51 protein-coding genes and 2 pseudogenes (1 of these 53 only partly in view) are annotated in these 57,671 nt (G+C 58.4%); 26 read left to right on the top strand and 27 right to left on the bottom strand.

The features are described from left to right. Positions 1-1,020, top strand: partial view of a glycerate kinase gene (locus ACNA0I_RS14935; protein ID WP_415806797.1) — the 3' portion only. The gene continues 123 nt to the left of window position 1, outside the view; only the last 1,020 of its 1,143 coding nucleotides appear in the window; the start codon falls outside the window, past its left edge; the stop codon is at positions 1,018-1,020. Between the two features lie 126 nt (positions 1,021-1,146). Here ACNA0I_RS14935 and rsmA read toward each other — a convergent pair whose 3' ends face one another. From rsmA to ACNA0I_RS14920, 3 genes are read right to left on the bottom strand one after another with little or no spacing between them, the layout of a single operon-like run. After that, entirely contained in the window at positions 1,147-1,935 is a 789-nt protein-coding gene (rsmA, locus tag ACNA0I_RS14930) for a 16S rRNA (adenine(1518)-N(6)/adenine(1519)-N(6))-dimethyltransferase RsmA (RefSeq protein WP_415806796.1), read from the bottom strand. 17 nt (positions 1,936-1,952) lie between these two features. Further along, positions 1,953-3,506 (bottom strand): peptidylprolyl isomerase, encoded by a 1,554-nt coding sequence (locus tag ACNA0I_RS14925; protein WP_415806795.1) that lies wholly within the window; start codon positions 3,504-3,506, stop codon positions 1,953-1,955. Beyond that, on the bottom strand, positions 3,503-5,917 hold the full coding sequence (locus ACNA0I_RS14920) for an LPS-assembly protein LptD (protein ID WP_415806794.1): 2,415 nt from the start codon (positions 5,915-5,917) through the stop codon (positions 3,503-3,505). Before ACNA0I_RS14920 ends, ACNA0I_RS14925 begins: the two co-directional genes overlap by 4 nt. 198 nt (positions 5,918-6,115) lie before the next feature. Between ACNA0I_RS14920 and ACNA0I_RS14915 the strand changes: the two genes are divergently transcribed. From ACNA0I_RS14915 to ACNA0I_RS14905, 3 genes are all read left to right on the top strand, one after another. After that, positions 6,116-7,156: an aminoglycoside phosphotransferase family protein gene (locus ACNA0I_RS14915; protein WP_415806793.1), complete on the top strand. Its 1,041-nt coding sequence runs from the start codon at positions 6,116-6,118 to the stop codon at positions 7,154-7,156. Then, the gene (gene murU, locus ACNA0I_RS14910) at positions 7,156-7,902 is read left to right on the top strand and encodes an N-acetylmuramate alpha-1-phosphate uridylyltransferase MurU (RefSeq protein ID WP_415806792.1); all 747 of its coding nucleotides are present in this window, start codon (positions 7,156-7,158) and stop codon (positions 7,900-7,902) included. The genes ACNA0I_RS14915 and murU overlap by 1 nt, the downstream gene beginning before the upstream one ends. A 135-nt stretch (positions 7,903-8,037) precedes the next feature. Continuing rightward, positions 8,038-8,733, top strand: a complete 696-nt coding sequence (locus ACNA0I_RS14905) for a DUF6776 family protein (RefSeq protein ID WP_415806881.1) — start codon at positions 8,038-8,040, stop codon at positions 8,731-8,733. A 98-nt stretch (positions 8,734-8,831) separates the two neighbouring features. On the opposite strand, the gene ACNA0I_RS14900 is transcribed toward ACNA0I_RS14905, so the two are convergent. Beyond that, the gene (locus tag ACNA0I_RS14900) at positions 8,832-9,479 is read right to left on the bottom strand and encodes an OmpA family protein (protein WP_415806791.1); all 648 of its coding nucleotides are present in this window, start codon (positions 9,477-9,479) and stop codon (positions 8,832-8,834) included. A 467-nt stretch (positions 9,480-9,946) separates the two neighbouring features. Here ACNA0I_RS14900 and ACNA0I_RS14895 point away from each other — a divergent pair, with 467 nt between their 5' ends. From ACNA0I_RS14895 to ACNA0I_RS14860, 8 genes are read left to right on the top strand one after another with little or no spacing between them, the layout of a single operon-like run. Continuing rightward, a complete protein-coding gene (locus tag ACNA0I_RS14895; RefSeq protein ID WP_415806880.1) occupies positions 9,947-10,705 on the top strand; it encodes an ABC transporter permease in 759 nt (252 codons plus the stop codon). A gap of 5 nt (positions 10,706-10,710) precedes the next feature. Next, positions 10,711-11,763, top strand: coding sequence for an ABC transporter ATP-binding protein (locus ACNA0I_RS14890; RefSeq protein ID WP_415806790.1), 1,053 nt, complete (start codon positions 10,711-10,713; stop codon positions 11,761-11,763). Between the two features lie 11 nt (positions 11,764-11,774). After that, on the top strand, positions 11,775-12,653 hold the full coding sequence (locus tag ACNA0I_RS14885; RefSeq protein ID WP_415806789.1) for an ABC transporter permease: 879 nt from the start codon (positions 11,775-11,777) through the stop codon (positions 12,651-12,653). A gap of 33 nt (positions 12,654-12,686) precedes the next feature. After that, complete coding sequence (locus ACNA0I_RS14880; RefSeq protein ID WP_415806788.1) at positions 12,687-13,934, top strand: metal-dependent hydrolase family protein; 1,248 nt, start codon at positions 12,687-12,689, stop codon at positions 13,932-13,934. A gap of 19 nt (positions 13,935-13,953) precedes the next feature. Then, positions 13,954-15,570: an amidohydrolase family protein gene (locus ACNA0I_RS14875; RefSeq protein ID WP_415806787.1), complete on the top strand. Its 1,617-nt coding sequence runs from the start codon at positions 13,954-13,956 to the stop codon at positions 15,568-15,570. After that, positions 15,560-16,744 (top strand): CobW family GTP-binding protein, encoded by a 1,185-nt coding sequence (locus tag ACNA0I_RS14870; RefSeq protein ID WP_415806786.1) that lies wholly within the window; start codon positions 15,560-15,562, stop codon positions 16,742-16,744. The genes ACNA0I_RS14875 and ACNA0I_RS14870 overlap by 11 nt, the downstream gene beginning before the upstream one ends. Next, the gene (locus ACNA0I_RS14865) at positions 16,737-17,792 is read left to right on the top strand and encodes an ABC transporter substrate-binding protein (RefSeq protein ID WP_415806785.1); all 1,056 of its coding nucleotides are present in this window, start codon (positions 16,737-16,739) and stop codon (positions 17,790-17,792) included. Before ACNA0I_RS14870 ends, ACNA0I_RS14865 begins: the two co-directional genes overlap by 8 nt. Positions 17,793-17,845: 53 nt before the next feature. Further along, the gene (locus tag ACNA0I_RS14860; protein WP_415806784.1) at positions 17,846-19,486 is read left to right on the top strand and encodes a gamma-glutamyltransferase family protein; all 1,641 of its coding nucleotides are present in this window, start codon (positions 17,846-17,848) and stop codon (positions 19,484-19,486) included. A 20-nt stretch (positions 19,487-19,506) separates the two neighbouring features. On the opposite strand, the gene ACNA0I_RS14855 is transcribed toward ACNA0I_RS14860, so the two are convergent. After that, positions 19,507-20,565: a hypothetical protein gene (locus tag ACNA0I_RS14855; RefSeq protein WP_415806783.1), complete on the bottom strand. Its 1,059-nt coding sequence runs from the start codon at positions 20,563-20,565 to the stop codon at positions 19,507-19,509. 656 nt (positions 20,566-21,221) lie between these two features. Between ACNA0I_RS14855 and ACNA0I_RS14850 the strand changes: the two genes are divergently transcribed. Further along, positions 21,222-22,577, top strand: coding sequence for a hypothetical protein (locus tag ACNA0I_RS14850; protein WP_415806782.1), 1,356 nt, complete (start codon positions 21,222-21,224; stop codon positions 22,575-22,577). A 213-nt stretch (positions 22,578-22,790) separates the two neighbouring features. Here ACNA0I_RS14850 and ACNA0I_RS14845 read toward each other — a convergent pair whose 3' ends face one another. The 6 genes and pseudogenes from ACNA0I_RS14845 to ACNA0I_RS14820 all read right to left on the bottom strand — a co-directional run. After that, the gene (locus ACNA0I_RS14845; protein ID WP_415806780.1) at positions 22,791-23,324 is read right to left on the bottom strand and encodes a hypothetical protein; all 534 of its coding nucleotides are present in this window, start codon (positions 23,322-23,324) and stop codon (positions 22,791-22,793) included. Between the two features lie 61 nt (positions 23,325-23,385). After that, entirely contained in the window at positions 23,386-24,036 is a 651-nt protein-coding gene (locus ACNA0I_RS14840) for a two-partner secretion domain-containing protein (RefSeq protein ID WP_415806779.1), read from the bottom strand. 314 nt (positions 24,037-24,350) lie between these two features. Beyond that, positions 24,351-25,838, bottom strand: a complete 1,488-nt coding sequence (locus tag ACNA0I_RS14835; protein ID WP_415806778.1) for a tripartite tricarboxylate transporter permease — start codon at positions 25,836-25,838, stop codon at positions 24,351-24,353. Between the two features lies 1 nt (position 25,839). Next, positions 25,840-26,325, bottom strand: a complete 486-nt coding sequence (locus ACNA0I_RS14830; protein ID WP_415806777.1) for a tripartite tricarboxylate transporter TctB family protein — start codon at positions 26,323-26,325, stop codon at positions 25,840-25,842. Positions 26,326-26,349: 24 nt separating this feature from the next. After that, positions 26,350-27,303: a tripartite tricarboxylate transporter substrate binding protein gene (locus tag ACNA0I_RS14825; RefSeq protein WP_415806776.1), complete on the bottom strand. Its 954-nt coding sequence runs from the start codon at positions 27,301-27,303 to the stop codon at positions 26,350-26,352. A 132-nt stretch (positions 27,304-27,435) separates the two neighbouring features. Beyond that, positions 27,436-27,579, bottom strand: a pseudogene (locus tag ACNA0I_RS14820) (proline dehydrogenase family protein); the annotation flags it as partial. A gap of 521 nt (positions 27,580-28,100) precedes the next feature. Between ACNA0I_RS14820 and ACNA0I_RS14815 the strand changes: the two are divergent. The 11 genes from ACNA0I_RS14815 (at position 28,101) to ACNA0I_RS14765 (ending at position 38,557) form a co-directional block, all read left to right on the top strand. Then, the gene (locus ACNA0I_RS14815; protein WP_415806775.1) at positions 28,101-28,841 is read left to right on the top strand and encodes a GntR family transcriptional regulator; all 741 of its coding nucleotides are present in this window, start codon (positions 28,101-28,103) and stop codon (positions 28,839-28,841) included. Beyond that, positions 28,838-29,629 carry an ABC transporter ATP-binding protein gene (locus ACNA0I_RS14810; protein WP_415806774.1) on the top strand — a complete coding sequence of 264 codons (792 nt, stop codon included), beginning with the start codon at positions 28,838-28,840 and terminating at the stop codon, positions 29,627-29,629. Before ACNA0I_RS14815 ends, ACNA0I_RS14810 begins: the two co-directional genes overlap by 4 nt. Further along, entirely contained in the window at positions 29,626-30,396 is a 771-nt protein-coding gene (locus ACNA0I_RS14805; RefSeq protein ID WP_415806773.1) for an ABC transporter permease, read from the top strand. The genes ACNA0I_RS14810 and ACNA0I_RS14805 overlap by 4 nt, the downstream gene beginning before the upstream one ends. A 20-nt stretch (positions 30,397-30,416) precedes the next feature. Next, positions 30,417-31,403: an ABC transporter substrate-binding protein gene (locus ACNA0I_RS14800; protein WP_415806772.1), complete on the top strand. Its 987-nt coding sequence runs from the start codon at positions 30,417-30,419 to the stop codon at positions 31,401-31,403. Between the two features lie 29 nt (positions 31,404-31,432). Then, entirely contained in the window at positions 31,433-32,437 is a 1,005-nt protein-coding gene (locus ACNA0I_RS14795) for a zinc-binding dehydrogenase (protein WP_415806879.1), read from the top strand. Positions 32,438-32,488: 51 nt separating this feature from the next. Next, a complete protein-coding gene (locus ACNA0I_RS14790) occupies positions 32,489-32,914 on the top strand; it encodes a PaaI family thioesterase (protein WP_415806771.1) in 426 nt (141 codons plus the stop codon). Positions 32,915-32,999: 85 nt separating this feature from the next. Further along, positions 33,000-34,526, top strand: a complete 1,527-nt coding sequence (locus ACNA0I_RS14785) for a class I adenylate-forming enzyme family protein (RefSeq protein WP_415806770.1) — start codon at positions 33,000-33,002, stop codon at positions 34,524-34,526. A gap of 81 nt (positions 34,527-34,607) precedes the next feature. Then, positions 34,608-35,684, top strand: a complete 1,077-nt coding sequence (locus ACNA0I_RS14780; protein ID WP_415806769.1) for an ABC transporter substrate-binding protein — start codon at positions 34,608-34,610, stop codon at positions 35,682-35,684. Continuing rightward, positions 35,681-37,027: an acyl-CoA thioester hydrolase/BAAT C-terminal domain-containing protein gene (locus ACNA0I_RS14775; protein ID WP_415806768.1), complete on the top strand. Its 1,347-nt coding sequence runs from the start codon at positions 35,681-35,683 to the stop codon at positions 37,025-37,027. The genes ACNA0I_RS14780 and ACNA0I_RS14775 overlap by 4 nt, the downstream gene beginning before the upstream one ends. Continuing rightward, a complete protein-coding gene (locus ACNA0I_RS14770) occupies positions 37,024-37,791 on the top strand; it encodes an ABC transporter ATP-binding protein (RefSeq protein ID WP_415806767.1) in 768 nt (255 codons plus the stop codon). The genes ACNA0I_RS14775 and ACNA0I_RS14770 overlap by 4 nt, the downstream gene beginning before the upstream one ends. Beyond that, the gene (locus ACNA0I_RS14765) at positions 37,775-38,557 is read left to right on the top strand and encodes an ABC transporter permease (protein WP_415806766.1); all 783 of its coding nucleotides are present in this window, start codon (positions 37,775-37,777) and stop codon (positions 38,555-38,557) included. Before ACNA0I_RS14770 ends, ACNA0I_RS14765 begins: the two co-directional genes overlap by 17 nt. 45 nt (positions 38,558-38,602) lie before the next feature. Here the strand turns inward: ACNA0I_RS14765 and ACNA0I_RS14760 are convergent, their stop codons facing one another. The 6 genes from ACNA0I_RS14760 to ACNA0I_RS14735 form a co-directional block, all read right to left on the bottom strand. After that, positions 38,603-39,223: a GntR family transcriptional regulator gene (locus ACNA0I_RS14760; protein ID WP_415806765.1), complete on the bottom strand. Its 621-nt coding sequence runs from the start codon at positions 39,221-39,223 to the stop codon at positions 38,603-38,605. Positions 39,224-39,257: 34 nt separating this feature from the next. After that, on the bottom strand, positions 39,258-40,901 hold the full coding sequence (locus ACNA0I_RS14755; RefSeq protein ID WP_415806764.1) for an ABC transporter ATP-binding protein: 1,644 nt from the start codon (positions 40,899-40,901) through the stop codon (positions 39,258-39,260). After that, positions 40,898-41,722 (bottom strand): ABC transporter permease, encoded by an 825-nt coding sequence (locus ACNA0I_RS14750; RefSeq protein WP_415806763.1) that lies wholly within the window; start codon positions 41,720-41,722, stop codon positions 40,898-40,900. The genes ACNA0I_RS14755 and ACNA0I_RS14750 overlap by 4 nt, the downstream gene beginning before the upstream one ends. Then, the gene (locus ACNA0I_RS14745; RefSeq protein WP_415806762.1) at positions 41,719-42,663 is read right to left on the bottom strand and encodes an ABC transporter permease; all 945 of its coding nucleotides are present in this window, start codon (positions 42,661-42,663) and stop codon (positions 41,719-41,721) included. The genes ACNA0I_RS14750 and ACNA0I_RS14745 overlap by 4 nt, the downstream gene beginning before the upstream one ends. Before the next feature lie 15 nt (positions 42,664-42,678). Next, positions 42,679-43,566, bottom strand: a complete 888-nt coding sequence (locus tag ACNA0I_RS14740; RefSeq protein WP_415806761.1) for an alpha/beta hydrolase — start codon at positions 43,564-43,566, stop codon at positions 42,679-42,681. A gap of 140 nt (positions 43,567-43,706) precedes the next feature. After that, the gene (locus tag ACNA0I_RS14735) at positions 43,707-44,132 is read right to left on the bottom strand and encodes an Lrp/AsnC family transcriptional regulator (RefSeq protein WP_415806760.1); all 426 of its coding nucleotides are present in this window, start codon (positions 44,130-44,132) and stop codon (positions 43,707-43,709) included. Between the two features lie 121 nt (positions 44,133-44,253). Here ACNA0I_RS14735 and ACNA0I_RS14730 point away from each other — a divergent pair, with 121 nt between their 5' ends. Continuing rightward, entirely contained in the window at positions 44,254-45,306 is a 1,053-nt protein-coding gene (locus ACNA0I_RS14730; protein ID WP_415806759.1) for an ornithine cyclodeaminase, read from the top strand. A 50-nt stretch (positions 45,307-45,356) separates the two neighbouring features. On the opposite strand, the gene ACNA0I_RS14725 is transcribed toward ACNA0I_RS14730, so the two are convergent. The 9 genes from ACNA0I_RS14725 to ACNA0I_RS14685 all read right to left on the bottom strand — a co-directional run bounded on the left by ACNA0I_RS14725 (position 45,357) and on the right by ACNA0I_RS14685 (position 54,860). Continuing rightward, on the bottom strand, positions 45,357-46,913 hold the full coding sequence (locus ACNA0I_RS14725; RefSeq protein WP_415806878.1) for an ABC transporter substrate-binding protein: 1,557 nt from the start codon (positions 46,911-46,913) through the stop codon (positions 45,357-45,359). 95 nt (positions 46,914-47,008) lie between these two features. Next, a complete protein-coding gene (locus tag ACNA0I_RS14720; RefSeq protein ID WP_415806758.1) occupies positions 47,009-48,505 on the bottom strand; it encodes a serine hydrolase domain-containing protein in 1,497 nt (498 codons plus the stop codon). A 186-nt stretch (positions 48,506-48,691) separates the two neighbouring features. Continuing rightward, a complete protein-coding gene (locus ACNA0I_RS14715; RefSeq protein WP_415806757.1) occupies positions 48,692-49,672 on the bottom strand; it encodes a cupin domain-containing protein in 981 nt (326 codons plus the stop codon). Continuing rightward, on the bottom strand, positions 49,656-50,414 hold the full coding sequence (locus ACNA0I_RS14710; RefSeq protein ID WP_415806756.1) for an ABC transporter permease: 759 nt from the start codon (positions 50,412-50,414) through the stop codon (positions 49,656-49,658). The genes ACNA0I_RS14715 and ACNA0I_RS14710 overlap by 17 nt, the downstream gene beginning before the upstream one ends. Next, positions 50,411-51,187 carry an ABC transporter permease gene (locus ACNA0I_RS14705; protein WP_415806755.1) on the bottom strand — a complete coding sequence of 259 codons (777 nt, stop codon included), beginning with the start codon at positions 51,185-51,187 and terminating at the stop codon, positions 50,411-50,413. The genes ACNA0I_RS14710 and ACNA0I_RS14705 overlap by 4 nt, the downstream gene beginning before the upstream one ends. Next, entirely contained in the window at positions 51,184-52,203 is a 1,020-nt protein-coding gene (locus ACNA0I_RS14700; RefSeq protein WP_415806754.1) for an ABC transporter substrate-binding protein, read from the bottom strand. Before ACNA0I_RS14700 ends, ACNA0I_RS14705 begins: the two co-directional genes overlap by 4 nt. A 97-nt stretch (positions 52,204-52,300) precedes the next feature. Further along, positions 52,301-53,185, bottom strand: a complete 885-nt coding sequence (locus tag ACNA0I_RS14695) for a TauD/TfdA dioxygenase family protein (RefSeq protein WP_415806753.1) — start codon at positions 53,183-53,185, stop codon at positions 52,301-52,303. 2 nt (positions 53,186-53,187) lie between these two features. Further along, positions 53,188-54,003: a class II aldolase/adducin family protein gene (locus tag ACNA0I_RS14690; RefSeq protein WP_415806752.1), complete on the bottom strand. Its 816-nt coding sequence runs from the start codon at positions 54,001-54,003 to the stop codon at positions 53,188-53,190. A 5-nt stretch (positions 54,004-54,008) separates the two neighbouring features. After that, positions 54,009-54,860, bottom strand: coding sequence for an ABC transporter ATP-binding protein (locus ACNA0I_RS14685; RefSeq protein WP_415806751.1), 852 nt, complete (start codon positions 54,858-54,860; stop codon positions 54,009-54,011). A gap of 307 nt (positions 54,861-55,167) precedes the next feature. On the opposite strand from ACNA0I_RS14685, the gene ACNA0I_RS14680 reads away from it, so the two are divergent. After that, positions 55,168-55,926 carry a GntR family transcriptional regulator gene (locus tag ACNA0I_RS14680; RefSeq protein ID WP_415806750.1) on the top strand — a complete coding sequence of 253 codons (759 nt, stop codon included), beginning with the start codon at positions 55,168-55,170 and terminating at the stop codon, positions 55,924-55,926. Between the two features lie 378 nt (positions 55,927-56,304). Here ACNA0I_RS14680 and ACNA0I_RS14675 read toward each other — a convergent pair. Beyond that, a pseudogene (locus ACNA0I_RS14675) lies at positions 56,305-57,671 on the bottom strand (MFS transporter); the annotation flags it as partial.

Genomic DNA, 57,671 nt, shown 5'->3' with positions numbered 1-57,671 from the left:
GCCGATGGCGGCGAAGGTACTGTCGAGGCGGTCCTGGCAGCGACGGGCGGTCAGTGGCGCGCAACCGCCGTCACCGGCGCCTTGGGCGAATCGCTGGATGCGCCCTGGGGCTGGCTGGATGATGCCACGGCCGTGATCGAAATGGCTGCCGCAGCCGGGTTGGAGCAAACGCCCCCCGCGCAACGCGATCCGCTGCGCGCCAGCAGCGGGGGTGTGGGCGAGATCATCCGCGCGGCGCTGGATGCGGGCGCCCGCCGTATCATCCTCGGTCTGGGAGGATCCTCGACCAACGACGGTGGAGCAGGATTGCTGGCAGCGTTGGGCGTGCGCTTTCTGGACAAGGCAGGTAAAGACCTGCCGTCCGGCGGCGCGGCGCTGGCCGAGCTGGATCGCATCGATATACAAGGTCTGGACCCGCGTCTTGCGCAGATCCAAATCGACATTGCCTCTGACGTCGACAACCCTCTGTGCGGCCCGCAAGGGGCTTCGCATATCTTTGGCCCGCAAAAGGGTGCGACACCAGAACAAGTCGCCTTGCTGGACAACAGCCTGAGCCATTTTGCCGATATCTGCGCGCGCGACCTGGGGCGCGATATGCGTGACGAGGCGGGATCGGGCGCTGCCGGCGGATTGGGCTTTGCCGCGCACGCGTTTCTCAATGCACGCTTTCGCCCGGGGGTAGAAGTCGTCGCAGAACTGGGCAAACTCGCGCAAGCCATGGAAGGCGCGACGCTCGCCTTCACCGGCGAAGGCCGCATGGATGCTCAAACGCTACGCGGCAAAACGCCTGCGGGCGTCGCACGTATCGCGCAACATGCCGGCGTGCCCGTGGTGGCCCTGGCAGGCTCATTAGGCGAAGGCTATGAAAAACTGCATGCAGGCGGCATTACGGCGGCATTCAGTCTGGCGCCAGGGCCTGTCACGCTGCAACAGGCTTGCGAAAACGCCGCACAATATCTATGTGATCGTGCCCGCGATGTGACCCAGCTGTGGGTAGCCGCCAGCAAACGCATGCTGTAGCGGCAACTATTAGCGTCCGGTGGCTGCACGTACAGAAGACGTGCAGCCCTTACAGCAGCTCATGTACGGCGTTGCAGCGAACTGCCGTTGCGACGGCTGACAGCGCCGTGTGGCAGCGGCCATGCTCTACACCGCGACGGCCCCGGCCTCGACCAATGCATCCGTCATCCGGATGAATTTTTCGACGGAGATTTCTTCCGCACGCGCGGTCGGAGCGATCTCCAGAGATTCCCACGGGACGAGCGCCGCCCAATCGCCCAACGCACGCCGCAGCATCTTGCGACGTTGCGCAAAAGCGCGCGCCACGACGGTCTCTAATGCGGTCTCGCTGATGGGCCGCAAACGATTCGCAGGCAGGGGCACCATCCGCACCACGGCAGATACCACACGCGGCGGAGGATCAAAGGCTTCCGGCGGGACGTCGAACAGCTTATCCATGCGATAGCGCGATTGCAGCATGACCGACAAGCGCCCATAATCCGCGCTGCTCGGTGCCGCCACCATGCGGTCTATGACCTCACGCTGCAGCATGAAATGCTGATCGCGTACCGTGTCGGCCGCCGCCATCAGGTGAAACAGCAACGGGCTGGAAATGTTATAGGGCAGATTGCCCACCACTCGCAGCCCCGCCCCCAGGGTGGAAAAATCCACGGTCAAGGCATCCGCCTCGACCACGGTCAATCGCTCTGCGGAATGCTGATTACGCAGACGGGCCGCCAGATCGCGATCGATCTCGACCACGGTCAGATGCTTCAGGCTGCGTAACAGCGGTTGCGTCAGCGCCGACAAGCCCGGTCCGATTTCTACGATGTGATCATCCGGTGCGGGCGCAATCGCTCGCACAATACCTTCGATCACACTATCGTCGGTCAGAAAGTGTTGTCCGAAACGCTTGCGCGCCTGGTGCTTACTCATGGATGCACTCTCAGCGCTCAACGATTGTTCTGTTCAATACTCAACTGCTTTTCGAGGCGGTTGTCGATATACGCGCCATTGCGCAGTTGCTCCAGCCAGTCTTCGAATGCAGGTTCGGCGCGGCGTTCGAACAGGATCTGGCGCGCTTGCATGCGCTGCAGCTCATCGCTGACATCATGCTCGCGGCGTTCCTCGACCTGGATCAAGTGCCAGCCAAACGGCGACAGCACAGGCTCGCTGATGCCGCCTACTGCCAGTGCATTCATCGCTTGTTCAAATGCAGGCACCATCTCGCCAGGATTCACCCAGCCCAGATCGCCGCCTTGCGGGGCGTTGTTGTCCTCGGAATACTGACGCGCCATATCGGCAAACGACGCACCGCCGTTTATGACGCGCTGGCGAATCTGCTCCAGACGCTGGCGGGCCTGGTCGTCGGTCATCACCGCGGAGGTCTTGACCAGAATGTGGCGTGCATGCGTTTGCGTGACCTGTACCGGCCCTTGGTTCGCAGGCATCCCCTGTCCAGGCTGAGGCGCAATGGCCGGCGCTGCAGGCGCAGCAGGCCGCGCTGGTTGCGCAGGCGCCGCGACAGAAGCCCCGCCGGCACGATCCAGGACCTTCAAGATGTGAAAACCATTACCGCTTTGAATCACGCCGCTGACTTGACCGGGTTGCAACGATGCGATTGCCTTCACGAACAGGTCCGGCCAGCCATCGATCGGCCGGGCCCCCATCACGCCGCCCTGCAATGCCTCGGGGCCATCAGACGACTCGGCAGCCAGGCTGGCGAAATCGGCACCCTGCTTCAGGCGCGCCAAAATACTCTCGGCCTTGTTGCGCAGGGCAGCCACCTGGTCCGAACTGGATCCCTCTGGGACACGCACGAGAATCTGACCCAGCGCGACTTGCTCGGGACCCGACTGCACACGGGCTTGCGGCGCGGGCTGCCCCGGCGCGGGAGCGCCCGCTCCTGCGCGCGCCGCGGGGTTATTCTGCTGGTCTTTCAGAAAGGCGTCGACTTCGGCATCGCTGATCATGATCTGCGAGTCGACCGCGCGCTGGCGCAAACGATTCATCCGCAGGTCTTGGGACAAGGACTTGCGATACTGATCCCATTTGACGCCGGATTTCTCGACCTCTGTCCTCATATTCGGGACCGATATCCGATTACGCTCAGCGATGCCGGCGATGGCCTGATCGACCTGCGAATCGTTGACGCGTATCCCCATACGGTCAGCCTCCTGGACTTGGATCCGCTCCATGATCAGGCTTTGCAGCACCTGACGGCGCAGGATGTCCTGAGGCGGCACTTGAATACCGCGACGCGTCAGGTCTGCGACTGCATTTTTTGCAGCGCTATCGACCTCGCGCAGCGTGATCACGTCTTTGTTCACGACCGCAGCAATCCCGTCGACCGTCTGGTCACCTTGCTGGGCCGGCTGTGCCGCTCCCGGGCCGGGCTTGGCAGACTGTGGCTTGGGCTGCGCATAGGCTACAGACACCGACGCGCAAGCCGTCAAGACCAGCAAGTTACCGGAGAGCCGGCGCAAAGTGTGCAAGCTACGCATCATTCATACCTTTCAAATGTCGTGCCCTGAGGCGTCTGTGGCGTCACAGACTGATACCCGGGGATACTCTTGTTCAACAGGCTCATGGGATCTGTACCCAGGGACCCCAGACCTGTCAGTTCCAACTGGAAGAACAGGGCCGTGTTCGTGTCGGCTGCGGACACCGCATAACGCTGGAAGACCACACGCCCTGTCCAGCAGCAGTCGCCCTTGTATTCGAGACCGGCAATCGCCTGCGTCACACGCGGCCCGCCTTTGCTCGACGAATTGTTTATAGACGAGGAATCAGAGTCGGAGTTCAGCGCATAATCGATCCGGCCTACACCATACCAACGCTCGGTAAAGGGCCACTGAAACGCCAGGCTGATCTGGTTCTGCCCTTGCGGTTGATAAATCGTGTTCACAGTGGGGTCGCGCTGATATCGATACGACAGCGCCACCGAGGTCAAACGCTGCGGCCGCCAGCGGGCACTGATCAAGCCGCGAGACCAATTACCCTCGTAGGGGTCGAACTGCGCCGCGACTTCGGTACTGAGCGTATCGGTCAGCGCGGCACTCGCCGCCACCAGAAAATCGGAACGCACGTTGCGGTCTTCGCGCGGAGTTTCGAGCGGCAATGTAACGCGCTGGTCTTCGAAATACAGACGCTGCCCAGCCGACAACGACAGCCGCTCGAACCCGGTGTTCGCATCCAGCCAACGCGTCGTCAACGCGGCCGTCAACTGGTTGGCATTGGAAATGCGATCCCAGCCACCGGTATAAATGTTTTCCGAGAACGCCTGCTCAAAACTGAAATCCGCCAGCGTCGTGTCATACACCGGCAGCTTGGATTGATCGCGGTATGGCACGCGCAGGTAATACAACCGCGGCTCCAAGGTCTGGATCGACGCATTGCCAAACAGGGTGGTATCGCGCTCGAACACCATGCCAGCATCGAGCGATATGATCGGCAGGCTGCGAGACGCATTCTTATCGTAAACCCCGCGCATCCCGTACGTTTCAGGGTACGACGCGGTGTTATACCAATCCGTGTGGTACTGCGTATAGTGCAAACCGACCTTGGGAATGATGAACCAGCCTGGACGCTGAATTGGATATGACGCAGTCAAATAAGACTGCAGCCGATCACCGTCCGGTCCCTGACGCACGCCCCTCAACAGCGGCCGCTGAAAACGCACTGCAGTCGTCGTCCATTCCAGATCAACGCCCCCCAGATCGTAACGCGCGCCCTTCAAATACAACTCGGGCAGCTTGTTCAAGGGCGGCGACAACAGGTCATCCTCATCCTGCAACGTCTGGTATTTATAGACCTGCGCGTAAGCCTGCCAGTAGTTATTGCCCCAGCCGACCTTGCCACGCTGCGGCAAATAGGTGGTCGATGCCTCGTTCAGACCCAGCGTCGAAAAGTCGCGGAAATAGTCGTCGTCAGACGCCTTGGCGTAATCCCAGTCGTAGTAAAAACCGGCCCCGAGCAACTGCTGGTGCCGCGAGCGGAACATCCAGCGCCGTTCACCGGTTTCCTGGTCACTGGACATATAGGTGCCGACCATGTTGCCCGAATACGTGCTGCCCATGTAGCGGAATTCCCCGCCCAGTTGGGGGCCACGCTTGCTCAGATAGCGCGGCTGCAAGGTCAAGTCGTAGTTGGGCGCCAGGTTGAAGTAATACGGCACGGACAAATCCACGCCGCTATTACTGGTGATCCCATACGTGGGGATCAGAAACCCGGATTTGCGTTCTTTTTTGACGGGGAAGGTCAAATAAGGCGACGCCAGCAACGGCACGCCCTTGAAATACAGTACGCCGTTGCGGGCCACGCCTTCGTTTTCGTCGAAATCCAGATCAACGCCATCGGCCTCGATATACCACGACGGATCAGCGCAAGGGCAACCGCTGTACCGCACGGTCGTCAAGCGCATCTGCGACCGGCTGAAAATCTCGGCGTGCTCGGCGCGTGCAGCACCGCCATTTGCCCCGATCCAGAAATTCGGCGAATCGATTTCGCCGCTATCGGTGTCCACGTTGAACTGCGCGGCCGGGCCTGTCACCAGCGTCCCATCGCGCATCATCCGCACATTGCCCTGCAGGGTCGTCTCGCCCGTATTGTTGCGATAGTCGATCCGATCGCCCTTGACGACGCCGTCAATACGACGCACCTCGGAATGCCCTGTCAGGGTCACATTGCTATCCGGGTTGCCCTCGATGTGGTCGGCCTGCAGATACGAGGCCACATCGTCTTCGGGTACGCGATGAATGCGCAGTCCTGGCGACGTGCGCAACTGAGGCGCCACCTGCAGCCTGGACGACGCCCCGGATTCCGTCTCGGCGGACGAAAGCGTGCCCTGGCTACCCTGGGCATGGACGGCGCCCGCCAAGCTGACAGCAGAGAGGATCAACCACCGGACCATATGCACCGTGAACGTAAACCTTTTACAGAAAAACCCCGCCCCGGCACAAACCGGCGCCGTGGCGATGATGACCCGACCACGCCAGACATGGGAACATGCCTGTCAACGGGAGCGACCCGGTATTATAGAGAAGCTGTGCGCAACATCCTTCACTGAAAGCGCCCGGTACGAAACCAAACCCTACCGCAATACGAGACGGCCCTCTTGAGCACCGACCACGATTCCCGTTTTACCCAGGTCCAGACTTGGCTGAATACGCTGCCCGCCGGCTTGGCCCTGGCCCCTGAAACCCTGCAACCGGCTTCCAGCGACGCCAGCTTCAGGCGCTATTTTCGCCTGAATGCGGGCGACCGTACGGTCATCGTCATGGACGCGCCGCCGCCGCACGAAGACGTCCGCCCGTTTCTGCACGTGGGCAACTTGCTGCGAAAAACCGGACTGAATGTGCCACAGATACTGGCACAAGACCCCGAACAAGGTCTGCTGCTGCTGTCTGACCTGGGGCGCGACACGTACTACCAACGCATCCAGGCCGGTCTCAGCGACGATCAATTGCAGTCGCTCTACCGCGATGCCCTGGCTGCGCTCGTACGCATGCAACAGGCCAGTGTGGACGGACTGCCCGCGTACGATCGCCCCCGTCTGGCGGCCGAGCTTGAGCTTTTCCCGGAATGGTATGTCGGGCGGCACCATGGCGTACAACTGGACGACAAAACCGCTGCGGCGCTCCAGCATATTTTCGGACTGCTGTCAGACGCGAACGCCGCTCAGCGCCCCGTTCTGGTGCATCGAGACTTCCATTCCCCCAATTTGATGGTGTGCGATGACCCCGTCTACGGGCCCAACCCCGGGATTCTGGACTTTCAGGATGCGCTGGCTGGCCCCATCACCTATGACCTGGCCTCTCTGGTGACTGACGCCCGCACCACCTGGGAAGAACCCCAGCAACTGGATTGGGCGGTGCGCTACTGGGAAATGGCCCGCGCCGCGGGATTGCCGGTCGACAGCGACTTTGCGGTGTTCCACCAGGCCTACGAATGGATGAGCCTGCAACGCAACCTGCGCATTCTGGGTGTGTTTGCCCGCCTGAATCACCGCGACGGCAAGCCGTCCTATCTGGCGCACATGCCCCGCGTGAACGCCTATGTCCGCCAAGTCGCGCAGCGTTACGGGGTATTCACGCCGCTGCTGCGGCTGCTGGACCGCCTCGACGACCGTGAAGTCCAAGTGGGGTATACGTTCTGATGCGCGCCATGATCCTGGCGGCCGGGCGTGGCGAACGCATGCGGCCGCTGACTGACCACACGCCCAAACCCCTGTTGCCCGCAGGCGGCAAACCGCTCATCGCCTGGCATCTGGAACGCCTGGCCGCGGCGGGCATTCGCGAAATCGTCATCAACCACGCCTGGTTGGGCGAGCAACTGCCCGCGCAACTCGGCGACGGCAGCCGTTTCGGGGTGCAGATCGCCTATTCCCCCGAATCCCCTGCCGCCCTCGAAACGGCCGGCGGCATCGCCCAGGCGCTGCCTCTCTTGGGCGCCGATCCGTTTCTGGTGATCAATGGGGACATCTGGTGCGATTGGGATCCCTCGGCGGCGCAGGCGCGGCTACGCGATATGGATCGCGCGGGCGCTGACGCCTGGCTATTGCTGGTGGACAATCCCGAGCATCACCCTCAAGGCGATTTCATCTTGTCCGCACAAGGGAAAGTCCGCTCGGAAGGTCCGCACGCGGCAAACGGCCCTGGCGCAGACGCCAACGCATCAGCCCGTTCCCCGACGTTGACGTTCGCAGGCATCGGACTGTACCGCCCTGCGCTATTCGCCGATCTGCCTCGCGCTACGCCAGCGCCCCTGGGACCGTTGTTACGGGCCGCCATGGCGCGTGATGCCGTCGTGGGCGATCATCATCGTGGCGCATGGACCGACGTCGGGACTCCTGAGCGGCTCGAGGCGCTGGACGCGCGGCTGACCCGCGCACCAGGGCAATAAAGCAAATATTTCCAAGCGGCGCATAGGCAACTGAATTTGTCTGACGTAACCTAGGCGCCGATACAAACGTTATTCTTTACGATTTTTGGCCGGTGTGAACCGGTAACACACGCACACAAGGTTTTAAGTATGGGGATGTTCGGACGCTCGCAACGAGCTGCTTTCAAACCGTCGGTTTATCAGCCCAGCAAGCGGGCCCGCCGCATGCCGCGGTGGCTCGGCGTGCTATTGGTCGGTATCGGCTTGGGCGCGGGCGGCTTGTTGTTTCTGCAAGCCAATTATGGCCCGCCACGCCTGACTGCCGAGGAATCCGAGCAGCTACAGTCCGAACTGAATACGGCCAATGCCGATCGGCAACGCTTGCGGACTCAAGTCAACGAGGCAACCACCCAGCGTGACGCCAGCCAAGCTACCGAGACACAAGCCACCACCGCGTTGGCGGAGGCTCGCACCCGGCTGCAAAAGGCCGAGCAAGATCTGCTGATTTTCCAGAATATCGTGCCTCCCGATCCACGCGGCACGGACATCGGCGTACGCGCGGGTTCGTTCAGCCGTGCTCCGGGCAAACTCAGCTACCAGGTCCTGCTGATGAAAGAAAGCAAGGACACGGAATTCAAAGGCACGTTGCGGCTGACGGTGCAGGGCGTCTATCGCAACGGACGCGCAGGCGCTATCGAGCTGGATCCTATTGATGTCACGCTGGGGCGTTATCACGTGGCTCAGGGTACGGCAGAATTGCCCGAAGGCTTTACGCCGAACGCCATACGCATCCAGGTGCTGGATCCTTCCGAGCGCCAACAAGCCATGCGCTTGTATTACGTGCGCGGTTAAGGCCGCGCTACGCAACAATGGCGGGCCGACATGGCCCGCCATTGACTGACATCACGCACCGCCGGCGCTCAGTTTTCCTGCCGGCGATGACACACGTGCTACTGCTTGACCGCGTACAAATAAATCTCCACACGGCGGTTCAGAGTACGGCCTTCGGCCGTGCCGTTGTCGGCAATCGGGTCGCGGGCCGCACGGCCTTCGATACTCATGCGATCTTGCGCCACACCCTTGCTGGCCAGATAAGACGTCACACTGCGCGCGCGGTTATCCGACAGCGTCTGATTGTGGGCGGCCGAACCTGTGCTATCGGTATGTCCCACCACCTTCGTACGCAACTCGGGATGCTGAGTCAGCGCACGCGCCACACTATCCAGCACCGGCAGCAAGGCCGGTTTCAAAGCCGTCTTGTCGGTATCGAACGAGACGTTGCTGGGGATATTGACCTTCAGGCTGCCATCGGGCATTTCGACCACGTCAATACCCAATGACGACGCGCCGGATTGTTGGACGTCTTTCTTCACGCCGGACCAGTTGTATCCGATCAGCCCCCCTGCCACCGCACCAATACCCGCACCGATGGCGGCTCCTTTACCGTTGCCGATCAACGCCCCGATACCCGCTCCCGCAGCAGCGCCGGCACCCGTGCCGACCGCCGTATTGGTTTGCTGTTGAGTCGCGCAACCGGCCACCAGCAACGTGGCGGCGGCAAATGCCGCGATACGGGGAAATGTTCTTCTTACTTGCATGACAGCCTCCAATAGCGCAACGAAATGGCGCAAATAGACATTGCCGGGCAAACCGGCGAGATGATGCTAACAAGGCGTCCTCTGCCGACTGCAACTTTTTGTACCAGATGCGGCGCCGATTGCAAAGCATGTCACGCAGAGTTTGCCAAATTATTTCAACGACCTTGCAATGAATCGACATGATTGCAACTGTGAAATGGCGTTTAGGCCCTCTCAATAACGGCGAGTACAACCATTGGGGCTAACACCGATATCAACGGTTGCGCCTTTTAATTAGCATGGGTTGTATCTTTATGGGTTTGGTGCAACCGGATTTTTCCAACGGGTTTGCAGTAGGCCACTTAAAACGGGTAAGTGAATTGCAAACCACCGCTCGCGCCGACGCGCGCATTGCCTCTCCTGCGGCTCCTCGCCGCAAATCACGAGCACCGTGGGCAACCTGGCTCCACCGCATTTTCGTCGTCTTGATGTACCTTTTCATGCTCAGCCCGCTGATTTTTGTAGTGTGGCTCAGCTTCTTCAAGGACGCCATTCTGTATTTCCCGCCGTCGGGTTATACCTTGTCCTGGTATCACAAGGCAGTCACGGACTCAGCCTTTGTCAATGGCTTCATCACCAGCCTGCAGGTTGCGATCATTGCCTCGCTCTGCGGCGTGACGCTGGGTGTGGCCGCATCGCTCGGCATCATCCGGTATGCATTCAAGGGCAGCAACGTGATCAATACGCTGTTGCTCTCGCCCCTGCTGGTCCCCGGCATCGTCGCCGGCGTGGCCATCTATCTCGCGTATTTACAGGTCGAAAACATCCTGGACATGGACGTGGTGGGCACCTATGGCGGGTTGGTGCTCGCGCACATCTGCCTGACCATCCCCTGGACGGTGCGTCTGGTCTCGGCCAGCATGCACGGCCTGGACCCTTCCATCGTCGAGGCGGCGCGCAACCTGGGCGCCAGTCCCCGCATCGCGTTCTGGCGCATCACGCTCCCTATGCTTCGCCCCGCGATCGTCGCCGCGTCTCTGTTCAGTTTTGTCGTCTCGTTCGAAAACCTCGAACTCTCGCTGTCGTTGGTAGGCCCCGGTCGCACCACGCTTCCCATTGCGATCATGCAATATCTGGAATTCAACCTTGACCCGACCATTGCGGCGGTATCCGCGATCCAGATTCTGCTGTTGGGCATCGTCATGCTGGTGACCGATCGCTTCGTCAAACTCAGTCAGGTGGTTTAGTAATAATGGCAAAGGTCTCTATTGAGCGGCTTAAAAAGACGTTCGGTTCTGCCGTCGCAGTCTCGGATTTTTCCCTCGACATCGCTGATGGTGAACTGGTTGCCTTTCTGGGCCCGAGCGGCTGCGGCAAGACCACGACGCTGCGCATGATCGCAGGCTTTATCGAGCCTACTGCTGGCACCATCCGCATCGGCGACGATGACGTCACGCATATGCCGGTCCACAAACGCAATACCGGCATGGTGTTCCAGCGCTATGCATTATTCCCGCACATGACCGTCAGCCAGAATGTCATGTTCGGCCTGGAAATGCATAAAGTCGGAGCCGCCGAGCGCGACAAGCGCATGCGCGCCGCGCTGGACATGGTGCGCATGTCCCAGTTTCATGACCGCTATCCCCGCCAGCTATCCGGCGGGCAGCAACAGCGTGTGGCCATCGCCCGCGCCTTGGCGATACAGCCGCGCGTGTTTCTGCTGGACGAGCCGCTCTCCAATCTCGACGCCAAACTGCGCCTCGAAGTACGCGAGGAAATCCGCGAACTGCAACGCAATCTGGGTCTCACCACGATATTCGTCACCCACGACCAGGAAGAAGCCCTGGCCATCGCCGACCGCATGGCCATCATGTATGACGGCAAAGTACAACAGATCGGTTCGCCAGAGGCGCTATACGAACGCCCAGCCAATCTATTCGTGGCCGACTTCCTGGGCAAAATGAATTTCTTCGAAGGTTCGATCACCGAGGCGGGCAAGTTCCGGACCACGAATCAGCGCGACATTGCCATCGCCGGTGCAGATAGCGGCATCAAGAAAGTCGGCGTGCGTCCCGAACGCGTCACCTTATCGGCCGAGCCCCAAGGCCCCAATGCCCTCGCTGGGGTCATTGATACCGCAATCTATCTGGGCTCCATCATCGACGTCCGCATGCGCCTGGACTCGGGGGAGTCCGTCAGTGCGCAAGTATCCAATCGGGGCGGCACTCACGTTCAGCACCTGTCCGAGGGCACCCGCATGCATGCGTGCTTTGACCCGGCAGATTGCGTGCTATTCAGCGAATGAGGCGGCACGACATGGATTCTGCTGAAAAAAGCGCGCGCCAAGGCCGGCGCATGGGCGCCAGCCTGGCGTTTCCCGCATCGATCATGGTATTGATCGTGATGCTGGTGCCTATCCTCATGCTGTTTCGCTACAGCTTCAATCATTTCGACAACGGGATGATGGTCGACGGCTTCACGCTGGACAGCTACCTGAAGTTCTTCGGTGACCCGTACTACCGGGATGTCTTTCTGAATACGGTCTATGTCGCAGCCGTGTGCACGATCCTGTCATTGATCCTCGGCTTTCCGGTCGCCTACTTTCTGGCCAAATCGCAAAGCCGCTACAAAAGCCTGTTCATCATCCTGCTGGTCTTTCCCCTGATGGTCGGCAACGTCGTGCGCGCTGCGGGTTGGATGATCATCTTGGGCAATGCAGGTTTCGTGAACTATTTTCTACAGTTGTTCGGGTTCACAGATCAGCCGGTGCAAATGATGTACACGCCCTTTGCCGTCATCGTCGGCACAACAGGCGTAGTGCTGCCGTATTTCATTTTGACCTTGCAAAGCGTGCTTGAAGGCATCGATTTTTCCGTCGAAGAAGCAGCCCAAAGCCTGGGCGCCAATTTCTTCGTGAGTTTCTATCGCATCGTGTTGCCCATTGCCGCCCCAGGCGTCGCCGCCGGGACCGTGTTGGTTTTCATCCTGTGCATGAACGCCTACGCCACGCCCGTGTTATTGGGCGGCACAGGCATCACCATGATGGCGCCTGCGTTATACGACCAGATCACCAAGGCCGCAAACTGGCCATTCGGCGCCTCCCTGGCCCTGGTGCTGGTCGTCGCCACCTTGGCCATGGCCACGCTTTCCAATTGGTTTATCCATCGCCGCTACGTCAAGACGATGGTGTCCTGATCCACCTCTTTGCCGAATTCTAGGAGTGCCCCGATGTCTGCAGTGCTATTCAAGAACGGGAATTTGCTGGACCCCACGCAACCCGAGCTACAAGAAGGCTATGACGTACTCGTCGAAGACGGGTTGATCAAAGAAGTCTCCGACAAGCCCATCAGCGCCGCATCGGCCCGCATCATCGACGCCACGGGCAAGACCGTCATGCCTGGCCTGATCGATCTGCATGGGCACGTCATGGCCACGCAGCTCAACCTCAGCAGCCAGGGCGCGTTGCCCGACGCGCTGGTGATGATGCGGGCCGTGCCCATCATGGCCGCCATGCTGCGCCGCGGTTTCACCACACTACGCGATGCGGGTGGAGCAGGCTGGGGGTTGAAATGCGCCGTCGAGGAAAACACCATCGTCGGCCCCCGCCTGTTTATTTCCGGGCGTGCGCTGAGCCAGACTGGCGGCCATGGCGATCCGCGCCAACGTTCGGATCATTTGCGCCCCATGAGCTATTGCGGCTGCTGCTTTCGTGCCGGTGATATCGGCCGCGTCGTCGATGGCGTCGACAACCTGCGACGCGCCGTACGCGAAGAGTTCCAAATGGGCGCCGACCAGATCAAGATCATGGCGTCTGGTGGCGTAGCATCGCCCACCGACCCCATTGCTGCCTATGGCTATTCCGAAGAGGAAATCGCCGCGATCGTCGCCGAAGCCCGTGGCCGTCAGACCTATGTCATGGCGCACTCGTACACCGCCGAGGCCATTGAGCGCGCGGTTCGCAACGGCGTACGCACCATCGAACACGGCAACCTGATCGACGAACCCGTGGCCAGACTGATGGCAGAAAAAGGCGCCTATGTGGTGCCCACCCTGGTCACCTACGAAGCGCTCGCCAACGAAGGCGCTTCGTACGGCCTGCCCGCCGACAGCGTCGCCAAGATCGCGACCGTGCGCACCGCGGGCCTCGCTTCGCTAGAGCTATACAAACGCGCAGGCGTCAAAATGGGCTTTGGCTCAGACCTGCTCGGGCCCTCGCAACGACTGCAAAGCGACGAGTTCCGCATTCGCGCCGAGGTCCTGCCGAACTTCGACGTCCTGCAAAGCGCCACGGTAATCGGTGCCGAAATCCTGAACATGCAAGGCAAGCTCGGCCAACTCATCCCGGGCGCGATTGCCGACGTGCTGGTGGTCGATGGCGACCCGTACAACGACATCAACTGCCTGCTCGGCCAAGGCGACCACATCCCGCTGGTCATGAAAGCTGGCCAGATCTATCACGACGAGCTTGCCGCCTGAATCTGATTAAAGGAATCCCATGTCCAAGCCCGACAATCCCTACATCAATTCCCAGCCCGGCGAGGAAATGGGAGACCTCAATGCCAGTAAAGGCTGGAAGCCTCCCGTTCCCGCAACCTCTCGCGATCGCGGTGAGGGCCCCTTTAAACGCCTGGTACTGCGCGGCGCCACCATCATCGATGGCACCGGCGCGCCGCCGTGGGGACCAGTCGATATCGTCGTGGAGAACGAACGTATCGTCGCCCTGATCGGCGTCGGTGCTTCGCTGGACACGATCAATCCGGCACGTCGCCCTGCCCCTGGCGATCACGAGATCGACTGCCACGGCAAATTCGTCATGCCCGGCCTGATCGACTCGCATGCTCACATCGGCACGCCGTACCACTCCATGTGCGACGTCGAGCCTCCCGCCGACTACATCTACAAACTGTGGCTGGCGCACGGCGTCACGACGGTACGCGAAATGGGTGGCCTGAACGGGCTGGGATATACCCTGCAGCAAAGAGAAGCCTCGGCCAAAAACGAAATCGCGGCACCGCATATTCTGTCGTACGCCTATTTCCCCGCCGTCAATGATCGCGTCAAGACCATTCACACTCCCGATCAAGCGCGCGATTGGGTACAGCGCCTGAAGGCCCGCGGTGCCGACGGCATTAAATTTTTCGGCGCACCGCCCACGATCATGCAGGCGGCGCTGGACGAAGCCGCCAAAGTCGGCCTGGGCTCGGGCTGCCACCACGCTCAAATGGCCGTGACGCGCGTCAACTCGCTGAAGTCCGCCAAATGGGGCCTGACCAGTTCCGAACACTACTACGGCCTGCCCGAAGCCCTGTTCGAGAACCAGGTCGTACAGAACTACCCCACCGACTACAACTACAACGACGAATACTTCCGTTTCGCGCTGGCCGGCCAGACGTTCAAACAAGCCGCGGCCCCAGGCAGCGCAAAGTGGAAATCGGTCATGGAACAGTTCCTGGAACTGGGCCATACCTTTGTCCCCACCTTCAACATCTATGACGCCAACCGCGATCTGATGCGCGCGCGCCGTGCGGATTGGCATGACGAGTACACCTGGAAAGCCGTCTGGAAATATTTCCAACCCCAACGCGGCGGCCACGGTTCCTACTGGTATCGCTGGAGCACCACCAACGAAATCGAATGGAAAGAAAACTATCGCCTCTGGATGCAGTTCATCAACGAGTACAAAAACCTCGGCGGCCGTGTCTGCGCCGGCAGCGATAGCGGCTTCATTTTCCAGATCTTTGGTTTCGGTTTGATCCGCGAACTGGAGCTGCTGCAAGAGGCCGGCTTCCATCCGCTGGAGGTCTTGCGCAGCGCGACCTCGCAGGGCGCCGAATTGCTCGGCGTCAACGAGGACCGCGGCTCGGTCGACATCGGCAAACGCGCCGATCTATTGATCCTGCAGGAAAACCCGCTCGAGGATTTCAAACTGCTGTATGGTACGGGCGCACTGCGCCTGAACGACGGCACCGGCCAGCCTGAATGGCGCCGCGCCCTGCAATACACCATCAAGTCCGGCATCGTCTATGACGTAGACCAATTGCTCGCCGATGTACGCGCATTGGTCAACGATGGCTGGGGCGATGACAAGAACCGGCCGCCTTATGTACGCTGATCCTCGCGCCTCCGATTCGACGGACTCCCGCCTTGACGCTGCTTTCGCGGCCGACGGCACATCCAGTGCTTCGGCCGCCTCGAGCAACGACACGGCGCCTGGTCAGCACGGCGCCGTATCACGCGACAACGCGCCGATTGAGCTCATCATCCTCGCGGGTTTCCTGGGCAGCGGCAAAACCTCATTGCTGGTTGACCTGTTGCAAAGCGATGATCGCGGTGAAACCGGCGTCATCGTCAACGAGGCCGGTGAAATCGGCATCGATGGCGTGATCGTCGAAGACGGCTCGCAGAACTCCGTCACCATGCTGGCCAACGGCTGCGTATGCTGCTCGCTGCGCAGCAGTCTGGTTGATACTGTGATGTCGTTGCTCGACGCACCCCGACCCGCAGGCCATGGGCCTCTCACGCGCATCGTGCTGGAAACCAGCGGCCTGTCGCGGCCCGGTCCCATCATCGCCTCGCTGGCAGATCCGCTGCTCGGTTCACGTGGATTGCGTATCTCGGTAGTCAGTACCTACGACTGCGAACGAGGGTTGCTCAACATCGAGTCCTTTGACGAGGCTGCAGCCCAGCTCGCCGCTGCGCAACGCATCGTTCTGACCAAAGTCGATCTGATCGCCCCGGAAACCATCGAAGAGCACCTTAGCGCCATTCGCGGCGTCAATCCGCTGGCCCAGATCGTCGCAGATACTGATCGCACCCAGGCCGTGCGGCAGGCGTTCACCACACCACCCACCAGCGATCCGGTTGACCTCGCACTGCAGGCATTGCTCTCATCCGACACGCGTGCGCAAGCGCATCCCCGTATCCATGTGCTCAAAGGCACACGGCGTCAACCGGCCGAATGGGAGGATCTATCGATCTGGCTGGATGATCTGGCGGGTCTGTGCGGCGATCGCCTGTTGCGAGTCAAGGCAGTCTTCAACGCCACCGACTGCGACGAACCCATCCTGATCCAAAGCGTGGGCACGACGTTCGGCATGCCGCGCAGAATGACGCAACGTACCGACACAGACGACATCTGCGTTGTGATCACCCGCGATATCGATGCGGCGGACATCAACGCAGCCTTTCCTGATGCACCGGTCCTATTGACCGCTGCTGCCGTTTTCCCTTTTCCCCAGCAGGAAGCTCCACCCCTGCGCCATTTCCACAGAGGGCACCATGCATAAGCACAATCTCCATCGACGCGGCTTTATCAAGCAGGCGGCAGGCCTGGCCATCGCGCCGGCCCTGCCTCTGATCCCTGGCATGGCACACGCCGCCTCCTCCAATGTCGTAGTCGGGACCTGGGGCGGCGATTACCAAAACCTGCTGCAGCAGTTCATCAGCCCCATTGTCAAGGCCCAAGGCGTCGATGTGGTCTTCGATACGGGCAACGCCACGGCGCGCAACACCAAACTTAAAGCCGAGCGCAACTCGCGTCGCGGCTCCATGGATATCGCACTGCTTGGTGACCTGGACATGTACGACGCCAGCACGGCCGGCGTACTCGAACCAGTGACCGCGGACAAGATCCCCAACCTCGCCAACGCGATCGACACCTTCAAGACGCCTTATTCCATTCCCCATATTTTCAGCGCCATGGTGCTGGTCTATAACAAGGACCTGGTCACCACACCGCCTCATTCATTCAAAGATGCGCTGGATCCCAAATACAAGGGCCGCGTCGGCTTCTCCGACATTCTCTTTAACTTCAACACCCTCTTTGTCGGCCTGGCAGAAGGCGGCGACGGCTCCAGCTTTGAGCCCGGCTACGCGTTCCTGAAGAAGCTCAAAGCCAACTCACCCAAAGTCTTCCCGTCCAACGAAGCCGTCGCCGCCGCCTTCAAATCCGGAGAAATCTGGATCGCCTGCATGTGGAAAGCCCGCGCGCTGCAATGGAAAGAAGCCGGCTTGCCGCTGGAATTCGTCATCCCCGAGGAAGGCGCCATCCCCGTGACATTCGAGGCCGCCGTTCCCAAAAACAGCCGAAACAAAGACGCGGCCTGGAAATACATGAACGCGCTGCTCGATCCCGCCGGCCAAGTGCATTTTGCCGACACCATGGGATATGCGCCTACGGTCAAGAACGCCTCGCTGCCGCCCGAACTCCAGGCATCCGTCGGCTTTACCAAAGAAGAGCTCGCCCGCATTCATCCTTATGACCTGAAAGCCCTGGCCAGCCATCGCGCAGCCAGCCTGGACTTCTGGAACAAGGAGTTCAAGGCCGGGCTGTAACGCCCTCTATCGCGCCTCTCGCACATCTATCGATCTCACCGAAGGAAACCATCATGGGACAAGCTCCTGCACGCAAAATACCCGCCCCTCGCGCCATGATTGTTGCGCCTCAACCCGAGGCCGTCGCCGCAGGGGCAGAGATTCTGCGTGCAGGAGGCTCGGCGCTGGATGCGGTGATCGCCTGCGCCATGGTGCAAGGTGTCGTGGATCCGTTGATGTGCGGCATCGGAGGTTTCGGCATGCTGCACATCCATGACCCGGCGACGGGGATCCGCAAAGTCTACGAAGGCTTTGGCGGATGCCCCATCGAGAGCCGCGCCGACATGTGGCAGGACATCGTCTTGGGTGAAACGACAGACGGTTTTGGCTTCATCGTCAAAGACTGCGTGAACGAAGCCGGTGTGCAGTCGGTCACTGCCCCGGGTATCCTCAAAGCCCTTTCCGCCGCACATGCGGAATTCGGCAGCATGGCTTGGAGCGATCTTTTCGGGGCTGCCATCGACTGCGCCCGCGATGGGTGGATCGTACGGCCTCACGTCTATACCGTTTTCACGCAAAACGAGCGTAAATACGGCCGCATGAATTACGGCGAAAAACTCGCCCTCACGCCGGACGGGCACCGTATTTATCTGGAACCGGATGGCTCATACAAAAAGCTGGGCTCTTATATTCACAACCCCGACTTGGCCGCCACGTTGCAAACGCTCGCAAAGGAAGGCGCCGACAGTTTCTACACGGGCTCCCTCGCCGCACACATCATTGATGACGTGCGCAACAACAATGGCCTGCTCTCTACAGCGGACTTGGCGCAATTTCGCCTGCGCACCTCCGACCCGCTATCGGTCGACTATCGCGGCTGGCGTGTAGACATGCCTGCACCGCCCGGAGGCGGTGTACTGGTGGGACAGATCCTGCGCATCGCCGAGCAATTCGACTTGCCGGCCCTGGGTCACAACTCACCCGAATACATCCGAGTCCTGGCCGAAGCGATGAAAATCGCCCTGCGCGACAAGGAACAATTCATCGGCGACCCCGACTATTCCGACAATCCCATTGACCGCCTGCTGTCCGACGCCTATTGCCAGGAACAGGCGGCACGTATCCGTTCCGGCGAAAAGGCCAACGTCGTCCGCCGCACACCCGGGGAATCCAAACACACCACTCACGTCAGCGCCGTCGATGCCAACGGCATGATCGTGTCGTTGACGCACACGCTGGGCAATCCCTCAGGGTTCATCGTCAAAGACGCGGGTTTTATGATGAATGGTGCCATGAGCACCTTTGACCCCACGCCCGGCACGCCGAACTCCATCGGGCCTGGCAAACGCCGTTACTCGTCCATGTGCCCCAGCATCGTCTACGACGGGGAACAACCCGTGCTCACGCTCGGCGCACCCGGAGCGTCCTGGATTGGGCCCGCGGTCGCACAGGTCATTCTCAACGTACTCGAATGGGGCATGGGCGTTCAAGAAGCCATCATCGCCCCGCGCCTCGTCGCCACCAGCAACGCCATCGACATTTCCAACCGCATTCCTGTCGGTGTACAAAAAGCGGTAGAACAGCTCGGCTACGAAGTCCGCCGCAGCTACCTGAGCTACGCCTTTGCAGGCGTACATGGGATTACTCTGTTTGATGGCAAACTCGAGGGCGGTGCAGACCCGCAACGGGATGGGTATGCGGAAGGGGTCGCGTAGTCGTTGCCAAGCGAAAGATTTCAGTACCGCGAAAGGCGATTCAATCGGGGAGAACCCAAGGTCGGGCATAGCTCTCTGTAATTATTCTTAATGTAGTTAACAGCGAGTTTTCGCAGGTTCGCCCTGTGGTTATAAAGAATGTACAGCCTGATATCAGAGCCCACAGCGGGGCCCAGATGTTTGGTGATAATGTCTTTCCCAAGCAACTCCTGCTCCGTCGAAGCAGACTCGTCAGAAGACGTTCTGGTACGCCATAGATAAATCGCGTCACGGGCTTCGGCCATACGCGTATTTAAAGGCGATCCCTCGTAATCTCGCACAGCGGTAACGGTTTCACCGTGAACGTATTCCAGTAGCGACGAGGAGATGCGTTCAAGTTTTTCATCTCCCGCAAACCACTGCGCCATCGTGAGCCATTTCTCGTCGATGGGTGCTGACATCGTAGTCGGCAGCGCGTTGAAAATTTCTTCGGTATTCTTATCAATGGAACCAATGGCACGGACCACCATGTCGGTATGCCCGGTTTTGTCGAGGATCTTTTTGAACTCCATCACCATAGCCAGTTTTTGATAAGCCGAATCCCCGGACCTGGGATATCCAAGTCTTTCGGAGAACAGCCAGTTCAACGTAGACCGTATGTCCGCAATCGCTCTCGCATCTTGAAAATGCGGTTGCGTCAGCATGTCCATACTTTGCTGATATTCCGAGTCGGAAAGATGCTCCAAGGCGTGCAAGAGCGGTCCGTTGGTGAAAACATAGAACGCCGAATTATCGGCAAGCCATTGCTGGCCCACGTCGTCAACGTATTTGTAGTACTGAGGGGAGAACAGCCGCTCTGCCACCGAAGCACCATGGATAGGACATCCATGATGATGCAGCGCTCCGCGCAGTTCATCCTCCACGACTCCCACCAGGATTTCTGATCGGTCACGCATCGCTTGGCCAAATGGACTGCTGTTATTGACGGCTAGCCAGGTTTCCCGCTGCTTTGCCGTAGGTTCCGGATCGTTTCGGCAGGCGGTAAGGACCACGCCAAACAGCACACCCATGACACACAAAATCAATAGTCTCTTCATCATTTTCTTACTTGTTATTTGAACGTGCACAGTCGAGTGCCCTTAGCTCTGGACACGTTGCTATGCAGTGATTGTTTTTTAAAAAGCCGATCTCGTGAGAGTTCGTGCGCTGCTAGTCTTCCTTTTGAAGTCAAGAATTCCGCACCACGATTTCTCAAAGGTCGGTTCGCCCAGATCACTCTCGATCATGCGAAAGCGGAGGCTAGCAAACGTTCTCATTGTTTTGTAGAGGACGGGACCGGTTGGCTTGCCAGCTTGTCGACAGCAACCGCATTGATTTAGCTAGTTGAACGGCAAGTGGCGCCGCTCTCATGCAAGTATTTAGAAAACTAAAATAGGACCAATCCTGCGATTCAATTGCTTCGCAAGCATCCGAAGCGGCGCAAACACCGTCAATTTCTGCACAACGCTGCCGCGGGCAGCGCGGATTCACCTTCCTTCAGCACCGCAACGGTCTGGCGTTCTCTACGTCTGCTTTTTTTCAAGGAGCCACGATATCGGAGAGACTCAGAAATTCTACCGACTATCGTTTACTCAGAGGGAAAGCTTAAGGCCTGACGTGATGCGTGCGAGCCAGGAACGGGAGCACGCTTAGTGCCAGTGTTACTCGTCGATCGGTGAAATCACCAATCAACAACGCTATTTTTCAGAAAGCACTTATGGAACACGTACAAAATCTATCCGCTGGCCCGTCCACCACATGGCCTGCAATGAGCGAACTCGCTACGCCAGATAAGAGCGTCAAAACAATCAAAGCCGATCCGGAAGGAGACGATCACGCTGGTAAGGCTGATAGCGCTGTTCAAGCCGTCCCGCGTCGAGCCGGCACACCAGGGTCGGATAAGCTTGCCAGAATCTTCATGCGTAGCAAAAACATGGAGTTGGAGTCGGGCATTCGCAGCATGATCAGTGACTGCAAGACTGATTGGCTGTCTAGGACGCTTATTGCGCACAACGCCGCGGTACCCGCGTTGGCAGAGACATTATTGACGGCTGCACAGGGAGACATGACAGAGGCTTTTGTCTTCGCTGCTGCAATGGGCGATTCGTGCACTGCCTCTGCATTCTTTGAGGCGGGGGCAGATACTGTTGAGGCTGCTAAAGGCTTGATTGATAGAGGCGAATGGGATGCCGTGCAGCTCATCATCAAGGACAGATTGTTTCGCTTCTCAGAGGGCAGCGAGGGTCTTTCCGGTGTCGTGACGTACGCGCTGGAATCGAACAACGCTCCAAGCGGGAACTGGCTGAAATGGCTGTGCGGCGATGTGCCGAGTGCCGAAAAGCTTGTTGCCGCGCACTTCGGGCAAAAACGTCATCTGGTGCGATTGATGGACATGGCCAGGTCACAAAGCATCAGCCCAGGCCCGTTGATGGAGGCCGTTATCAACATGCCGGACCTAAGCCGCGAAGAACGTATCAGCGCGATTCGGACAATCGTTGACTCGGAGGAGGTTCCTGAGCATGGTGCGTTTGCCTCAGACAAGGCGCTCCATGAGCAATTAGTGCAAAGCAATATAGAGGCGGCGGAACTGATGATTGCTGGTGGTGTGGGCTGGAACCACGCGCTGTTCCTTGCTGGTTCCGTTGGTGATGGACTGGCAATAAAAAACCTGCTCAGATGCAACGGCGTCCGACAGAATGATGTCATGAATGTCCTGCTGTCTCGGCCTTCTCCTGACGGTAAGAGTGCTATTGTTTATTCGATGATCCAACACTATGTCCTGGAGGGACATTCATCCTCGTCGTCGAAAATCCGTGAGCTGAAAGGGCTATTGAATGCTCGCCCAGAAATCAAAGGGCTCTTTAGAGACCTTGCTGAAATAATGCTGCGAAACGAGATAGAGGCAGGCAATACTCATGCCGTCGCGATTTTGATGACAGCCGGTGTCACGTTAGACGACATCAATGACCTGGATTGGTTAGCCGATCCTATGCGCACTAGGGTTGCTCAACAACAGGTTGACGCTCACAGCAACCCCGGCAATACGGTTAAACCGAGCAAGCAGTTTGTTTAACCCCCTTATCACCATGCGGTGTGTCGCTCGAAAGCCGGCACTTTCGAGCCGCTAACGTGCATTCTTAAATGTGTTAGCCATATCACTGACCCAAGCTTTGTACTGATAGTCTTTATCCGCATGCCCCTGCAGATAATCTATCAGTTCTTTTCGCATTGCCGGACATTTCAATCCAGAGGGTTCCATACTCACTTAAGGGAATGCCCCCCCTCTTTAGCCAGCCATTACATTTCTAACCCTGTCAAGATTCAGCAGATTCGAATCAGACCCGGGAAGAACGTCCACAGCGATGATCGCCTCATCGAAACCGCTAATGTTCGAATAATCCATATAAACTTCGTCTTCCCTCGGTACGTAGAACCGGAAAGACGTGTCCTCGCCAAACTCACCGTCATTAGAAGCAACTACTAGCTTGCATGGCACATCAGCCCACTTCGCCCAAGACTTCAAGAACTCCCGTGAAAATGCCAATCCAATACTCAACGTTAGTTCTTCTGAAAAATCATCAATATGGATGGTATTGAATGAAACTTCATAACCAGTCAAATCGCCAAATCTTGACCGAATCATGTCTGGCCCCATCTCTTCAAGCTTTGACGCATAGTTCTCAAAAAAATAGCATCCGTTTTTCTTTGAAAAGCCGGACTGGATAATTTGTGAAAGGCCAATCGGCAGTTGCGGATAGCGAACCAAATTCAACAGCTCTCTAGAAGCACGTCGTCTCATTTCGTCGTTGAACAAAATCACTTCCTTGCTCCTAAGTAGCCGTACAGAGCTTTACTAATTGCTCGATAACAAGACTCCTCTTTTAACAAATCCTGAACAGCCTTAGGGGCCAAGACGTCTTTTTCCTTATCAAAGAAAACTTTTCTATTCGGATCATAGTAGTACTTTGAGCCTCCACTATCCTGATAATGAATTTGACCGGCCCGTCACACGTAATTCCAGCCGGGTTAGCTACGATCACATTGGCGCGAGACCCCGCGACCTCCAGTAACCCGCGCAACTGCGAGGGATTGCGCGCGGTCACCTGATTCAAGATCGTCGTTGCGGGGTTGCGGCCCAAATGGGGATTACCCGCAATCTGGCCGGCCAACTGTGTCTGGCTCGCCGCACCGCTGTTGTTCAGAATGACGCCGGAAGGGCCGACGTTGAACTCGGTGAACTTGTTGTTCGACACGCCTGCCGCAGGCGGTGCGATCTGGATCACCGGCACCCCGCCTTGATGCTCCACTGCTGGACGCACGCCGGCAGCATGGGGATCGACGGTCAGGGGCAAAGTCTGCGCCAATACCGGGCCACCACCAGAGAGACTCAGCAACACATACGCGAACACTCTGTTCCACGCGCCACAAACTTGAATACGAAACGAACGCATCATCTGCACATTTACGACGCACACGGCACCGCCACCGGCGAGACGGTGCAATGGACGTGACGATTGAGAGAAGGAAATCATTAACCGAGTCGATAGGACTCAGCCAGGGCAAGACGCCCAGCATCGAGGCATGTCGTTGCACGGTTTCCAACGGTATAAACAGGCGCCAACGCATCGCTCTCGGCTGAGCGAGTTGCTAGGCTAGCGAACGTTCTTATTGTTTTGTAGCGGGGTAGCGGCCGGATTTCGCTACCCCTGAGCGGCGAGGACGTTGATATCGCTTGCTGAGCCGCAGATCCTACGGTTTACGCGTAAAGATCAGGCATATTCAAAAACAGGACTGTTCCTATTTTTCTACCCGCTCGATACCCCGGCTTATCAGGTTGGCAGGACCATCACGCATTCGCCCGCAACTTGCGCAACAACGCCGGCAAGAACAGCACCGCCAGCGCCAACACGATGAAGGTGGCCGACAACGGCGAGGACACCAGCACCAGAGGATTGCCTTCGCCTATCGACAAGGCACGGCGCAATTGCGTCTCTGCTAGCGGCCCCAGAATCAATCCGATCAATACCGGCGCAATGGGAAAGTCATAAACGCGCATCACATAACCTGCCAAACCGATCACAAACATCAGCAGCAGATCCATCCACGACGTGCCGACGCCCCAGATCCCGACCATGGCAAAAACCAGGATGCCCGCATACAAATACGGACGAGGCACCAACAGCAATCGCACCCACAAGCCCACCAATGGCAGATTCAAGACCAGCAGCATCAGGTTGCCTACGTATAGCGACGCGATCAACCCCCATACCAGGTCGGCGCTGTTGACGAACAAGAATGGCCCGGGTTGCAGACCATAACTTTGGAACGCGGCCAGCAATACGGCAGCGGTAGCCGACGTGGGCAGGCCCAGAGTCAACAACGGCACCAATATGCCCGCCGCCGCCGCATTGTTGGCGGCCTCGGGCCCAGCAACACCCTCAATCGCACCCTTGCCGAATTCTTCTTTATGCCGGCTCAATCGACGCTCTATCGTGTACGACAGAAAGGTCGGCACCTCGGATCCCCCGGCCGGCAACGCGCCTATCGGAAAACCCAGCGCCGTTCCGCGCAGCCATGGTTTCCAGGACCGTCGCCAATCCTGCCCCGTCATCCAGCGCCCGCCCGACAGCGGATTCACCGCAGGCGGCGCGTTGCGATAGCGGCTGGCCACATAGAGAATTTCCCCGATTGCAAACAATGACACCAGCACCACCGTGATATCGATGCCATCCAACAAATCCGGAGAGCCGAACGCCAGGCGCGCCTGCCCCGAGGGGCCGTCAATGCCCACCACACCCATCGCCAGGCCCAGGAACAACGCAATAAAGCCGCGCACCCGCGACGTCCCCAACACCACCGATACCGACGTAAAGGCCAGCAGCATCAACGCAAAATAATCCGCCGGCCCGAACACGAATGCCAGCTCCGCGATCGCCGGCGCCAGGAACGTCAAGCCCAACGTCGCCAATGTCCCTGCCACAAAGGACCCGATCGCTGCCGTAGCCAGCGCTGCTGCGCCGCGCCCGGCACGCGCCATCTTGTTACCCTCGAGCGCCGTCATCATCGAGCCGCTTTCGCCGGGGGTATTCAACAATATCGAGGTCGTGGACCCGCCATACATCGCCCCGTACAACACGCCGGCAAACATGATGAATGCCGCCGTCGGCGCCAGCTTGACCGTCACGGGCAACAACAGCGCAATCGTCAGGGCCGGTCCGATCCCCGGCAACACACCAATGGCGGTCCCAAGTAACGATCCGACAAAGGCCCACATCAAATGCACGGGCTGCAGCGCGACGGCAAAACCCGCCATCAAGGAATCAAAGGCACCCATTTCACCACCCTGCCAGCGGCAATGCGCCACCCAACGTCACACCCAACCAGGAGAATCCCGCCCAGCAAATCCCGCCCAGCACCAAGCCGATCACGCTGTCGAGCACCAGCCTGCGCGATCCAAACGCATGCGTGACCAAGACAAACGCCAACATGGCGGTCAGGGGAAATCCGAGCGATTGCATCGTGAGTAATGGGATGCCTGCCCCTGCCGCCGCAAAGGCAAAGGCCTTGCGCGATGGCGCGGCGCCGGCCTCGGCGCTCTCGGCCTCCTGGGGATCAAACGAGTCGCCGCGCGCGATCTGCGCCATCAACGCCAGTCCGAGCAGAATCAGGACTGCACCGACCAGCATGACGAATGCCCCCGGCCCTACCCCGCCGTAACCCGCCGCATCCGGCAGCGCATACCCTTGCTGCAGCCAGATCGCGCCGATAATGATCACGGCCAATCCCAACCACCACGGACGGCGTTGCGGTGTCGCGGGCATGACGTTCTCCTGTGCGGAAATGGCTTACTTTGCCAGGCCGAGATCTTTCAACACTTGTGCCTGACGGACTTTTTCCTCGTCCAGGAATTTGGCGAAATCGTCACCTGCGAGGTAAGCGTCATCCCACCCCTGCTTCTCCAGGGTCTGCTTCCATTGAGGTGAGGCATGCATCTTTTGAAAACGATCCAGCCACATGGCGCGGCCTTCTTTGCTCATCCCCGGCGCTCCCACAATACCGCGCCAATTCCCGATTACCACGTCCACGCCCGATTCTTTGAGGGTCGGCGCGTCAACGCCTGGCAGGCGTTTATCAGACGTCACGGCAATGATGCGCAGACGCTTTTGGTCCGCATAGGGTTTGAACTCTGACAACCCCGACAACGCCAGCTTCAGTTGCCCACTGACCAGCAAGGGCACCAGCTCCGCGCCGCTCGGATAGGGGATGTAATTGAGTTTGCGCGGATCGACACCGGCGGATTTGGCGATCAGCCCTGCCGCGACTTGGTCGACACCGCCGATCGAACCGCCGCCGATTGCCAGTGCGCCCGGGTTGCTCTTCATCGCGGCGATCACATCGGCCACGGTCTTGATGGGTGAATCCATCGGTACGGCCAGCACATCGGCGTCGTCGGTCAATCTGACGAGCGGCGTCACCTGGTCCAGCGATACCGGCGATTTATTCAGGATGATGCCGCCGACCAGGATGGCCCCCATCGACATGATGGCGTTGTCGTCGTTCTTGCTGGTGTTGATGAACTCTGCCAGGCCGATCGTTCCGCCTGCGCCGCCCTTGTTCGTGACCTGAAACCCATCAGTGAAAATGCCGGCCTGCTGCATGACCTGCAACGGCACGCGCGCCGCGGCGTCATAGCCGCCGCCCGGCCCTCCCGGTGCCATGACTTTTGCCGGCGCGGCCCCCGCCGCCCACGGCAGCGCAGCCACAACCAATGAAGCCAAAACCCGTGTGATTCCTAGCATGGATGTCTCCTCGATTGGCCGATGCGTGATGTCACCCACCGGCCATTGCCTGTTTATTGATATACGGCGTAATAGACTTTGATACTAGACAATTTTCGGGCGCAATGCCATGTCGTTGTTGTCAGGGTATTCAGCCAGCAGCGTCTCTTGCGTTCCCACCGGCGCGCAGATCCGGCAAGGACAATCGCGCTTACCACTGTCCGCCAGACCAACGACTTATTCATACAAGAGCTCGCTCATGCCGAGCAGGCATTGAAACTCGTACTGTCCGGGATAGTCTTCCATCTCGTCGCCCGTCGAGTTGGGCGCGGTTGATTTCCGTATCCCAATAGTCGCCCTTGACCAGACAGACTGATGCTTTCATCACAGGTATGGAGCCGCTTCATCAAACGGTGATCCTCCAGACAGAGCAGCGAAGTGAACAAGACGCATCCGGAAGTCCCTTTCAGCAAACCCGAGATGACAAGAACACACCACCAAAGCCCAAGTTCCCGGCCATGAACAATTCGCTGGATGCCGCTATTGCGGCGCAGCGCTGGCGGCATAATTGCGGCGACGCAAAACGCCACTCGATCCCGTCTTTCGCACGCGCCATGCACGCTCGGTTTCCCTCAAGGAAATCTTGTGAGCAGCTCACGTAAGCCGCTCACAAACCTTTGATTTATATGGTTTTTACTTATATGCATAGTGCATATTGATGTTTCACACTTCGCATGTGAGTACCTAGAATGGGCTCATGTAGGCAGTTCTGGAAACATCTGTGAGCCGCTTACACATCCACTGAAGATGCGGCGGCCATGATCTTTTCTCCTGTTTTTTCTGCACCTGCACATGAAGCAAACAGCGCCTTAAGTTTTGGGGATGACGCCTACACACGCGTGCGGCGAGACATACTTTCTTGCCGATTGCCTCCCGGCGCATTTGTGACCGAACCGGAACTGATGACCAGGTACGGCATCCGCAAGAACAGCGTGCGTATCGCCTTGGTAAGACTGGCCCATGAAGGCTTTGTAAAGTCCCGCCCTCGCAAGGGCTATCAAATTGCGCCCATTACCTTGCGGGACGTGGAAGAAGTCTTCACGCTGCGTGTTCAGCTCGAACCCCTGGCGGCACGTCTGGCCGTCGGCCGCGTTGACATCGTACAGTTGCGTGAGCTCGAGGCCGCCTGCCGGGTGCAACACCCGGTCATGCAATTGAACGATCAGATTGATGCGTTCATGGATGCAAACTCGGCCTTTCATCTGGCCATCTCGGCCGCCTGCGGCAATGAACGGCTGCATCGCACGTTGGCATCGCTGTTGGACGAAATGTCCCGGCTGGTTGCCCTGGGATTCGGCGTTCAGAAGACCAAGCCCGAAATCAAGCACGACCACAACGCCTTGATAGCAGCGTTCGAAGACAAGGACGGCAAGCGCGCCGAACTGATCGCGCGACGACATATAGAGACATTCCAGGCAATGACCATGGAGAAACTTTATGCAAGTCTGGCGGAAACCGGTGCGGCCATTCCTATTAGCGGCCCAGGGAGCTGGCGATGAATGCGCAGGCTGACATTGAACCGACTCATGACACGGCACGCGTTGCCACGCCAACCGTGCTGCGGGCGACACACCTCAATAAGTTCTATGGTGACCTGCAAGCCCTGCGGGACGTATCTTTTGACGTGCACCGTGGCGAGGTCGTCGCCCTGTTGGGCGCCTCCGGCTGCGGTAAAAGCACGCTGCTGAATATCGCAGCGGGCCTGGATTCGTTCGATCGCGGCGAATTGGAAATAGAAGGCAAGCCTGCAGCGCAATTCGAACAATGGCACAAACTGGCATATATGTTCCAGGAAGACCGTTTGCTGCCTTGGCGCACCGTGCGTGATAACGTGGAATTCGGGCTGGAGGCCCAATCACTGCCCCGCCACGAACGGCATGAGCGTGCGGAACAAGCCCTGCGCACCGTAGGACTGGCCGAGTTCGCTCAATCGTGGCCCCATCAGCTGTCCGGCGGCATGCGCAGCCGCGTCGCCCTGGCGCGCAGCCTGGTCGTCGAGCCCTCCATACTGCTGATGGACGAACCCTTTTCAAAGCTGGATCCGCACACGCGCAGCCAGATGCATCAGGAACTGCTGCGAATTCAGGCCGGTAGTGGCGCCACCATTCTGTTTGTCACGCATGACGTTGAAGAAGCCGTCGTGCTCGCGGATCGCATCGTGCTGCTGGAACCTCGTCCCGGCCGCGTCAAACAAATCGTCGACGTGCCTCTGGCCCGTCCTCGCTTGCCCACCGACCCGGACGCGGCCGAACTGACGCGTCAGCTCCGCCTGAAGGTGACACCATGACGCAAACCGCCACGCGCTCCTTGTGGATTCTGCTGAGTCAGCGTCTGTTCCTCGCGCTGGTCTTTATTGCCATCTGGGCGCTTGCAGCGTCGCGCATGCCGGCGTTTATCCTGCCCGGCCCCTCGAAAGTCTGGGCAGCCATGCAGGCCCTGTTCGCCACGCCCACGTTCCTGCACGACATCGGCATGACGCTGTATCGCGTAGCGATGGGTTTTGTCCTGGCCACCATCGTGGGCACGCCATTGGGCTTGGCGCTGGGATCGAACCGCACGCTGGCCAATTTTTTCGAGCCCCTGCTCTCGGTGACCAATACCGTCTCGTCGGCGATCTGGGCGGTATTCGCGATCATCTGGTTTGGGATATCGAACGCGACAACGATCTTTGTCGTCTTCATGACCGCCATGCCGCTGATCCTGACCAATGTATGGCAGGGATCAAAGAACGTAGACAAACAGCATATAGATCTGGCGCGCAGCTTTCGCATGTCGCGCACGCAAATCCTGCGCAAGATTTATCTGCCCACCATCCTGCCCTACTTTTTCTCTGGCGCCCGATTGGCATTCGGATTCGGCTGGCGGGTGTCGCTCGTCGCCGAAACGCTGGGCTCTTCTGATGGCATCGGATACCGGCTGCGTCAGGCAGCTGATCTGGTGCAAACAGACCAGGTATTCGCGTGGACGCTCACACTGGTCTTGCTGATGCTCGCCCTCGAGGGAGGGCTGTTGAAACCGATGGAACGCCGTTTGTTTCGCTGGAAACCGATTTAAAACTCAACGGAGTTTTTACGATGAACTGGAAAAAATATCTGCCCGTCACGCTGGCAGCAGCAGCCTTGTTTGCCTCTGCCAATGCCCTGGCCGCCGACAAAGTACGTATTGGTTATTGGAGCAGCGGTGTCAGCCTGGGCTATGGCTCAGTGCTGGAGGCCACCGATTTTCTGAAGAAGCAGAATCTGGACGTTGAATTCGTTCGCTTCCCCGATGTCAATGCTCCCTTGCGTGCATTGGCGTCGAACTCGATCGACCTGGCGTTTGGCGCGCCCGCTGCCGGCGTATTCAGCAGCGCCGCCGAAGGCGTTCCCATCAAGGTCTTTTCCGCAACCCAACCTGCCGACGTGCAATTCGTCGTACCCGAAGGCTCGCCCATTACGTCATTGGAACAGCTGCGCGGCAAGAAAGTCGGCATGTCACCGGCCGGCAGCTCTGTTGCTGTCATCGCCGGCGCAGTGCTGGACGGCAACTATGGCATCAAGAGCAATGACTTCTCGCTAGTGGGCGGCAACGAATCCCGCATCGCGCAATTCCTCGCGCAAAAGCAAGTCGATGCTGCGGCATTGCGTTCCGTCACGATCGCCCAACTGAGCGAACTGAAAGTCACTCGCCTGGGGTCGTTTGCCGACGAATGGAAAAAGCTGACCAAGAGCGACTCCGTGCCCTATATCGGCATCGGTGCCGTGCGCAGCGAATTCATCGCGCAACATCCCGATGTGGTGGCCCGTGTGCTGGCAGGCATGCGCAACACCCTGTCGTGGGGCGAAACGCATCGGGACGAAGTCGTGGAGATCCTGCAAAAGTCCGCCAACCTGCCCGAACAAGATGCCCGCGTCTACGCAGGCCAATGGTCGAACATGAACCGCGTCGCCTTCGAGCCGGCGGATATTGCCACGCTGAAACGCGAGCATCAGGTCTTTACAGAAAGCGGAATGATCAAGGGTGAACTCAAAGACGATCTTTTCATGACCGGTCCCTACGAACAATCCAAAACCATCAAGTAACACCACAAAGGAATAGCATGAGCAAAACCATGAAAGCACTGCTGTTGAGCGAACACGGCGACCTGGATCAACTGCAGGTCGTCACCGATAAACCCGCCCCCACCGCCACGGCAGGCCATGTGGTGATTCGCGTGGGTGCGTCCTCATTCAACTATCACGACGTATTCACCGTGCGCGGCATGCCCGGCATCAAGGTGCCGCTGCCTGTCGTGATCGGCCTGGATATGGCGGGTGAAATTGTCGAAGTCGGTGACGACGTGTCTGACTGGAAAGTCGGCGACCGCGTCCTGGTCAACCCGCTGAATCGCGCCAAGGGCCTGATGGGCGAGATGCTGGACGGCGGTATGGCCGAATACTGCCTGGTGTCCGCACAGCAACTGATCGCCCTGCCCGACCAAGTCAGCTATGAAGATGCAGCCGCCCTGCCCGTCGCCTATGGCACCGCGCACCGCATGCTGATCACCCACAACACCGTCAAAGCAGGTGATCGCGTGGTGGTATTGGGCGCCAGCGGCGGCGTAGGCACTGCCTGCGTCATCCTGGCAAAACTGCTGGGCGCAGAAGTCATCGCCTGCGCGGGCAGCGACGCCAAAGGCGAACAACTGCTGAAGATCGGCGCCGATCACGTCATCAATTATCGCGACACCGATTTCTCGAAATGGGCCATCGCGCAATATGGCAAACCCCAACGCCGCACCAACGAAGGCGGCGTGGATGTCGTCATCAACTTCACCGGCGGCGACACCTGGGTGCCTTCGCTGAAATGCCTCAAACGCGGCGGCACCTTGCTCGTATGCGGCGCCACGGCAGGCCATGATCCGAAAGAAGATCTGCGCTATGTATGGAGCTTCGAATTGAACATCAAAGGTTCGAACAGTTTCTACGATGACAACCTCAAGGCCCTGCTGGACATGGTGGCCGACGGCAGTATCAAGCCCGTTATCGATCGCGTCGTGCCACTGGAACAAGCCGCCGAAGGGCTGGCACTGATCCGCGACCGCGAAGTGCTGGGCAAGGTCATCGTCAAACCCTGATTTCGCGCCTGCTTACGAAATCATTTCCCTGAATCTTTCATCATCCATATCATGAGCGAAACCACACTCCCCACCAAAGAAGACATCCAGGCCCGCTTGCGCCGCGGCCCTTATCACGAGTGGCTGGGCATCGAGGTCCTGTCCGTCTCTGAGGGCGAAATCGAACTGTCCGCCAAATGGCGCGAAGAATGGGTCGTCAACCCCGAAGGCGGCTACACCCACGGCGGCATTCTTGCAGCCTTGGTCGATCTGACAGCCGACTGGGCACTCGTGTCGCAAACCGGACGCGGCGTGCCCACCATCGACCTGCGCGTGGATTACCACCGTGCCGCATTGCGTGGCGATCTGCACGCCAAAGGCAAAGTCATCAAATTCGGCTCGCAGGTCTCGATTGCAGAAGCCTACGTGTACGACGCCGACGGCAAACTGCTGGCCAGCGGCCGCGGCGCCTATTCCACGCCCAAGCCCAAGGCCTGATGCAGAGGTGNGTCCGGGGCCAAGGCGCCGGACNCACCATCCCACTCAGCCTCGAATTCTTTCCCATTGCCACGCCGTCCGTATCATGACTACTCTGAAGAACCTCGGTGATCTGATAGACCCCAAAGCCGATCCACAAAAAATCGCATTGATAGGACTGGATGGCAAAGTGGGATCGCCCGAGGCTGCGCGGCAATATACCTATGCTGAAGTCGACGATATCGCGCGCGGCGTTGCTCAGGCCCTGCATGCACAGGGTTTTCAAACCGGCGATCGCATTGCTGTCCTCGCTGCGAATTCAGTGCCCTATATCGCCACGGTGCTGGGCATCATGCGCGCCGGACTGATTGCAGTACCGGTCAATTTCAAATTTCCGCCAGCGCTGATCGAGTATGTACTACAGGACAGCGGTGCGCGCCTGGTGCTGCATGATCAGGCGCGCGCGGCGTCCATTCCCGGCCATATTCCCAGCGTGGCGCTGAATACGTCCGAGTTCGACGCCTGGCGTAAGCAGGGCAATGCGCCCTCCTATACGCCTGGCCATGACGATACGGCGCTCATGCTGTATACGTCCGGCTCCACCGGCAAACCCAAAGGTGTACGGCTATCCCACGCGGGCCAGTGGTGGACGGTCGAGACAAGGCAGAAGGCAACCCCTCTGACAGCCGAACGTGCGCTAATCGCTGCGCCGCTTTATCACATGAATGCGCTGGCGCTGGCTTTCCTGTCATTGGCCAGCCATGCGACGACGGTCTTGCTGCCTCAGTTCTCCGCCGCAGCCTACATCGATGCCATCGGCACCTATCGCTGCACCTGGCTGACCGCCGTCCCGCCCATGATTGCGATGATGCTGCGCGAACGCGATCTGCTGGCGCGCACCGATCTGTCATCCGTTAAAGTCATCCGCATGGGCTCAGCCCCGGTCAGCGCCAGCCTGCTGACACAGATTCACGCCATGTTTCCGGCCGCACGCGTCATCAATGCCTTTGGCACCACCGAAGGCGGCCCCGTCGTATTTGGCCCCCATCCAGCAGGATTGCCCACGCCGGCAATGTCGGTGGGTTATCCGCATCCCGCGGTCTCGGTACAACTGATGCCGGGGCCTGGCGATGGGTCGGAACAAGGCATTCTGACGTTGCGCAGCCCAGGCTTGATGCAGGGGTATCACCAACGCCCCGATCTGGCGTTGCCATTCACCTCCGACGGTCATTACATCACCGGCGACGTCTTTCGCCGCGATGCAGACGGTTTCTATTATTTTGTCGGCCGGCGCGACGATATGTTTGTCAGCGGTGGGGAAAACATCTACCCCGGTGAAGTCGAAAAAATGCTCGAACAGCATCCCGCCGTTCAGCAAGCCGCGGTAGTGCCCGTCGACGATGACATCAAAGGCACCAAACCCGTCGCATTCATCGTCTTGCGTGCCGGCCAACATGCCGACACCGAACAGATCAAACAGTATGCATTGGCAAACGCGCCTGCCTATCAGCACCCCCGTCAGGTCTGGTTCGTCGACGCCCTGCCTCTAGCCTCGACGAACAAGATCGATCGTCATCAATTGCTGGCAGAAGCTGCGAGGCGGCTGAGCATGGATCCTCAACATGTGAACTGATCCTGCACACGCCACCCTGTCATTGATAGCGCGATACAGACACTCGTGTATCGCTGACCGTTTAGATTAAAAGGACTCACCATGCGTTTTACGTTGATCAGCTTGATGACGGCTCTAACAGCAATCGCTCCTTTTTCCGTCGCGCATGCTTTGGACGAAGTCACGGTTGCATTGGCCATCCCGCCCGCCGTACACGACGGCGCGCCGTATGCCGCCGCGCAGGAACTCGGATTCTTCAAACAAGAGAATCTGGACGTCAAAACCATCGTCTTTCAAGGCGCAGGTGCACTGTTGCCTCAAGTCGCCAGCAAACGCGTGACCTTTGGCTACCCGACGTCTGAGCCCATCATCTCCAGCTATTTCAGCGGCAAAGACATTCTGCCACTACGCTATTTTTATAACGGCGTGCCATCCAATACGATGGAATTCGCAGTGCTCGCGGACTCCCCGATCAAAACCATTGCCGATCTGAAAGGCAAGCAGATCGGCGTAGGCGCGCTGACGTGGGGCACCATTCCCGGCGGACGTGCCGCCTTGCGCACGGCAGGACTCACCCCTGGCAAAGATGTCCAATACGTCGCGGTAGGCGCATTGGCTTCGGGCTTCCAGGCACTCAAAACAGGTCGCGTCGATGCATTGAATTTCAATAGCAGCTGGAACGATATGCTGGAAATGTCTGGCACCAAGATCCGCCGCATTGCTTATCCCGAGATCTTCAGCGAGACGGCGGGGAATGGATTCATCACCCACACCGATAATTTCCGCGATCATCCCGACTTGCTGGTCCGCTTTGCCCGCGCCTACACCAAGGCCCAAATCGCCTGCCAGGCGAACCCGGAATATTGCGTGCAGGCGTTCTGGCGCGCGAATCCCCAAGCAAAGCCCGCAGACGCGGATCCTGCGCGCGCGTTGGCCGATGCGACCACACTGCTGTCACGCCGCCTGAACCGCGTGCTCAACAAACCCGATGGCCAGCCCCGCGTGCCCGGCCAGTACGATTTGAAAGCGATTCAAGCCGGCATTCAAGCCATGGCAAACGCAGGCGAATATCCGTCGGCCGAGGTCCCCATCAACAACATCTTTTCAAACGATCTGATTTCGAAAATCAATGATTTCGATGCGCAGGCAGTACGCCAGCAGGCCCGGAGCGCGAAATGAGTCACCCACGCATTAACGTCAGCCCTGGCGATGCCGCCGTCGACGTACGCAGACGGATTCAATTGGCCGGATTCCAGCCAGGTCCGGTACAACTCGTTGCGACCTTGACGCATCCTGATGGCAGCCTCTGGCGCAGCGCGGCAGCTTTTGTGGTGGGCACCGATGGGATCGTAGATTTAGACGCTCAAGCGCCGCAGCATGGTGACTGGGCTGTCGCAGACGCCATGGCGACCGTGTGGTCACTGCAACGTCAATCGCCTCCCACCGACGCCACACGCTCCGAAGAAACCGAAACGCTGACCATACGGCTATCGGCCCGGAACGCCCAAGGCCAAACCGCACACGCCGAGCTCATACAACGATTTGTCGTAGATAACGTCACTCGGCGCGAGATTTCAGAGTCCGGCCTGGTGGGCACCTTGTTTACGCCGGGTGCGAAAGGCCCCCACCCTGTCATCATCGTCATGAGCGGATCGGGTGGCGGGATACCAAAACAGCGGGCCGCCTTGTATGCGGCCCATGGCTACACGGCATTCGCCTTGGGTTACTTCAAGGTGCCGGGCCTGCCCGACAGCATCGGGAACATGCCGCTGGAATATTTTCAACACGCATTGGCCTGGGTGCATCAGCATCTGCAACCGCAGAATGGCTTTGTCGCCATCACGGGCCAATCGCGCGGCGGCGAACTGTCGTTGCTGTTGGCCTCGCGCTTTCCCGATCAGATCAACGCCACCATCGCCTATGTCCCCAGCTCGGTGATTCACGGTACGCTGCGGGCCGGCGAGCCGGGCCAGGCCCCGGACTCACCAGTATGGACCTGGCAAGGCAAAGCCCTGCCCAACGTCTGGCAGAACAACGGCCAGGCAGACTGGAGTGCATTCCATCAACGCCCGAAAAACGGCGAAGCCGTACGCCAGGAACCCGCTTTTCACACCCCGATGCGCAATCAGGACGCAGTAGCCGCTGCACGCATTCCGGTCGAGCGGATCCGTGGCCCCATCATGCTGATCTCGGGTACAGATGATGGGTTTTGGCCGTCCTCCTGGTACAGCGAACAGATCCAAAAAACGCTGCGCGAGCATCACCACGCCTGGCCAGTCGAGCATGTGCGCAGCGATGGGGCGGGCCATGCGATAGGGTTACCCAACCTGCCCACGACCCTGATTGCCAAACCCCATCCCGTCGCACAGGTGGTCTTGACCGGCGGCGGCACGCCCGAGGCTAATGCGCGCGCCAATACCGCGTCCTGGTCTCGTGCCCATGATTTCCTCCGTGCAGCCATACGCGCACACCGAGACTCGCAAATCCAGACCGCTCGGCAGTCCGGCCAGGGGGCACAATGAGCGCGAGCCTGAGCCTGAGCGATGTCGGGCTGACATATCCCACTCGCACGGGTCTCATTCAGGCTCTGCAAGGCATAAATCTGCAGATCGAGGCGGGGGAGTTTGTCGCAGTGCTGGGTCCATCAGGTTGCGGCAAATCGACCTTATTGAAACTGGCCGCCGGCCTCTTGCCCGCCACAGAAGGCGAACTGCGGCTGGGTAGCGAACGTATTACTCGACCGAGCCGCCGCGCGGGTGTCGTGTTTCAAAAACCCAATCTCCTGCCGTGGAAGACCGTCCTGGACAATGTGCTGCTACCGGCCACGATGCTAAAGCTGCCCAAGGCGCCTGCTCGTGAGCGAGCTCAGCAATTGCTGGAGCTCGTCGGTCTGTCAGGCTTTGCAGGCAACTATCCCTATGAACTGTCTGGCGGTATGCAGCAGCGTGTGGGGATCGCTCGCATGTTGCTGCCCGATCCCGATCTGTTGCTCATGGACGAACCCTTTGCTGCGCTGGATGCCTTGAGCCGCGAAGCACTGACGCTAGAGCTTCAGCGCATCTGGAGCACACAGAAAAAATCTGTATTGTTCATTACGCACAGCATTCCAGAGGCGGTCTTTCTCGCCGATCGCGTCTTGGTCATGTCGCCCCGTCCAGGACGCATTATCGAAGACTACCGTCCAGGCCTGCCCCGACCGCGCACCCTCGAGACCCTGAACGACGCGGACTTCACCGCAGCCTGCCATCACTTGCGACGCCATTTCACCCATGCTCAAGCGACTTGATATCACTGCGTTTCTCTATCCGCTCATCAGCCTGGCTGTATTGGTCCTGGTGTGGCACATGGCCATCGAGATTTTCACCATCCCCGATTATCTGCTGCCACCGCCAGCATCCGTATTTTCCGCGCTGTACCACGGGCTGATTTCCGGAGAACTCTGGCCGCACATTGCGACGACGCTTGGGGAAACGCTCAGTGGTTACGCAATAGGATGCAGCCTGGCGATAATCATGGGCGCATTGCTGGCAGAGTCGCGCACCTTTGAACGATTCTTCTATCCGCTGCTGATCGGCCTGCAGGCCATGCCCAAAGTGGCCCTGGGCCCGATTATTCTGGTGTGGTTCGGCTTTGGCATGGCATCCAAAGTCGTACTGGTAGCGCTGGTCTGCTTTTTCCCACTGTTCGTCAACACAGTCAACGGCATCAAGCGCACCGATCCCGAACTGCTCGATGCATGCCGCGCTTTCTCCGCCTCACGCCTGTATCTGCTGCTGCACGTCAAACTACCTGCGGCATCAGGGGAAATTTTTTCAGGGTTGCAGATTGGTGTCTCGCTTGCTCTGATCGGCGCAGTCGTCGGCGAGTTTCTTTCCGCACAGCAAGGCCTGGGTTACTTGATCGCCTCGGCGTCCGTCAGCATGAGCCTGGCAACCATGTTCTCTGGCGTGTTGCTGCTTGCTGCGATTGGCTTGACAGGTTCATTGATCATGCGGGCGATCCATCGTCGCGTGGTTTTCTGGGAAGCGCGATCCGAAAAAACGGGCCGGTGATTCTGAGCCGCCGGTCCCGATGCCCGCCGTCGCACCGCAGCGCACTCAGGAGATGTCCTGCCCCACGTGCGCGCGCACGGCTTTCTGTACCCGCTTGAGGTCGCGAGACTCCATCGCATCGACAATATCGAAGTGCTCTTTGGCCGACTGCACGATACGCTGGTGAGTCACCCACTCACGCGCGGGAGCCGCCGGACCGCGCTTGCGCAATTCGTAGATCAGCGCCACCAACTCTCTATTGCGGCACATGTCGTACATGGCCGTGTGAAACGCCATGTTGACCTCGTACAGATCGAGCACAGTGCCAGATACCAGCAACCCCTGAAAACGCTCGGCCAACGTACGCAGTTCGGTCAGTTTAGCCTTGGTGATATGCGGCATCAGGTCCTCGACCGCCGCGACTTCCAGCAATTTACGTATGTCGCGAACCTGCTCGTCCCGTGTCACATCACGCTCGAACACATGGTAACCCCGGTTGGGGACATGGCTGATCACCCGTGTGCTCGCCAACTGATCCAGCGCACGACGCACCTCCAGGCGAGTCGCATCGTAACGCTCTTGTAGATCGATCTGCTTCAGCCAGGAGCCCGCACTGAAAACTCCTGCCTGGATGTCTTGCGCGATACGGTCGGCCAGATCGACTTTTTCTCCAACCGATTTGGACATCGGCTACTCCCGCGATTTGCCTAAAGCACACATTTTAATCTGAAGGTTCCCCCTCCAGACGCCAACGCAGACTCACCCCTCCCATCCCATTGGGCGCCAAGGCGGGGATCGCCTGTAACAGGCGCCGGGTATAGGCATGCCGAGGTTGGTCGAAAATCCCGTCGCGTCCGCCCTGCTCTACGATTTCCCCTTCGCGCATGACAATGACCCGGTCGGCCACTTGCTCGACCACGCTGAGATCATGGCTGATGAACAGGCAGGAGAACCCGTGCTTTTCCTGCAATTGCGCGAATAATGACAGCACCTGTGCCCTGACCGTAACGTCCAATGCGGATACCGGCTCATCGGCAATGACAAACGCAGGCCGGCGCACCACGGCACGTGCGATGGCCACCCGTTGCCGTTGCCCTCCTGAGAGCTGGTGCGGATAACGTGAGGCGTACTCCGACCCCAGGCCCACCTCCGTCAATACCTCATCCAGACGCATGCGCTTCGCTCGCCCGTCCAACTGGGGCATAAAACGCAGTCCTTCGCCAACCAGTTGACCGATAGTCATGCGGGGGTCTAACGACGAATACGGGTCCTGAAACACCATCTGGCAGTTCATTCGATAATCGCGCCACCCAGGCGAGCCTCGCCGAATGGATTGCCCCCGAAACCGCACCTCGCCTGACGACGCCTTGAGCAGACCCGCTATCACGCGCCCCAACGTCGTCTTGCCCGATCCCGATCCCCCCACAACGGCGACCACCTCGCGCGGGCGCACCTGCAGATCGATCCCCTTCAAGGCACGCATCCCCGCCGATCGGGAAAACAATCTCCGCCGCCCGGCATAATCCACCACCAGATTACGCACTTCGACCAGTGGGGCCTCGGCCACAGGAGGGCGAGCAGGCATACGCCTGGGCATCGCGTCCAATAGTTTGCGCGTATAAGGATGGCGTGGCGCGGCCAGAATCAACGGCGTATCACCCGACTCAACGACCTGGCCTTTTTCCATCACCACAATGCGATCGGTGTAGCACGCCACCATTGGCAGATCATGGCTGATCATCAAGAGGGCCGTATTCTGTTCGCGGGCCAAAGCGCCCATCAATTCGAGCACGTCGCGTTGCACCACCGCATCCAGCGCCGTAGTGGGCTCATCCGCAATCAACAGCGCAGGCTCCAACAGCATGACGGATGCCAGCATCATTCGTTGCCGCATACCGCCCGAAAACTCATGGGGCCAGGCCTGCATGGCCGCCTGCGGATCCCGTATGCCCACTCTCGCAAGCATGCTCAGGATGCGCTGAGTACGTGCCTTCACGTCCAGATCCCGGCGATGCAATGCCACGCCCTCATCTAGCTGACGGCCGATCGACATCGATGGATTCAATGAGGTCATCGGCTCCTGAAATACCATGCCGATACGAGCCCCTCGCAGGGTGCGCAGTGTCGCGGCGTCGGCCTTGGCAATATCAATACCATCAAAGAGGATCGAACCACCGGATTGCACGAGAGGAGCGGGCGTCAATCCGATCACGGCGCGGGCTGCTTGCGTTTTTCCACTGCCCGATTCCCCAACAATACCTACCCGCTCGCCAGGAGCGACCTCGAAAGAAACACGCTGGACGATTTCACGTCCGCCCTGGCCTACCGCGATGCTCAAATCGGCCACAGACAACAAGGGATTCACATCGCACTCCTCATCCGGGGATCCAGTCTGTCGCGCACGGCGTCACCCAGCAGGTTAATACCCAACAATGCCACGGCGATACACACGCCCGGCAATATGGACAGGTAGATGGCTTGCGCCAGGAAGGGTCGCGCCGAGGCCAGCATGTTGCCCCAGGTAGGTGCGGGAGGCGGCACTCCCAAGCCCAGAAAGGACAGCGCGCTTTCTGACAGAATGACCCACCCGAACATCGATGTCGCCAGCACGGTCAGTGGCGCCACACAGTTGGGCAATACATGCCTGAACATCGTGTAGGTCTCGGAGTTGCCCAGCACACGAGAGGATTCGATAAACTCGCGCTCTCGCAACGACAACACCGTGCCACGCACGATGCGGGTTACCGAGGGGGTATAGGCCAGTCCCAGCGCCAAAATGATGCCGTATTTATTCGCCCCTACGATAGCCAATAGCCCTAGCGCCAACAACAGACCGGGAAACGCCAGCAAGGCGTTGTTAAAGGCCATAATCACTCGATCCGTCCACCCTCGTGCAAAGCCGGTAATCGCTCCGATAATCGTGCCGGCGATAATGGCCAATGCCACCGTGGTCAGACTGATCCAGACACTGCTCGTCGCGCCGGCCATCAATCGGGAGAGCACATCCCGGCCGAACTCGTCCGTCCCCAGCCAGAACTCGCCGCCAGGCGGCTTCAGACGTGCAGCAAAATTGATCCGCAATGGATCGTGCGGTGTCCACACCGAACCAATCAACGCAATCAGCACAATCACGCCGACGATCGCACAACCGATCACCGCGTTTGCGGGAAATTTTCTCTTGGTCATTCTGCCGCCACCTTGGGATCAAAGAACGGATAACAAAGGTCAATGACGAGGTTCACCGCGACATACACCACTGCCACAAACAACAGGCAACCCTGAATGACGGGATAATCACGAGAAAAAATGGCATCGACCAGCAGACGGCCCAGACCCGGAATCGTGAATACCGTCTCGACCACCGCAATACCCCCCAGCAAATTTCCCATCACCAAACCGATGAGCGTCCAAGTCGGACCAAATGCATTGCGAAAAGCGTGATGAATCATCACTGAGGATTCACGTAATCCTTTGGCACGGGCGTGGGTGATGTAATCCAGACGCAGTACTTCCAGCGTGCTGGCTCGCGACATGCGCATCAATACCCCGATTTCATGCAGAAACAGCGTCAATATCGGCATCACCAAATACAGCAATCCCGATCGCCAGTCAGTACCGATATCCACATACCCGACGACAGGCAGCCATTCCAGCTTTACGCCAAAGAAGATCAGCAGCAGCAAGCCCAGCCAGAACGAAGGAATAGACACCAGCAGGGTGGCCGCACTCACCAGTACCAGATCGGGCGTCCGGTTCTGCCTCCAGGCCGCTATCATGCCGGCGGGCACCGCAACGACACTGGCAAAGAACACGGCGGCCACCACTATGCGGGCGCTTATCAGAAACCGGTCCCACACCAACGGCAGGACCGGCTGGCCGGTACTGATGGATATCCCCAGATCTCCAGATAGCAGGTTGCCGACCCAGATACCGAACTGCACAAACAAGCTGCGATCCAGTCCTAGCGAGGCGCGTAAATCCGCCAATGCCGCTGGGGTCGCCAGATCACCCAGCATCAATTGCGCCGCATCGCCTGGGATCAGGCGGATCAGGACAAACACGGCGACAGCCACGATGACAAGCGTGGGAATGGCCATGACAATCCGAGCAAGACAAAAACGCAGCATGTCGCTACTCCATTATCATGAGTTGTCGTTTCTATCTGCGGGCTGCTTGCCCACTATGGCGGCACGCCGCTGTTTCAGCGCATTGGCAAGGAAGTCCTGTACCGTATCCACGCACAGCAATCCCTCATGCGGCACGTTCTCGACAATATCCAGCTTGACATCGATACCTGCGCGCACGAATGATTGACGCAAGCTCTCCAGACGTGCAGGGCGGGTGCTGCCGGCATCGTTAGCGCCCGGCATATAGAACTTTCCGCCCTCTTGATGCGTGATTTCCCATGTTTCGAGATCGGCGGCTCCCACCACCATATGCACGGCTACTTGCTTTAAAGCATCGATATTCAAAGCTTTACCGAACTGCTGTTCCATATCGCGCACCCCGACCCACCAATCACGATCGGCGTCGAGCAAGGTCACCGATCCTGGCGCACCGATGGACACGGTCCACAGACGCTCGGGATGCAGCAACGCAAATCGGTTAACAAACTGTCCGCCGCCGGAATAGCCAAACAGCGCGAAGCGGCTGAAGTCACAGCCGAATTTCGCCCCTATTTCATCCACCATATCAAGCAGAATATGGTCATAGCGCAGCTCGCCTTCTTTGATCTGTTTGAAGCCGTCGCGGTTGCCGTCGCCCAATACGCCGACAGGAAACAGTGGACACAACACAATGCAGTCATTCCAGCGCGCGAACTCGGCAAACGCGTCACGATATTCGACAAAAGCACGGCCCGTGCCATGCACAATCACCACCAGTTCCATCGGATGCTCGGCGATGTCAATGTGCGGCGGTACATACATGCAATACGAAAAGCGCGGATCGCTTTTAGACGCAAATATCGTGGCCTTGCCTAGATCGTAAAGCGCACGAGCGCGGTCAGTATTGGTAACGGGAACAAGCATGGACATCCTCGAATGAGCAAATGACATCGCCGGGCTGGCACCGGGCATTATTTATTTATGCATAAATTGGCGCCAATTTTAGTTGGATAAATCCATCGATGACAAGAAAAGAATCAGTGCGAGACCATTCCAGCGCCTGATTACCCGGCCTTGTAGCTCTTCAGATGCAGGCTAGTCTCAGTCGCCGCGATCCCTTTGATGAGCCGTACGCGCTCCAGGACCTCCGACATTTCGGTAATGCTCTGCGCTCGCAATTCGGCCAACAGGTCCCAACGCCCATTCGTGTCGTGCAACGCCGCAACGCCGGGCTCGCCGAGTAATACGCTGATGACTCGACGAGTCTCATTGCCATCGATGGCAATACTCATCCATGCCGATATTTGCGCGGGCTGCACATCGGGTTGCAACCGTACCGTATAGCCGACAATGATGTTTTCGGCTTCCAGACGGGCGATACGGTTATTGATGGTGCCGCGTGAAACGTCCAGACGCTTGGCAAGCGTCGCCACCGACTCTCTTGCGTTGGCTCGCAGCAATCCGAGTAATCGTTGATCGAGATCGTCCATTCTCATTTCGTCAATTCTTGGTGCCAGTTTGGCATCTTATCGTGGTTTTCTGTACGGGATGCAGACTATTTCTTGACAGTGATACGCATCAGAATTTCAGGTATGAACAACGGAGCAAACCATGACATTATTGCTGACCACTCCCGATGTAGTATCCCTGATCCAACGACGAACGCTGCCTGGCTTTCTGCGGCAATTGGAACAAGCCATCCATGACGACTTCCTGCGCTGGCCGGAATTCGATAAGTCCGCCCGGCCGGCAGCGCACTCGCCGCACGGTGTGATCGAACTGATGCCTGTGGCCAATGCTCAGTTGTACAGTTTCAAATACGTCAATGGCCATCCCAAAAATCCTCTGTCGGGGTTGCCTACTGTCATGGCTTTTGGCGCCCTGGCGGAAGTATCCACGGGTAAACCATTACTGATCAGCGAGTTGACCCTGACCACCGCGCTGCGTACCGCTGCCACCTCTGTCATGGCCGCCCGCGCATTGGCACGCGACAACTCACGTTCGATGGCCTTGATTGGCAACGGCGCGCAAAGCGAGTTTCAGGCATTGGCCTTTCATCACCTGCTAGGTATCTCCGAGCTGCGTGTCTACGACATCGATGCCGCAGCGACTCGCAAACTGATCGACAATCTCGCCCCGACGGCCGGCCTAAAAGTGATCGTCGCAAATAGCGCGGCCCAGGCCGTACGTGGTGCCGACATCGTGACCACCGTCACCGCCGACAAAACCCATGCCACCATTCTGACACCCGAAATGATCGAGCCCGGCATGCATCTGAACGCGGTCGGCGGAGATTGCCCTGGCAAGACCGAACTACATCGTGACATCCTGGCTCAGGCGTCGACCTTTGTAGAGTTTGAACCTCAAAGCCGCATTGAGGGCGACATCCAGCAAATGTCCGCTGATTTTCCAGTCACAGAATTATGGAGAGTGCTGCGCCAGGAGGTCAAAGGCCGCACCAGCACTGATGAAGTCACCGTCTTTGACTCAGTCGGCTTTGCCATGGAGGATTACTCCGCCTTGCGTGTACTGTATACCGAAGCGCGCGAACAAGGTATCGGCCAAGAGGCGACACTGATCCCCGAATTGCAAGACCCCAGAAATCTGTACGCCACGCTGGTCGCTCAGACCGAGCGTCAGGCACCTGCTCGACGCGCTGCGTAAATCACGAGGCAGGTTGCGGCGCTGCCAGACAGGGCCGCAACCTGAAGTAATTACTCCTTCTTGCTCACTTCCCAGGCTCTGGGCTTACGCAGCGCCCACGGCTTATAGCCCTCCACACTGTCACGGAATGCCCCGACGTCCGCGCCGTTATAGAGAGGGATAGTCGGGATGTCGCTCAGAAACATGCCATGCAATTGATCGAAGATCGATTTACGTTTCTCTCGATCCAATTCCTGCGCCGCCTGTTCGATCAATTTGATGGCTTGTGGGTCGTCCCATACTTTGCGCGGCTGCGTCGCCTTGTCTCCGGACACGGCTTCATAGCTTTGCGCTGGGTCCATGCGCGGTGAGTACGGTTGCACCAGCATCTGATATTTCCCTGTCACGTAGCGGTCCTGCAATGCGCCCCACTCCATGACATCCAACCGTACGTTGATTCCGACCGACTGCAGCATGGCCTGTACCAATACCGCCGCGTTATACGACTGTGCGTAGCGCCTGGAGGCGATCAAGGAAATCGGCTGCCCCTGATAACCGGATTCTTGCAGCAGTTTCTGCGACAACGCAGGATCATAGGCCCAGCCTTTTCTCTGCACATCATCAAAGTAGCTGGAAGCCAAGGGCACGATGGAATTGTTCCAGGGCGCGAGCTTTTCGTTCACCGCATCGGCCAACTGCACATAATCAATCGCGTGCGCAATCGCTTCGCGCAGCTTTGCATTGCTCAATACGGCATCACGAGTCTGAATGAGCACACCGGTCATTCCCAACGTATCGGCATGCGCCACAGTGATACCGGGCGACTTCTGCATTTCCGGCACATCGGTGTTGGACAGATCGGAAATGATGTCTATGTCTTTGCGTTGCAGGGCCAGCTTGATGGTCGATTCGTCAGGAATGATGACAAAACGGACTTCGTCGACCAACGGACGCTTGGACCCGGTAAACCCGTCTCGCACACCGCCTTCTGGCCCCGTGCGATTGGCATAGTCCTTGAATTTCTCCAGGCTGATATATTCTCCGCGCCGCCATTCTTTGAGCTCGAATGGACCCGTGCCGATGGGATGATCCCAGGTCCCGTCTGCGCGTACGGAGTCACGATGCAAAATGCCGGCGCCACCACAGTCCAATCGCGACAGGCTGTTCAGAAACAGGCCATTGGGCCGTTCCAGCTTGAATATCACGGTATCCGGATCGGGAGTTTGCACGTCTTCGACTTTCACCCCATCACGGCCATCGAATTCTGTTCGGCAGCGCCAGCCGGTCTTGGGATCCATGTAATGCTGCCAAGTCCACAGCACATCCGCCGACGTCAGCGTCGTGCCGTTGTGGAACTTCACGTTCGGCCGCAGCTTGAATGTGTAGGTCTTGCCGTCTTCGCTGATTTGCACCGATTCGGCGAGCTGTGGCTTGACGTCACCGTTCTCACCAAAGGCTACCAGTCCTTCGACGATATGCTGCACAACAGTATCGCTATTCGCGTCGCGATTCACCCCGGGCTGCGTCGACCGGATATCTGCCGTCAAGGCGATGCGCAACGGCGTAGCAGCATATGCTGTCGAACCCAGGACGAGAGCCAGACACGCGGCGGTCATGCACTTTGACATAGTGCTCATCTTTCTACTCCCTCGATAACTGTTGTTGAGTATGTTGAGTCATCTGCCTTCCCCCATTGATAGAGCGAGCTTGAGGCACCGGGGCCTCAGCGCTTTACCATCCCGGTCAGATCGGGATGGCGCAACAAACCGCTATTCACGTTGACGCTGCGCTGTACCGTCATTCGATCACCATCGAATGTGCACACCACCGTGTCCTTGAAAGCCGTTTGCGGAAAAATCCAGGTCATCTCCAATGTGTGCGCGCCGGCCCATCGCGCCATTGCAACGACGGGCTCTCGATCAAAGGTATAACCGTGATGCAAATCCTGCCCGGGCATGCTCGTGACAGACTCTATCCACTGTCCCAGACCGGCCCGTATCTCGTGTGACCCATTGGCGTCGGTCAATTGAAAGCGGCATTCACCGTCAACAAATATGAGCCGGATCGATTCAACCCCTGCGGCATTGGGATCAATGACGTAGCTTTTCCCAGCTACCGTGCCTTGCTGGTCTGAATACCCCGCAGACGGCGCCGAAGGCTCGGCCTGCCAGACACGCAGACGCTGAGCCAGGCGGCCATCCGCCGCGGCATCCGGCATCGGCGCTGCCAAAAAGGCAGGCACGAGATATTGCTGCACATAAGGCAGCAAGGTCGCGCTTTTGTCTATGGCCGCCGTGATGGCCAATGTGACATCATGCTCGGGAAAGACCGTGACCAGCTGGACGAATACACCTATGGCGCTGTAGGCGCCTGCCGGCCGTATTTGCCAGTGATAACCATAGGTGCTATCCGGTCCGCCTTGAGCACGCGTGGAGTCATGTACCCAGCGTTCCGGCAAAATCTGCGAGCCATTCCATCGCCCACCCTGAGCATGCAGCAGACCCAGCTTTAACAGATCGGCAGTCCGCGCCGTCAAACCGTTGCCCCCGGGATTAATGCCATCAGGCCCCACCGACCAACGCTCATCACGGATACCCAGCGGCTCGAACAAGCGCGGCTTCAGATAGGCATGTAATGTCTGCCCGGTGATTTTGGTCAGGATAGCCGATAGCATGTAACTGGCCGCGCTGGTATAGACGTACCGCGTGCCCGGCGCGTAAACCAGGGGTATTTTGAAAAATTCCGCGGTCCAGCTACTGGCAATATTCCGCCATACAGCGCCTGACACCCCCTGGGCGTGTCCTGTACGCATCGTCAACAGATCGCGCACTGTCATGGCCTGCAACCATTCGCTGGGATCGGTAGGCACCTCATCAGGGAAAAAGTTCACTACCTTGTCCGAGAGACTCAGTCGCCCTTCGCCAATGGCCAAACCAATGGCGCAAGCGGTAAAGCTCTTGGCCACTGAATGCAAGACGCGCAGCCGGTCAGAGCGATACGGCCAACGCCACCCCTCGGCGGCGACCTTGCCCTGTCGATGCAGCATGAAACTATGGACATCCAACCCGGCGGACTCCAGCTGATCGAGGAAACGGATGATCTGATCCCCGTCTATTCCCACCGACGACGGGGCTGCACGTAGTAAACCATCGTCGAAAGCCAGCTCTGTTGCGCCAGGAACGGCGTCAGACCGGCCATCCTCGACGTTCGTACTCTGCATGCGTAACCTCTCTATGGGGCGGTCGTTTGGATATGTCATTACGGTAACACATTTTGGCGCCAATTTTATTCACAAAACCGCGCCGCTGTCGGCAAAAACAACATGCCGCTGAAAACAAAGAGCCCACCGGCAACGGTGGGCTCTTTGTTTATGCGCTACAAGCGCGTGCGGCAAGCCGTCAGGCGATCAATCTGCATCCGCAGCCAGGAATTCGAACCCCATAGTGCGGGCCTGATAGTACAGTCCGCCATCCTGCACGATCAAGAATGCCGCACGCGCATCCCCATCGTTGTGATGCGAATGCGCAGCCCCCGCCGGCGTCACCAATGTTGCGCCAATTGTCCAAGGGCACGTCTGCCCGTCAACCCGGGAATAGCAGCCATGCCCGGCTACGACTAATGTCAACGCAGCCGAGTTATGCCGATGCGCAGATTGATGACAATGTGCAGGCAAGGTGTTTAACGACAGCGTCAAATTAGTCATCAAGTTGCGGCTGCTTTCATGTGCTTGTGCAGAAAAAACCACCGCCATCCCCGACGTGCCGGCATCTGGCGTGGTTCGATAAATCGTCTCTATCTGATCCGCAATATCATGGGCCCGAAAGATAACCGCCCCTGCCTCATGACACGGCGATGCCATGGGCGCCGCCTGTAACCCATGATGCGCCAGCATCGGCTCGTCTGTCACCAGCCACGCCACGCAGGCAACGTCGCCAGCGTTAGCCAAGTGGTGTTTTCCCGCCGGCAAATACAGCACATCGCCGGCAAAGAGCCGTTGATCGGCCTCGCCCGCCAAATCGGCAATCTGTAGCGTTCCGCTCATCACATACCAAATAGAGCCGCTGGCGGCGAAATCTGCCTCCAGAGTATCGCCCGCATTAACGCGCGCGTACCGGGCCAACATGAACGGCGTCGTGGCGGGATACGAGGTCGCCAGGGCTTGCGACTGATCACACTCGACATAACCTGTCTCGGTATCGGCCTGTAGAGCCATCCTCACCGGTTCCGAAAAAATCCCAGCCGGCACCTCAGGCAAATGGATGTTGAACGCATTAGCCGAGTTAAAGTAACGCGCACGGCGCTCGGCAGCAGATTCCGGGCGGCTCGCCGTCCCTACGCCAAGCGCGGCCATGGATGGACTGTGCAGAGGCTTACTTCCAGAAGACATAGCGCTTTTCCAGCAAATTAATCGTGCCAAAGAAAATCAGACTCGCTGCCGACGCCACAAATATCGCGGACCATACTTGAACGAAATCAATCTGCAGTACCGCTTGATATATCGTCCACCCCAGACCGCCCGTGGCCCCTAGCATTTCGGTAACGATAGCTACGATCATGCTGCGTACAGTCGAGACCCGCATGCCAGCCGCCGTCAGGGGAATCGCGGCGGGCACCCGCAGCCGCCACAAAATAGCGGCACGATCGGCGCCGAAACTGCGCATCAGATCGACCGCTCTCTGGTCCACGCGATCCAGGCCAGCCAAGGCGTGCAAGAACACCGTAAAGCCCACGGCTAGTGCAACCATGATGACCTTGGACTCAGGACCGATGCCAAACCACAGCAGAATCAAGGGCGCATAGGCCACTACAGGCACGGAATTCAACGCGGTCGCCGTGGGGAGCAATACACGGCGAAAGGCGGGCAACATCGTCAATATCACTGCCAACAGCATTCCCCCGGCCGAGCCCAGGAAAAATCCGCCTATTGCCTCCATCAGCGTCAGCGCAGCGGCATGACCCAAAGATGTTCGCTGGTCCACGATGGCGGCCAGAATACTGCTGACGCTCGGCAACACATAAGCGGGAAGGTCAAACACTCTCGCTGAGGCTTCCCACAATATCGCAACGCCGGCCAGCCCCATCAGTGCACGCGCAGTCGCCCTCGACGGACGTAAACGATTGAGGTTCACAGCTCGCTTCTCCAGAAAACCACTCGACGCTCTGCTAATGCGACCAGCCCATAGAACGACGTCCCCAGCAATCCTGACATCAGGATAGCCGCCCATAGGGCAATGACCTGCTCGTTGTACATCGCCTGCAACAACAACACCCCCAGCCCTGTGGTATCCCCGAACCATTCCCCGGCGATCGCGCCCAACAAGCTCAATGTGCACGCCAACCTCAACGCCACGAAAATCTGCGGCAAAGCAGCGGGCAGTTCCAGGCGAAACAGCAGCTGCCAGCGCGTTGCGCCGAAGCTCCTCAGCAGATCGACCTGCCGTTTATCAACCGCGTCCATGCCATTTAACGTATTCACGGTGACAGGAAAAAAGGTCAAGTAGAACGCGATCAACGCTTTCGCCAATATGGTGTTCCCGAACCACAATACGACGACGGCGCCAAATGCGATGACAGGTATCGTCTGCGAAATCACAAACAGAGGGAAAATCACCTCACGTAGGGCGCGCGACTGCTTGAACAACACGCCGTTGGCCACGCCCACCACCACACCCATCGCGAAACCCAGCAACGTTTCGCTCATCGTTCGAAGAAACCCCGCGATATAGGCATCCGGCACTGAAACGATGGACATGACGATGTCCGACAGGCGCGGCAGGTAGTACGGCTTGATATTGCCTGCCACCACCACGCCCTCCCATAGTGCAGCGGCGACCAGGATAGCTGCCGCCCCACGCAACACTGTCAGCGTGCACGACCTGAACATCGCGCTCGCACGGCTCATGGACGGCGCTCCTCGACCGGGATTGCCTCTAGAAAGCGCCCGTCAAATACGGCGGCGACATCGACGGGCTTGGTGAGGACCTTGTTCTTGAGCAAAAACGCCTCGGTCGCCTGGATTGCCTTTGGATCGATCCAGAACAATCCTTCGGTCTTGGCCTGCCCTTGCGTCATCAAACGATAGGCCTCGGTCAGCATGAATTCCTGATGGGCGCGATCCAGGGTGGGAGCTACCTTCATCACCGCGTCGACCGCGTCCTTGGGATGCGTCATGGCATCGCGCCACCCTCGGATGGACGCGCGCAGGAATTTCGTAATCAACTCAGGCTGTTCCTGCGCCGTTTTCTTGGACACAATCAACGTATCGCGAGGGAAAGTCGCACCATAATCCTCGGCCACGAACGTGCGCAGATTATCCGCCCCCATGCGTTGTTTGATCGTATAAAGCTCGTTGTACCAGGTGGCGGTAGCCACATCGACATCGCCATTGACGAATGGCGTGACGCTGACTTGTTGCGGCTGGATATCGACCTTGCTGCGGTCCACGCCATTGTTGGCCAGCATGCCAAACAACACATAGTTTGCGCCGGTGAACCACGCGGTCACTTTCTTACCTTCAAAATCCTTCAGCGTTTTAACGGGACCGTCTTTACGTGTCACAAAAACGAACGGCGTTACCTGATGCGAGACGCCTATCGACACAATAGGCATGCCCTTGTCGATCGCCGCCATCACGCTATCGGTGCCGCCAGACAGGCCGAACGTATCGGCGCCGGTCGCCACCAGGTTCTCGGTCAGGAGATTGGGGCCACCGGGATTGATGGTCAGGTCAATGCCCTCATCCTTGTAGTATCCCTTTTCCAAGGCGTAATAAAAGCCCGCAAACTGCGTCTGCGGCAGCCATTTCAAGCGCAACGTCGCTTTCATCAGATCTGCCGCCTGGGCCGTAAAAGGCGCCAATGCAGCCAGACCCAACGTAGCCGAAGCTGCCAATACTGCCAATGTGCATCGTTTGTTCATGATGGAATCCCGGCAAGCACTACACAAAAGACTGGAGGAAGGGCCAAAGCGACTTTCCCCTCTATTACGAATCAGATCGCCATTGGCAACCGTCAACTCAAAATGGCCGCGAGCCCGCCACTGTCGTTCTATGCATGACCCGCCGATATTTGTTGTCGTCGTAGGGCGTCGCGCAATGCATGGTGCAACGGTTGTCCCACAGGATCAGATCGCCTTGCTGCCAGCGGTGACGGAATACGAACTCGTCCTTGATGGCATGCGCGTTCAGTTCCGCCAACAACGCATCCGACTCGTCTTCAGGCAGATCATTAATGCACTTGACGATGTCTTGCCCCACATACAGGGACAGCCGTCCCGTTGTGGGATGCGTGCGTACCACGGGTTGGATCACGTCTGGCGTACGTGCCTTCTGCTCGTCGGTCAACGGTGCACGGTCAGCAAAGGCCTTGCCGTAGTAGCCTGCGTACGAGTGGGTAGCGCGCAGGTTTCGAATGCGTTTCTGCATTTCTGCTGGCAGCCCCTCGTAGGCCAAATGCATGCTCGAAAACAGGGTGTCGGCGCCTTCCGGTGGCACCTCTACGGCATATAGCAAAGACCCCATGCTGGGCTCGGCCATATATGACAGATCCGAGTGCCAGTTCCAGCCTTCCTTATGGTTACCGATGGGTTTCCCATTCTCGCTCACATTGGACAGCACATAAATTTCAGGCAAACCCGTCGTCAGAAACTGCTTGAGTACGTGTGTCATCAAGGGACCAAATCGACGGCTTATCTCGACATGACGCTCATTGGACAGTGTCTGATTGCGCACCAGGATGAGAGAGTGTTTGTCCAATTCCTCGACCAATGCATCGATGGCGTTATCACTATCTGGCGATGACAAGTCCAGATCCAACACCTCCAGGCCAAAACCAGGATGCAGCGGACGGGTATTCAACGTCAAGGGTTCCTCGAGCGTAGACAGAAGCGATGTGGAAAGCATGATTAATTCCGATAGGTAGGATCCTGACGATCCAATTGACGAATGAAAGCAGGCCACTCGCGCTCGCCCGCCACCAGGATGTCGCCTTTCATTTCCCAGAACTGTCTGGCGGCCTTTTCGCAGACCTCGTGAGAAGGCAACACCAGGGGGCCCGCCCCGCCTGCCACCGAGGCCTGCATCTGCAGCTGTATCTGGGCCGCGCGCTCGAAGTAATACAGCAGCATGAAGGCCTCTCCCGGTGTACGCCCCACGGTCAACAAGCCGTGATTGCGCATCAGCATGACGGGATGCTGAGCGAAATGCGCAATCAATCGCTCCTGCTCGTCCAGATCGATCGCCACGCCCTCGTAGTCGTGAAACGCCTGGCGCTGATAAAAGCGCATCGCGAACTGCGACAGCGGCAGCAAGCCGTCCCGCTGGGCAGAGACAGCAATACTGGCATCCGAATGCGTGTGCAGCACGCAGACTGCATCATGGCGGCTTTGATGAATCGCGCCGTGAATGACGAAACCTGCGGCATTGACCTGGTAAGGCGAATCACAGAGCTTTCGGCCATGGACATCGATACGCACGAGGCTGGATGCTGTGATCTCCTCGAACAGCATGCCATACGGATTAATCAGAAACTGATCGTCAGTGCCGGGTACGCGCAAGGAAATATGGTTGTAAATCAAATCGTCCAAGCCCAATTGCGCCACCAACCGATAGCAGGCGGCAAGGGACACACGGGCCTCCCATTCGGCTTCGCCATACTGCTCTCGGCCAAGCTCGACCGTGTCGGACGTCAATTGAACAGGCGCTAAGGTGATATTCATCATGGCGTTCAATGCCCTCCTTTGCTGCGCTCGCTGGCGGTAAAGGACTTCATACTTTCTTCCTCAATCGCCTCCAGCAATACACGCTTGAGTTTCATGAATTCGGCGGAAGTGACGATATCTGCACGGCGTGGGCGGGGCAGAGCCACCACTTGCTCCATCTTTACTTGTCCTGGCCGCGACGTCATGACGAGCACGCGATCCCCGAGAAAGATCGCCTCGTCCACATCGTGAGTGATGAACAAGATCGTGCGCCTATGCTTTTGCCAGACGTCGAGCAGCCAACGCTGCATCATCGTGCGCGTCAAGGCATCCAACGCGCCAAATGGCTCATCCAACAACATCAGATCGCGGTTGAACATGAACGTCCGCATCAAGGCGACGCGCTGACGCATCCCGCCGGACAGCTCGTGCGGATACTGTTTTTCGAACCCCGCCAAACCGAATTCGGGCAACATATCGAGGGCCGCGCGGCGCGCATCGGCACGGCGGGCGCCTTCCAGTTCCACAGCCAGGATGGCGTTATCGATCACGGTCCGCCAGGGCAGCAACAGATCCCGCTGCGGCATGAAGGACACCTTGCCCAACAGGTCACGGGCTTTGCATGGTTTACCCAGGAACTCGATGCGCCCGCCCTCATCGGGCTCTTCCAAACCGGCAACGATATTGAACAGCGTGCTTTTCCCGCAGCCGCTGGGGCCTACAACGGTCACGAACTCGCCGGGGGTGATGGACACACTCAGATCGCTCAACGCACGCGTCTTGCCGAATGTTTTAGACACGCCGGCCAACGCCAACAGCGGCGCACGCCCGCCTGTTTCAACGTCGTATTGCACGGCGACGGTACGGCTGTCGGGCATGAGTGAGTCCATATTTATATGTATGCAAAGTCTGTTTATGTGTATTTCTTAATGCGATCGTCAGCATAAAAACTGCCGTCTACGATTTCTTAAGCAATACCCATGCCAACCTTTTCACATAGAGAACTTGGATTTTTCCTTTGGAAATGGCTCTTTTTCGGTGCAATCCTTGGTGCATATATTGTTCAGACATGTGCATCCCACGCTTTTGTTCTTGTATACATTAGTAGCTAAAATAGCTGCACACATTGCCCCAACAATCATCCGACGAGCCCGCCGACTCGCTCCCTTGTTTAGAGAGACCCAAGTGAAGGTAGACTTCTTGTCGTCCGCAAAAACATCCGGACAGTCTTCGACGCGCACCGTATTGCCTCATCACCGCCCCGACATGAAACCCGTTCAGAACCGCTCAGAGCAGATTCAACAAACCCTGGAGGCCGAAATCTTTTCGGGCGAACTCAGCCCAGGCACCCGCCTGGATGAAGTCGAGCTTGCCGAGCGATTCCAGGTGTCTCGCACACCGGTGCGCGAAGCGCTGCGCCATCTGGCCTCAGGGGGCCTGATTCAGATACGCAACCGCCAACCGGCTACGGTGGCCACGCTGTCGGCTCACAAACTCGTGGAAATGTTCCAGGTCATGGCAGAACTGGAAGGCCTATGCGCACGCATGGCGGCCCGGCGGATCACACCCGCACAGATTGCCGAGCTCAATCGTCTGCACGAGACCTTGATTTCGCTATCGAACACCGATCAAGTCGAAGAGTTCTATGACGTGAACCGGCAGTTTCACGAGCTGATCTACGAGGCCTCGCAAAACGAATTCCTGGCTGAGCAAACGAGGGCGCTGCGTAATCGCATCGGCGCCTATCGGCGACTGGTCACCCACAAACCCAGCCGTCGCGAGGGCACCATCAGCGAACATGCAGAAGTCTTGCGTTGCATTGTCAAAGGCGAAGAAGACGCCGCAGCCAACGCGATGCGCGGACACGTGAACCTGCTGGGCGAGAAACTGCTGGATTTCATCGCCCTGTTTCCAAAAGGTTCCGCGTCTGAAACGGCCGGATAGATTCCTGCATATCGGCCGCAAGCACCAAAATCACGGAACATTAAAGACGACTTGCATTACGCAACGCGGCGCTGCTCACATCCCAAACCGAAAGGCCGATCTCTGCATGCGCATATCTTTATGCCCTTGAACATATTGCCAATAGAGCGTTGTTCTTTGTGGACGGCGTCCATATCATTTCTGCTTCTATTGCAGCGCAAATACCTCAGCGCGACGCCTTGAATTGCCAAACTTCGCTGGCGGAGTTACCCGGCTGACGCGGTCATCGAAATCGAGCAGAAGGCTACTACCATGACGCGTCTCACAGGCGAAATCTGCCACGGCGCAAAAGGGGTTTGATCTTTCATGTGTATTGCCTTTATAAGATGTCGGTACCTGCTATCGTTTCCAACTTAGTCCTGCCGCCAGTGCCAGTGCCGCGCCTATTGCCAATGAAGCCACGGCAAATCCGAGCCGCACATCATGAGCGGCTGCGCCGTCAGGCGCGATCGCGATGAAAAGACCACCAATTATCGCGACGCTTACCGCAGCGCTAATCTGAAAAGTGGCAGTGACCAAACCGGAAGCAAGCCCAGCCCAACGTGTGTCAACCTGGTCCACGTTCAGGCGAACCAGTGCAGGTAATGCGATGCCTTGTCCAGCGCCAATCAGGAACAAAGGAAAGACGAGCCAAGACGATGCATCGATGCAGGCCAACACGGCGACCATGACCAGACCAAGGGCTTCCAGGATCATGCCAAACGCTGCAGTGCGCGAACCCAGCCGCCGGGCGATGGGTGGAGCGCATAGCGGCCCCAGGAAAAAGCCAATGCCGAGCGGCAGGATTGCCAGGCCGGCTGCCAATGCATCATTAGCCAAACCGGCCTGTTCGTACACCGCAAACACAAAGAAGAACGCCGCGAGAGAGTAGAAAAAGAATGCTGCTGCCAGACTGCGTTTCAGTCCGCGAGCCGCCAGAATCGAGGGCAAGACCAAGGGCGTTCTGTCAGCGAGCTCTTGTCTTTTTTCATACCACCAGAAGACACACAAAAATGGCGCGCTCAAACAGAGCAGAGCGACGCACCACCACGGCCAGTGGTGCTCTCGTCCTTCTACGAGGGGTACCACCAAAGCCAGCAAACCGGACGCTAGCAGCAACGCCCCCGGCACGTCCAGGCGAGCGGAACGCTCTGCCCGACTCTCACGAAGCAGCGCCAGCGCAGCGGGGATCGCGACGACAATAATGGGGAGGTTGATCAGAAAAACGCTGCGCCAGCCTAGCCCCCACGGACTGGTTGAAACCAGTACGCCCCCCAGCAGTTGCCCCCCCACAGAAGCCAAGCCGAACGTCGCTCCATACAGACTGAGTGCGCGATTCTTCTCGCTTGCTGGAAAAAGGGCGTGTATCGATGCCAACGATTGCGGCGCCATGATGGCCGCCGATATGCCTTGCAGCAGTCGCCCGACAACGAGCACGCCTGGCGACGGCGCCAAACCACACAACGCTGACGCCACGCCAAAGCCAAAAATACCGCCGACGAAAACTCGCTTTCGCCCATAGAGATCGCCAAGACGCCCTCCCAAAATCAACGTGACAGCATAGGCCGCGGCGTAGACCGAGATCACCAGTTGCGCGACATCGGAAGATGCTTGCAGGTCGGCGCGGATGGCGGGTAGCGTCACATTGACGATGAAGAAGTCCAGCGGCGGCAACATTGTGCCGATCAACAGAACAGCGAGGGCCAGCCAGCGGCGCGAATCAAGCG

Origin of the sequence: Bordetella muralis (assembly GCF_965139205.1) — a bacterium.
GTDB classification, from domain to species: Bacteria; Pseudomonadota; Gammaproteobacteria; order Burkholderiales; family Burkholderiaceae_B; genus Bordetella_A; species Bordetella_A muralis.
The sequence above is the reverse complement of the archived record's forward strand: the minus strand, read 5'-3'. Positions and strand labels throughout refer to the sequence as shown.

Bases quoted from the DNA above. Each gene is read 5' to 3' on its own strand.
- rsmA (WP_415806796.1), bottom strand. From the start codon at position 1,935: ATGAGTAAGCACCAGGCGCGCAAGCGTTTCGGACAACACTTTCTGACC.
- ACNA0I_RS14925 (WP_415806795.1), bottom strand. From the start codon at position 3,506: ATGATGCGTAGCTTGCACACTTTGCGCCGGCTCTCCGGTAACTTGCTG.
- murU (WP_415806792.1), top strand. From the start codon at position 7,156: ATGCGCGCCATGATCCTGGCGGCCGGGCGTGGCGAACGCATGCGGCCG.
- ACNA0I_RS14905 (WP_415806881.1), top strand. From the start codon at position 8,038: ATGTTCGGACGCTCGCAACGAGCTGCTTTCAAACCGTCGGTTTATCAG.
- ACNA0I_RS14900 (WP_415806791.1), bottom strand. From the start codon at position 9,479: ATGCAAGTAAGAAGAACATTTCCCCGTATCGCGGCATTTGCCGCCGCC.
- ACNA0I_RS14895 (WP_415806880.1), top strand. From the start codon at position 9,947: ATGTACCTTTTCATGCTCAGCCCGCTGATTTTTGTAGTGTGGCTCAGC.
- ACNA0I_RS14890 (WP_415806790.1), top strand. From the start codon at position 10,711: ATGGCAAAGGTCTCTATTGAGCGGCTTAAAAAGACGTTCGGTTCTGCC.
- ACNA0I_RS14885 (WP_415806789.1), top strand. From the start codon at position 11,775: ATGGATTCTGCTGAAAAAAGCGCGCGCCAAGGCCGGCGCATGGGCGCC.
- ACNA0I_RS14880 (WP_415806788.1), top strand. From the start codon at position 12,687: ATGTCTGCAGTGCTATTCAAGAACGGGAATTTGCTGGACCCCACGCAA.
- ACNA0I_RS14875 (WP_415806787.1), top strand. From the start codon at position 13,954: ATGTCCAAGCCCGACAATCCCTACATCAATTCCCAGCCCGGCGAGGAA.
- ACNA0I_RS14870 (WP_415806786.1), top strand. From the start codon at position 15,560: ATGTACGCTGATCCTCGCGCCTCCGATTCGACGGACTCCCGCCTTGAC.
- ACNA0I_RS14865 (WP_415806785.1), top strand. From the start codon at position 16,737: ATGCATAAGCACAATCTCCATCGACGCGGCTTTATCAAGCAGGCGGCA.
- ACNA0I_RS14860 (WP_415806784.1), top strand. From the start codon at position 17,846: ATGGGACAAGCTCCTGCACGCAAAATACCCGCCCCTCGCGCCATGATT.
- ACNA0I_RS14855 (WP_415806783.1), bottom strand. From the start codon at position 20,565: ATGATGAAGAGACTATTGATTTTGTGTGTCATGGGTGTGCTGTTTGGC.
- ACNA0I_RS14850 (WP_415806782.1), top strand. From the start codon at position 21,222: ATGGAACACGTACAAAATCTATCCGCTGGCCCGTCCACCACATGGCCT.
- ACNA0I_RS14840 (WP_415806779.1), bottom strand. From the start codon at position 24,036: ATGATTTCCTTCTCTCAATCGTCACGTCCATTGCACCGTCTCGCCGGT.
- ACNA0I_RS14835 (WP_415806778.1), bottom strand. From the start codon at position 25,838: ATGGGTGCCTTTGATTCCTTGATGGCGGGTTTTGCCGTCGCGCTGCAG.
- ACNA0I_RS14830 (WP_415806777.1), bottom strand. From the start codon at position 26,325: ATGCCCGCGACACCGCAACGCCGTCCGTGGTGGTTGGGATTGGCCGTG.
- ACNA0I_RS14825 (WP_415806776.1), bottom strand. From the start codon at position 27,303: ATGCTAGGAATCACACGGGTTTTGGCTTCATTGGTTGTGGCTGCGCTG.
- ACNA0I_RS14815 (WP_415806775.1), top strand. From the start codon at position 28,101: ATGATCTTTTCTCCTGTTTTTTCTGCACCTGCACATGAAGCAAACAGC.
- ACNA0I_RS14810 (WP_415806774.1), top strand. From the start codon at position 28,838: ATGAATGCGCAGGCTGACATTGAACCGACTCATGACACGGCACGCGTT.
- ACNA0I_RS14805 (WP_415806773.1), top strand. From the start codon at position 29,626: ATGACGCAAACCGCCACGCGCTCCTTGTGGATTCTGCTGAGTCAGCGT.
- ACNA0I_RS14800 (WP_415806772.1), top strand. From the start codon at position 30,417: ATGAACTGGAAAAAATATCTGCCCGTCACGCTGGCAGCAGCAGCCTTG.
- ACNA0I_RS14795 (WP_415806879.1), top strand. From the start codon at position 31,433: ATGAAAGCACTGCTGTTGAGCGAACACGGCGACCTGGATCAACTGCAG.
- ACNA0I_RS14790 (WP_415806771.1), top strand. From the start codon at position 32,489: ATGAGCGAAACCACACTCCCCACCAAAGAAGACATCCAGGCCCGCTTG.
- ACNA0I_RS14785 (WP_415806770.1), top strand. From the start codon at position 33,000: ATGACTACTCTGAAGAACCTCGGTGATCTGATAGACCCCAAAGCCGAT.
- ACNA0I_RS14780 (WP_415806769.1), top strand. From the start codon at position 34,608: ATGCGTTTTACGTTGATCAGCTTGATGACGGCTCTAACAGCAATCGCT.
- ACNA0I_RS14775 (WP_415806768.1), top strand. From the start codon at position 35,681: ATGAGTCACCCACGCATTAACGTCAGCCCTGGCGATGCCGCCGTCGAC.
- ACNA0I_RS14770 (WP_415806767.1), top strand. From the start codon at position 37,024: ATGAGCGCGAGCCTGAGCCTGAGCGATGTCGGGCTGACATATCCCACT.
- ACNA0I_RS14765 (WP_415806766.1), top strand. From the start codon at position 37,775: ATGCTCAAGCGACTTGATATCACTGCGTTTCTCTATCCGCTCATCAGC.
- ACNA0I_RS14760 (WP_415806765.1), bottom strand. From the start codon at position 39,223: ATGTCCAAATCGGTTGGAGAAAAAGTCGATCTGGCCGACCGTATCGCG.
- ACNA0I_RS14750 (WP_415806763.1), bottom strand. From the start codon at position 41,722: ATGACCAAGAGAAAATTTCCCGCAAACGCGGTGATCGGTTGTGCGATC.
- ACNA0I_RS14745 (WP_415806762.1), bottom strand. From the start codon at position 42,663: ATGCTGCGTTTTTGTCTTGCTCGGATTGTCATGGCCATTCCCACGCTT.
- ACNA0I_RS14740 (WP_415806761.1), bottom strand. From the start codon at position 43,566: ATGCTTGTTCCCGTTACCAATACTGACCGCGCTCGTGCGCTTTACGAT.
- ACNA0I_RS14735 (WP_415806760.1), bottom strand. From the start codon at position 44,132: ATGGACGATCTCGATCAACGATTACTCGGATTGCTGCGAGCCAACGCA.
- ACNA0I_RS14730 (WP_415806759.1), top strand. From the start codon at position 44,254: ATGACATTATTGCTGACCACTCCCGATGTAGTATCCCTGATCCAACGA.
- ACNA0I_RS14725 (WP_415806878.1), bottom strand. From the start codon at position 46,913: ATGTCAAAGTGCATGACCGCCGCGTGTCTGGCTCTCGTCCTGGGTTCG.
- ACNA0I_RS14720 (WP_415806758.1), bottom strand. From the start codon at position 48,505: ATGCAGAGTACGAACGTCGAGGATGGCCGGTCTGACGCCGTTCCTGGC.
- ACNA0I_RS14715 (WP_415806757.1), bottom strand. From the start codon at position 49,672: ATGTCTTCTGGAAGTAAGCCTCTGCACAGTCCATCCATGGCCGCGCTT.
- ACNA0I_RS14705 (WP_415806755.1), bottom strand. From the start codon at position 51,187: ATGAGCCGTGCGAGCGCGATGTTCAGGTCGTGCACGCTGACAGTGTTG.
- ACNA0I_RS14700 (WP_415806754.1), bottom strand. From the start codon at position 52,203: ATGAACAAACGATGCACATTGGCAGTATTGGCAGCTTCGGCTACGTTG.
- ACNA0I_RS14695 (WP_415806753.1), bottom strand. From the start codon at position 53,185: ATGCTTTCCACATCGCTTCTGTCTACGCTCGAGGAACCCTTGACGTTG.
- ACNA0I_RS14690 (WP_415806752.1), bottom strand. From the start codon at position 54,003: ATGATGAATATCACCTTAGCGCCTGTTCAATTGACGTCCGACACGGTC.
- ACNA0I_RS14685 (WP_415806751.1), bottom strand. From the start codon at position 54,860: ATGCCCGACAGCCGTACCGTCGCCGTGCAATACGACGTTGAAACAGGC.